At 63.1% G+C, this 55807-nt stretch carries 55 protein-coding genes (1 of these 55 cut by a window edge); 28 read left to right on the top strand and 27 right to left on the bottom strand.

What is annotated here, in order from left to right:
* The 3 genes from OKW20_RS07595 to OKW20_RS07585 all read right to left on the bottom strand — a co-directional run.
* On the bottom strand, window positions 1-31 hold the 5' portion of the coding sequence (locus tag OKW20_RS07595; RefSeq protein ID WP_429171251.1) for a tetratricopeptide repeat protein. The gene continues 302 nt to the left of window position 1, outside the view; 31 of the gene's 333 nt are visible here — the first part of the coding sequence; the start codon lies at window positions 29-31; the stop codon falls past the left edge of the window.
* A gap of 25 nt (window positions 32-56) precedes the next feature.
* Complete coding sequence (locus tag OKW20_RS07590; RefSeq protein WP_429171249.1) at window positions 57-653, bottom strand: flavin reductase family protein; 597 nt, start codon at window positions 651-653, stop codon at window positions 57-59.
* Between the two features lie 151 nt (window positions 654-804).
* Window positions 805-1413, bottom strand: coding sequence for a superoxide dismutase (locus OKW20_RS07585; RefSeq protein WP_429171247.1), 609 nt, complete (start codon window positions 1411-1413; stop codon window positions 805-807).
* Window positions 1414-1577: 164 nt separating this feature from the next.
* Here OKW20_RS07585 and OKW20_RS07580 point away from each other — a divergent pair, with 164 nt between their 5' ends.
* Window positions 1578-2189 carry a helix-turn-helix transcriptional regulator gene (locus OKW20_RS07580; RefSeq protein ID WP_429171245.1) on the top strand — a complete coding sequence of 204 codons (612 nt, stop codon included), beginning with the start codon at window positions 1578-1580 and terminating at the stop codon, window positions 2187-2189.
* A gap of 60 nt (window positions 2190-2249) precedes the next feature.
* On the opposite strand, the gene OKW20_RS07575 is transcribed toward OKW20_RS07580, so the two are convergent.
* The 5 genes from OKW20_RS07575 to OKW20_RS07555 form a co-directional block, all read right to left on the bottom strand.
* Window positions 2250-3017 (bottom strand): 3-hydroxyacyl-CoA dehydrogenase, encoded by a 768-nt coding sequence (locus OKW20_RS07575; RefSeq protein ID WP_429171243.1) that lies wholly within the window; start codon window positions 3015-3017, stop codon window positions 2250-2252.
* Window positions 3018-3122: 105 nt separating this feature from the next.
* Window positions 3123-3443: a FliM/FliN family flagellar motor switch protein gene (locus OKW20_RS07570; protein WP_051659531.1), complete on the bottom strand. Its 321-nt coding sequence runs from the start codon at window positions 3441-3443 to the stop codon at window positions 3123-3125.
* Window positions 3444-3598: 155 nt separating this feature from the next.
* Complete coding sequence (locus tag OKW20_RS07565; RefSeq protein WP_429171241.1) at window positions 3599-3955, bottom strand: hypothetical protein; 357 nt, start codon at window positions 3953-3955, stop codon at window positions 3599-3601.
* 307 nt (window positions 3956-4262) lie between these two features.
* Window positions 4263-4526: a hypothetical protein gene (locus OKW20_RS07560; protein ID WP_429119324.1), complete on the bottom strand. Its 264-nt coding sequence runs from the start codon at window positions 4524-4526 to the stop codon at window positions 4263-4265.
* Complete coding sequence (locus tag OKW20_RS07555) at window positions 4523-5326, bottom strand: DUF899 domain-containing protein (protein WP_429171239.1); 804 nt, start codon at window positions 5324-5326, stop codon at window positions 4523-4525. The genes OKW20_RS07560 and OKW20_RS07555 overlap by 4 nt, the downstream gene beginning before the upstream one ends.
* A gap of 244 nt (window positions 5327-5570) precedes the next feature.
* On the opposite strand from OKW20_RS07555, the gene OKW20_RS07550 reads away from it, so the two are divergent.
* The 6 genes from OKW20_RS07550 (at window position 5571) to OKW20_RS07525 (ending at window position 12391) form a co-directional block, all read left to right on the top strand.
* Complete coding sequence (locus tag OKW20_RS07550; protein ID WP_429171238.1) at window positions 5571-7415, top strand: phospholipase D-like domain-containing protein; 1845 nt, start codon at window positions 5571-5573, stop codon at window positions 7413-7415.
* 295 nt (window positions 7416-7710) lie between these two features.
* The gene (locus OKW20_RS07545; protein WP_429171236.1) at window positions 7711-8883 is read left to right on the top strand and encodes an ABC transporter substrate-binding protein; all 1173 of its coding nucleotides are present in this window, start codon (window positions 7711-7713) and stop codon (window positions 8881-8883) included.
* Between the two features lie 179 nt (window positions 8884-9062).
* Window positions 9063-9929 (top strand): branched-chain amino acid ABC transporter permease, encoded by an 867-nt coding sequence (locus tag OKW20_RS07540; protein WP_192450487.1) that lies wholly within the window; start codon window positions 9063-9065, stop codon window positions 9927-9929.
* Window positions 9926-10930, top strand: a complete 1005-nt coding sequence (locus OKW20_RS07535; RefSeq protein ID WP_429171234.1) for a branched-chain amino acid ABC transporter permease — start codon at window positions 9926-9928, stop codon at window positions 10928-10930. Before OKW20_RS07540 ends, OKW20_RS07535 begins: the two co-directional genes overlap by 4 nt.
* Window positions 10930-11694 carry an ABC transporter ATP-binding protein gene (locus tag OKW20_RS07530; RefSeq protein WP_043614699.1) on the top strand — a complete coding sequence of 255 codons (765 nt, stop codon included), beginning with the start codon at window positions 10930-10932 and terminating at the stop codon, window positions 11692-11694. Before OKW20_RS07535 ends, OKW20_RS07530 begins: the two co-directional genes overlap by 1 nt.
* Window positions 11675-12391 (top strand): ABC transporter ATP-binding protein, encoded by a 717-nt coding sequence (locus tag OKW20_RS07525; RefSeq protein ID WP_043614697.1) that lies wholly within the window; start codon window positions 11675-11677, stop codon window positions 12389-12391. Before OKW20_RS07530 ends, OKW20_RS07525 begins: the two co-directional genes overlap by 20 nt.
* Before the next feature lie 50 nt (window positions 12392-12441).
* Here the strand turns inward: OKW20_RS07525 and OKW20_RS07520 are convergent, their stop codons facing one another.
* Both OKW20_RS07520 and OKW20_RS07515 read right to left on the bottom strand, forming a co-directional pair.
* Window positions 12442-14448 carry a CHASE2 domain-containing protein gene (locus OKW20_RS07520; RefSeq protein ID WP_429171232.1) on the bottom strand — a complete coding sequence of 669 codons (2007 nt, stop codon included), beginning with the start codon at window positions 14446-14448 and terminating at the stop codon, window positions 12442-12444.
* Window positions 14448-18116: a FecR domain-containing protein gene (locus tag OKW20_RS07515; protein ID WP_429171231.1), complete on the bottom strand. Its 3669-nt coding sequence runs from the start codon at window positions 18114-18116 to the stop codon at window positions 14448-14450. The genes OKW20_RS07520 and OKW20_RS07515 overlap by 1 nt, the downstream gene beginning before the upstream one ends.
* A 320-nt stretch (window positions 18117-18436) precedes the next feature.
* Between OKW20_RS07515 and OKW20_RS07510 the strand changes: the two genes are divergently transcribed.
* On the top strand, window positions 18437-18751 hold the full coding sequence (locus tag OKW20_RS07510; protein ID WP_043614691.1) for a hypothetical protein: 315 nt from the start codon (window positions 18437-18439) through the stop codon (window positions 18749-18751).
* A gap of 116 nt (window positions 18752-18867) precedes the next feature.
* Here the strand turns inward: OKW20_RS07510 and OKW20_RS07505 are convergent, their stop codons facing one another.
* Window positions 18868-19554: a GntR family transcriptional regulator gene (locus tag OKW20_RS07505; RefSeq protein ID WP_043614689.1), complete on the bottom strand. Its 687-nt coding sequence runs from the start codon at window positions 19552-19554 to the stop codon at window positions 18868-18870.
* A 204-nt stretch (window positions 19555-19758) separates the two neighbouring features.
* Here OKW20_RS07505 and OKW20_RS07500 point away from each other — a divergent pair, with 204 nt between their 5' ends.
* The 8 genes from OKW20_RS07500 (at window position 19759) to OKW20_RS07465 (ending at window position 28509) form a co-directional block, all read left to right on the top strand.
* Window positions 19759-20802: a 4-hydroxythreonine-4-phosphate dehydrogenase PdxA gene (locus OKW20_RS07500; protein ID WP_043614687.1), complete on the top strand. Its 1044-nt coding sequence runs from the start codon at window positions 19759-19761 to the stop codon at window positions 20800-20802.
* A 75-nt stretch (window positions 20803-20877) separates the two neighbouring features.
* Window positions 20878-21864: a Bug family tripartite tricarboxylate transporter substrate binding protein gene (locus OKW20_RS07495; protein WP_429119316.1), complete on the top strand. Its 987-nt coding sequence runs from the start codon at window positions 20878-20880 to the stop codon at window positions 21862-21864.
* A gap of 61 nt (window positions 21865-21925) precedes the next feature.
* Window positions 21926-22426 (top strand): tripartite tricarboxylate transporter TctB family protein, encoded by a 501-nt coding sequence (locus OKW20_RS07490; RefSeq protein WP_043614681.1) that lies wholly within the window; start codon window positions 21926-21928, stop codon window positions 22424-22426.
* 137 nt (window positions 22427-22563) lie between these two features.
* A complete protein-coding gene (locus OKW20_RS07485; RefSeq protein ID WP_429171229.1) occupies window positions 22564-24102 on the top strand; it encodes a tripartite tricarboxylate transporter permease in 1539 nt (512 codons plus the stop codon).
* Between the two features lie 88 nt (window positions 24103-24190).
* On the top strand, window positions 24191-25129 hold the full coding sequence (locus tag OKW20_RS07480) for a sugar phosphate isomerase/epimerase family protein (protein ID WP_429171227.1): 939 nt from the start codon (window positions 24191-24193) through the stop codon (window positions 25127-25129).
* A gap of 13 nt (window positions 25130-25142) precedes the next feature.
* Complete coding sequence (locus OKW20_RS07475) at window positions 25143-26861, top strand: dihydroxyacetone kinase family protein (RefSeq protein WP_429171226.1); 1719 nt, start codon at window positions 25143-25145, stop codon at window positions 26859-26861.
* Between the two features lie 341 nt (window positions 26862-27202).
* Window positions 27203-27727 (top strand): DUF992 domain-containing protein, encoded by a 525-nt coding sequence (locus tag OKW20_RS07470; RefSeq protein WP_034800084.1) that lies wholly within the window; start codon window positions 27203-27205, stop codon window positions 27725-27727.
* A 185-nt stretch (window positions 27728-27912) separates the two neighbouring features.
* Complete coding sequence (locus tag OKW20_RS07465) at window positions 27913-28509, top strand: DUF922 domain-containing Zn-dependent protease (RefSeq protein ID WP_429171224.1); 597 nt, start codon at window positions 27913-27915, stop codon at window positions 28507-28509.
* Between the two features lie 54 nt (window positions 28510-28563).
* Here the strand turns inward: OKW20_RS07465 and OKW20_RS07460 are convergent, their stop codons facing one another.
* From OKW20_RS07460 to phnG, 8 genes are all read right to left on the bottom strand, one after another.
* Window positions 28564-29178 carry a DapH/DapD/GlmU-related protein gene (locus tag OKW20_RS07460; protein ID WP_429171222.1) on the bottom strand — a complete coding sequence of 205 codons (615 nt, stop codon included), beginning with the start codon at window positions 29176-29178 and terminating at the stop codon, window positions 28564-28566.
* Window positions 29175-29882: a phosphonate C-P lyase system protein PhnL gene (gene phnL / locus OKW20_RS07455; RefSeq protein WP_034800087.1), complete on the bottom strand. Its 708-nt coding sequence runs from the start codon at window positions 29880-29882 to the stop codon at window positions 29175-29177. Before phnL ends, OKW20_RS07460 begins: the two co-directional genes overlap by 4 nt.
* A 65-nt stretch (window positions 29883-29947) precedes the next feature.
* Window positions 29948-30724 (bottom strand): phosphonate C-P lyase system protein PhnK, encoded by a 777-nt coding sequence (gene phnK / locus OKW20_RS07450; protein WP_043623284.1) that lies wholly within the window; start codon window positions 30722-30724, stop codon window positions 29948-29950.
* A complete protein-coding gene (locus OKW20_RS07445) occupies window positions 30721-31599 on the bottom strand; it encodes an alpha-D-ribose 1-methylphosphonate 5-phosphate C-P-lyase PhnJ (RefSeq protein ID WP_043623281.1) in 879 nt (292 codons plus the stop codon). Before OKW20_RS07445 ends, phnK begins: the two co-directional genes overlap by 4 nt.
* Window positions 31596-31868 carry a hypothetical protein gene (locus OKW20_RS07440; RefSeq protein WP_429171220.1) on the bottom strand — a complete coding sequence of 91 codons (273 nt, stop codon included), beginning with the start codon at window positions 31866-31868 and terminating at the stop codon, window positions 31596-31598. The genes OKW20_RS07445 and OKW20_RS07440 overlap by 4 nt, the downstream gene beginning before the upstream one ends.
* A complete protein-coding gene (locus OKW20_RS07435; RefSeq protein WP_429171218.1) occupies window positions 31865-32974 on the bottom strand; it encodes a carbon-phosphorus lyase complex subunit PhnI in 1110 nt (369 codons plus the stop codon). The genes OKW20_RS07440 and OKW20_RS07435 overlap by 4 nt, the downstream gene beginning before the upstream one ends.
* Window positions 32975-32977: 3 nt before the next feature.
* Window positions 32978-33586, bottom strand: coding sequence for a phosphonate C-P lyase system protein PhnH (gene phnH, locus OKW20_RS07430; RefSeq protein WP_429119307.1), 609 nt, complete (start codon window positions 33584-33586; stop codon window positions 32978-32980).
* Window positions 33586-34053, bottom strand: a complete 468-nt coding sequence (gene phnG / locus OKW20_RS07425; RefSeq protein WP_043623269.1) for a phosphonate C-P lyase system protein PhnG — start codon at window positions 34051-34053, stop codon at window positions 33586-33588. The genes phnH and phnG overlap by 1 nt, the downstream gene beginning before the upstream one ends.
* Window positions 34054-34143: 90 nt before the next feature.
* Between phnG and phnF the strand changes: the two genes are divergently transcribed.
* The 3 genes from phnF to OKW20_RS07410 all read left to right on the top strand — a co-directional run bounded on the left by phnF (window position 34144) and on the right by OKW20_RS07410 (window position 37119).
* Window positions 34144-34893 (top strand): phosphonate metabolism transcriptional regulator PhnF, encoded by a 750-nt coding sequence (gene phnF / locus OKW20_RS07420; RefSeq protein WP_429171216.1) that lies wholly within the window; start codon window positions 34144-34146, stop codon window positions 34891-34893.
* A 171-nt stretch (window positions 34894-35064) separates the two neighbouring features.
* Window positions 35065-36459 carry a selenium-binding family protein gene (locus OKW20_RS07415; protein WP_429171214.1) on the top strand — a complete coding sequence of 465 codons (1395 nt, stop codon included), beginning with the start codon at window positions 35065-35067 and terminating at the stop codon, window positions 36457-36459.
* A 33-nt stretch (window positions 36460-36492) separates the two neighbouring features.
* On the top strand, window positions 36493-37119 hold the full coding sequence (locus OKW20_RS07410; protein ID WP_429171213.1) for a hypothetical protein: 627 nt from the start codon (window positions 36493-36495) through the stop codon (window positions 37117-37119).
* 16 nt (window positions 37120-37135) lie between these two features.
* On the opposite strand, the gene OKW20_RS07405 is transcribed toward OKW20_RS07410, so the two are convergent.
* Both OKW20_RS07405 and OKW20_RS07400 read right to left on the bottom strand, forming a co-directional pair.
* Entirely contained in the window at window positions 37136-37828 is a 693-nt protein-coding gene (locus tag OKW20_RS07405) for a glutathione S-transferase family protein (RefSeq protein WP_429171211.1), read from the bottom strand.
* Window positions 37829-37921: 93 nt separating this feature from the next.
* The gene (locus OKW20_RS07400; protein WP_429171209.1) at window positions 37922-38512 is read right to left on the bottom strand and encodes a VOC family protein; all 591 of its coding nucleotides are present in this window, start codon (window positions 38510-38512) and stop codon (window positions 37922-37924) included.
* A 201-nt stretch (window positions 38513-38713) separates the two neighbouring features.
* On the opposite strand from OKW20_RS07400, the gene OKW20_RS07395 reads away from it, so the two are divergent.
* The 5 genes from OKW20_RS07395 to OKW20_RS07375 all read left to right on the top strand — a co-directional run bounded on the left by OKW20_RS07395 (window position 38714) and on the right by OKW20_RS07375 (window position 42167).
* Window positions 38714-39217 carry a hypothetical protein gene (locus OKW20_RS07395; RefSeq protein ID WP_429171207.1) on the top strand — a complete coding sequence of 168 codons (504 nt, stop codon included), beginning with the start codon at window positions 38714-38716 and terminating at the stop codon, window positions 39215-39217.
* A gap of 178 nt (window positions 39218-39395) precedes the next feature.
* Entirely contained in the window at window positions 39396-40322 is a 927-nt protein-coding gene (locus tag OKW20_RS07390; RefSeq protein WP_429171205.1) for a GNAT family N-acetyltransferase, read from the top strand.
* Between the two features lie 104 nt (window positions 40323-40426).
* Complete coding sequence (locus tag OKW20_RS07385) at window positions 40427-41026, top strand: hypothetical protein (protein WP_429171203.1); 600 nt, start codon at window positions 40427-40429, stop codon at window positions 41024-41026.
* Entirely contained in the window at window positions 41023-41616 is a 594-nt protein-coding gene (locus OKW20_RS07380) for a hypothetical protein (RefSeq protein ID WP_429171202.1), read from the top strand. The genes OKW20_RS07385 and OKW20_RS07380 overlap by 4 nt, the downstream gene beginning before the upstream one ends.
* 11 nt (window positions 41617-41627) lie before the next feature.
* Entirely contained in the window at window positions 41628-42167 is a 540-nt protein-coding gene (locus tag OKW20_RS07375) for a hypothetical protein (protein ID WP_429171200.1), read from the top strand.
* Here the strand turns inward: OKW20_RS07375 and OKW20_RS07370 are convergent.
* The 6 genes from OKW20_RS07370 to OKW20_RS07345 all read right to left on the bottom strand — a co-directional run bounded on the left by OKW20_RS07370 (window position 42148) and on the right by OKW20_RS07345 (window position 50625).
* Window positions 42148-43470, bottom strand: a complete 1323-nt coding sequence (locus tag OKW20_RS07370; protein WP_429171198.1) for a hypothetical protein — start codon at window positions 43468-43470, stop codon at window positions 42148-42150. The two genes, OKW20_RS07375 and OKW20_RS07370, sit on opposite strands and share 20 nt — an antisense overlap.
* Before the next feature lie 22 nt (window positions 43471-43492).
* The gene (gene scpA / locus OKW20_RS07365) at window positions 43493-45631 is read right to left on the bottom strand and encodes a methylmalonyl-CoA mutase (protein WP_429171196.1); all 2139 of its coding nucleotides are present in this window, start codon (window positions 45629-45631) and stop codon (window positions 43493-43495) included.
* A 168-nt stretch (window positions 45632-45799) separates the two neighbouring features.
* A complete protein-coding gene (locus tag OKW20_RS07360) occupies window positions 45800-47803 on the bottom strand; it encodes an acetyl-CoA carboxylase biotin carboxylase subunit (protein ID WP_429171194.1) in 2004 nt (667 codons plus the stop codon).
* Between the two features lie 105 nt (window positions 47804-47908).
* Window positions 47909-48718 (bottom strand): hypothetical protein, encoded by an 810-nt coding sequence (locus OKW20_RS07355; RefSeq protein ID WP_429171193.1) that lies wholly within the window; start codon window positions 48716-48718, stop codon window positions 47909-47911.
* Between the two features lie 72 nt (window positions 48719-48790).
* Window positions 48791-49084: a hypothetical protein gene (locus OKW20_RS07350; RefSeq protein ID WP_429171191.1), complete on the bottom strand. Its 294-nt coding sequence runs from the start codon at window positions 49082-49084 to the stop codon at window positions 48791-48793.
* A gap of 8 nt (window positions 49085-49092) precedes the next feature.
* Window positions 49093-50625 (bottom strand): acyl-CoA carboxylase subunit beta, encoded by a 1533-nt coding sequence (locus tag OKW20_RS07345; protein ID WP_402325177.1) that lies wholly within the window; start codon window positions 50623-50625, stop codon window positions 49093-49095.
* A 158-nt stretch (window positions 50626-50783) separates the two neighbouring features.
* Here OKW20_RS07345 and OKW20_RS07340 point away from each other — a divergent pair, with 158 nt between their 5' ends.
* The 4 genes from OKW20_RS07340 to mmsB all read left to right on the top strand — a co-directional run bounded on the left by OKW20_RS07340 (window position 50784) and on the right by mmsB (window position 55579).
* Window positions 50784-52202, top strand: coding sequence for a helix-turn-helix domain-containing protein (locus OKW20_RS07340; RefSeq protein ID WP_429119293.1), 1419 nt, complete (start codon window positions 50784-50786; stop codon window positions 52200-52202).
* Between the two features lie 197 nt (window positions 52203-52399).
* On the top strand, window positions 52400-53542 hold the full coding sequence (locus tag OKW20_RS07335; RefSeq protein ID WP_429171189.1) for an isobutyryl-CoA dehydrogenase: 1143 nt from the start codon (window positions 52400-52402) through the stop codon (window positions 53540-53542).
* A 23-nt stretch (window positions 53543-53565) separates the two neighbouring features.
* Window positions 53566-54624: an enoyl-CoA hydratase/isomerase family protein gene (locus OKW20_RS07330; protein ID WP_429171188.1), complete on the top strand. Its 1059-nt coding sequence runs from the start codon at window positions 53566-53568 to the stop codon at window positions 54622-54624.
* 58 nt (window positions 54625-54682) lie between these two features.
* On the top strand, window positions 54683-55579 hold the full coding sequence (gene mmsB, locus OKW20_RS07325) for a 3-hydroxyisobutyrate dehydrogenase (RefSeq protein WP_043625090.1): 897 nt from the start codon (window positions 54683-54685) through the stop codon (window positions 55577-55579).
* Window positions 55580-55807: the final 228 nt, after the last annotated feature.

Genomic DNA, 55807 nt, shown 5'->3' with positions numbered 1-55807 from the left:
CCTGTAAGAGCTTTTCGAGCACTTGCCGCATGGCTTCTTCCTCCGCGATCGCCGGTTCAGGCCGCAGGCTTGCTTGGGGTAAGGGGCGCATGCCCATTGCTCGCCAGCGTCGGCAGCGATCTCGTCCTGTCGAGAGACTGATACCGGCGACGGCCCCAGATCAAGGGGTCGGCATGGGCAGATGTCTCGGTTGCGACAATTGTTCCCACGAACAGCATATGGTCGCCCACCTCGACCGAAGCGCTGAGCAGGCAGTCGAGCGTGGCAGCCGCGCCGAGCAGCCTTGGCCGTCCGCTCGGCCACTCAGCCCAGATGCCGACGAGATAGCGCTTCGACGCTTCGATCTTGCCGGCAAAGGCATCTGCGATCAGTTCCTGGCCCTCAGCCAGCATGGCAAGCGAAAACCCCCGCTCGGCGGCGATCAGCGCGGCAAGCGGACTGTCCGCCTTGATCGAAACGACGATCGAGGGCGGGTTGGCGGAGAGCGAGAAGGTGGCCGTCACCGTCCGGCCAAGACTGTCGGCACCCTTGCCGGCGCTCGCCACGCAGACGGTTGCGGCGAGATGCGACAGGGTGTCGGCGAACTCCGGTTTCGACACGGCGAGGGCCGCATGGGCGTCGATGGCAAGGGAGGGCGGAGGTGTCTGGCGCATGGGGCTTCTTCCAAGATGAAATAGCCCGTGGCGGCGGGGAGACGCCACGGGATTTGCAGAAGCCTGAGCTCAGGCGGGGGCGAGCGGCTGCTGCAACTCTTCGACCGATCGGCGCGCGAACGTTCTCCAGTCCGCGCCGCGTTTCAATCGGTCAGGCGGACTTCAGTTCCGCTTCGGCAAACTCGTAGTTGGCAAGCTTGTCGAGGAAGTTCGAGGTGTAGTCCGGGCGACGATTGCGGTAGTCGATGTAATAGGCGTGTTCCCAGACATCGAGGCCGAGCAGCGCCTTGCCCTCGTTGGTGGCAACCGGGTTGGAGCCATTGGCGGTCTTCGTCACTTTCAACTTGCCGTCCTGGCCGAGTACCAGCCAGGCCCAGCCCGAACCGAACTGGCCGGTGGCGGCGGCCTTGAAGGCATCCTTGAAGGCGGCGACGCTGCCGAAATCTTCGGTGATCTTCTTTTCAAGCACGCCCGGGATCTGGCCGCCCTTCGGCGAAAGGTTGTTCCAGAACAGGATGTGGTTCCAGTGCTGGCCGGCATTGTTGAAGACCGGGGCCAGTTCCGCCTTGCCGTGGCTGAGTCGAATGATCTCTTCCAGCGACAGGCCGGCGAGCGAGGCATCCTTGTCGACGAAGCCATTCAGTGCCGTGACATAGGCCTGGTGATGCTTGCCGTGGTGAAACTCGATCGTCTCGGCGCTCATGCCGTTGTCCGAGAGTGCTGTGGCGGCGTAGGGAAGGGCGGGAAGTTCGAAGGCCATGGTCAAATCCTTTGCGGGCGGGGCACTCTCGGATCACTTGTCTGCGAACGTAGGAGAGTGTATTTAGCAAGACAATTCTTTGTAAATATGCGCGCGGGAATATGTCAAGCGATCACTTGTTAAATCCAAAGCAAAGCGCCGGCCGCACCCCGGGCGAACGCATCATGCTGGCCCTGAAGCTACACGGGCCGCAGACCGCGGCAGCGCTCGGCAAACGCCTGGCGATCACCGGAGAGGCCGTGCGCCAGCAGCTCGTGCGTCTCGCCGAGGACGGGCTGGCCATGTCATGGTCCGAGGCAAAAGGTGTCGGTCGTCCGTCGCAGTTCTGGGGGCTGACGGCTGCCGGCCATGCGGAGTTTCCCGATACGCATGCGGAGCTGACCGTTCAGCTCTTGCGCACCATCCGGCAGACGCTTGGCGATGAGGCGATCGACCGGCTGATCGCCGCCCGCGAGGACGAGACCCGTCAGAACTATCGTGCGGCGATGGTGGAGAAGGAGAGCCTGCGCGAACGGGTCGACGTGCTCGTTCGACTGCGGTCGCAGGAAGGTTATATGGCGGCTTGCGAGGATCCGGGCGACGGTACGCTGCTGTTCGTCGAGAACCATTGTCCGATCTGCGCTGCCGCGACCAGCTGCCAGGGCTTTTGTCGGGCAGAACTGAGCGTGTTCCGCGCGGTGCTCGGCCCCGGCGTCGAAGTCGAGCGCGCCGAGCATATCCTGGCCGGCGCGCGACGGTGTGCCTATGTGGTCAAGCCGGCCGCTCGGGCCGCCTGATCCTGTCAGGACAACGGCCTGGCGCACGCCCGTCGACGGGCGCCGCCAACTCCAATCGTGTCAGCGGGCGCCCATGCGCAGGGCGCCGTCGAGGCGGATGACCTCGCCGTTCAGCATGCGGTTTTCGCAGATGTGCTGGACGAGTGCCGCGAATTCGTCCGGTTTGCCGAGGCGCTGCGGGAAGGGCACGCTCTTTCCGAGCGAATCCTGCACTTCTTGCGGCATGCCGGACATCATCGGCGTTTCGAAGATTCCAGGTGCAATGGCGACGACGCGGATACCGTAGCGCGCGAGTTCGCGGGCAATCGGCAGCGTCATCGAGACGACGCCGCCCTTAGAAGCGGCATAGGCCGCCTGGCCGATCTGTCCGTCGAAGGCGGCAACCGAGGCGGTGTTGACGATCACCCCGCGCTCACCATCTTCGCCGGGCTCTTCGCGCTGGATCGCTTCGGAGGCGAGCCGCAGCATGTTGAAGGTGCCGACGAGGTTGATCGCGACCGCGCGCGAAAAGCTGTCGAGCCGGTGCGGACCGTCGCGGCCGAGCACCTTTTCCCCCGGCGCGATGCCGGCACAGTTCACCAAGCCGTGCAGATGTCCGAAGCGGTCGAGGGCCGCTGACACTGCGGCGGCGCCATCCGCCTCGCTGGTGACATCCGTCTTCTGGAAAAGCGCGTTGCTGCCAAGCTCCTCGGCCATCTGCTGGCCGGCTGCGGCGTTGACGTCGGCAAGGACCACGCGGGCGCCCGAGCCGTGCAGCCGCCGCGCGACGGCCGCCCCCAGACCCGACCCGCCACCGGTAACGATAAAGACTTTTCCATCGATCAGCATATGAGGCTCCTCCCGTACCGGATCGTGTCGTTGAACTACCGACATAGCCTTGCTGGCTGTCGAAGCCAAGTTCCGCTGACGACGAGCGGCCTTACGCCTCGGAGCCTATTGGGCGCCGATCGGGGAGATTTCGATAATCTTGATGCCGATGGCGTTGGTGGCTTCATCGAAGACGATCTCGCCGCGGCCGATGACCATGCCGTTGACCTTTAGCTCCACCGGTTCGCCGAAGTTGCGATCGAGATGGATCGTGTCGTCCTGATGGAGTTTCGAGATCTGCGACACCGTCAGCTTGGCGCGCCCGATGACCGCTTCGATTGCGAGCGGAATGCCCTGAACTGCGCGTTCGCTCATGACGGAACGGCCTTCGAACGCAGGGCTTTCGTCGAGCTCGACCAGCTCATCCTGTAGCTTCTTGTTAATCATTCTGCACCATCCAAAGCACTGATTCACGACTCTTTAACAAAGAGTTGCGCCAGTTCGCCCTGGGTGGCAACCGTGGCTAAATGGGGGTTCCCCGTGCCTTGCAAGCGAGCGTTAACAAAGTGTTAAAATCCACAATGCGGAGGCGGTGAAAGCCGTCAAAGCGTCACCGCAGCCCAGTTTCCGTCCCGTTTCTGGAATCCGATCATGCGGCGGCCATTCGGCAATTTGTCGCCGAGTCGCACGACATAGACGTAACCCTCGTAGACCATCAGCCCGCGATCGCCGTCGCTGAAGAGGATCTGGAAATTCGGCGACTGCATCATCGTGGCGTCGATCTCGGCGCCGGTCACAGCCGGGGCGACAGCTGCGAGCTCCGACGAAGGCTCTTTCGCTCCACGCATATAGTAGAGCGATGCCGCGGCGGCTGTAACGAAAAGCAGCAGGCCGCCTGCCAAAGGCAACAGGCGGTTCTTGAAACGTGTCGGGTTCGGTTGAGAGGCGGCAACACTCAAGGTCAACTTCCTGATTCGCTGTATTTTCCGAACGGATCCGGTCACAGGTGGAAAGCGACTGATCTCTCCGGCCGATTCAATTGCCGGATATCTTGCCAAATCTACCTAGTGGAACCGTTCCGTACTTCAAGCCGAGAAGTCACTTGCTTCTCCGACTCGGGCAGCATGCCCACTCGCCGATTTCAGGGACATATGCCCATCGGCGTTTCCACATCTTTTGCGTGCCGTGCGACAATAGCATGTCGCTGGATGATTTTTTAGCTCCCGACGCCGGCAACTGCCAGGCGCCGAGAGCAAAGACCGATCGCTAGCTCTTTCTGATGTCGATCAGTTTCAGCCAGGGCTGAAGGTGAAAGGCACCCATCAGCAGATACATGGCGGTCATCCCGCCGATTGCCGCATGTCCGGTGACGCCGCACAGCATCGGATCGGCCCCGGCGGTCCCCATGTTCGAAAGAACGGCCATCAGGGCGAAGGTGGGGGCGGCGGCAAGCGCCAACCCCGCCGCTATCAAACGGGCGAGGGAGGGCGCCCGCCCGTCGCGCTCACCGGAACGGGCGCCGATGCTCATGGCTTCGCGCTCGTGTCGGAAGCGCGCATCGCGGCCTCGCCGGCATCCGATACTTGGACCCATCTCTTGTCCGGGGCAGCGCCTTCGACGTAGCTGTCGTTCCAGTTCCACCACTTGTAGGTCGGGGTCTGCGGATATCCGGCCGGCGAATCCTCCCACACCTCCTGTCGGCCGAGCGGAGTGATGTCGAGATAGTTCCAGGTGCCGCCCATCTGTTCGTCGCCGCGGCTGTTGACGAGGTAGGTGCGAAAAAGCTGTTCGCCGTCGCGGAAGAAAACATTGTGGCCGTGCCACTCGCCCACGTCGAAATCGACATCGAAGCTGTCGGTGATGGTGTACCAGGGCATGGTCCAGCCCATCCGCGCCTTCAGCTTGATAATGTCCGCCTGCGGGGCGCGCGAGGCAAAGACCAGGGTCGTGTCACGGGCGTTGAGGTGCGACAGATGCGCGACCTGATCGGCGACCATCGAGCAGCCCCGGCAGCCGTGATCGGGCCAGCCGTGCACGCCCGGTTCAAAGAAAGCGCGGTAGACGATCAACTGGCGCCGGCCGGCAAAGAGGTCAAGCAGGCTCGCCTTGCCGTCGGGGCCCTCGAACACGTAGGTTTTGGTCACGGCCATCCAAGGCATCCGCCGGCGCTCGGCGGCCAGCGCGTCGCGGGCGCGAGTGTGCGCCTTTTCCTTTACCAGCATTTCCTGCCGGGCCGTTTCCCATGCCTGCTGTGAAACCACCGCCGGCTTCTGCATCGCCGGCTCGGCGTCCGCGCGACCGTTGTCGCGTTTCTCGATTGTCTGAGTCATGGTGCCGTTTCTCCTCGTTTCAGCAAAGCTTCTCAACGCAAGGCCGATGCCTTGCAGTCCTGAGCAGCTTGACACCGCAGGAGGAACGACGGGAGTAACAAGTGTGGCGGTGTTTTCGAGGCGCTGCCGCTGCCACCGGACAGCGGCGCGAGGGGTACCAATCCAGCGCCTTTTTAGTTGTCGCTGTTGTAATTCCTTGAAGTTGAGCGAGTATGCTTGTCGCAACCATACGCGGGAGGGCGGCATGCATTTCGTTTCGGATGCGGTTGGCGGGTACAAGGTCTTTGCCGTGTCGGGGGTCAATACGGTTTCGTTCGCGATCGACTATCGCAACGCCGACACCACCGGGCTTCTCGGTTTTGCAGTCGAGAGGCATGATCCCGCGGAAGGCGAGCGGTACTACATGTACGGCTTCAAGGTCTTCGAGACGGTGATCTCCCATCCCAACGAGGATACCGTCGTCCTGACCTACGACCATCCCGTTCAGAGTTTCGTCTGGGACGACTTCACGGCCAAGCCCGGTCGGCGCTACGACTATTACTTCCATCCGCTCACGGGCCATGCGAAGAACATCGATCGTTCGGCGCCTGCCATCCGGATCGGCATCAAGACCGAGCCGCTTTTCAGCGAGGAGACGCACGACGTCTTCTTCAACCGCGGTGTCGCGAGCAGCCAGGCCTACCGGCGCCGTTTCGGAAACAAGCCGCCGGACAAGCTGGAAACGCGCGAAAAGACGCTCGAGGCGCTGCAGTGGCTGAGCCGGGACCTTGACGAAGCACTGCTGCGTTTCATCGACGAGGCGGAAGCGGGGGACACGCTGCTCGGCTGCTTCTATGAATTCAGATATCGCCCCGTCGTGGAAAGGCTGAAGGCTGCCTTCGAGCGCGGCGTCGACGTGAGGCTCGTGCTCGACGCGAAGGAAAATGCCTATACCGACAAGAAGGGCAAGTTCCACGAGAGCTTTCCGCGCGAGGAAAACAAGCAGATCGTTCGCACCGTAGGGCTTTCGAAGGCGGCGATCGCACGGTGGCGCGAGAACAATCCCGCCGACATACAGCACAACAAGTTCATGGTGTTGCTCCCCAAGGATCAGGGCCGAAAGCCGCAGGTCTGGACCGGCTCGACGAACCTCTCGATGGGCGGGGTGCATGGCCAGACCAATGTCGGGCATTGGGTCCGCGACGCCGATCTCGCCAAGGCTTTCGAAAGCTATTGGACATTGCTTGCCGGCGACCCCGGTGCGGCAAAGACCGATAATGCTGCCGCGAGTAGGGCAAAGCGAAAAGCCTTTCGCAAGGCGGTCGCCGACCTTGCCGCGGTGCCGCAGGCGCCCGCCGATATTCCAGGCGGCGTGACCTCGATCTTCAGTCCGCGTGCCGGAAGCGCTGTCCTCGATATGTATGTGAAGACGCTGGACGAGGCTCGCTCCTATGGCGGCGTGACGCTCGCCTTCGGGATCAACGACCGCTTCAAGCAAGCGTTTCTCGACAACAGCGCCCAGTCCGGCGTGCATCCGGTGCTCTTCCTACTCCTGGAAAAGCGCGACCTGCCTAAGGCCAAGGCAAAGAAGCCGTTCATTCCGCTCACGGCGCGACAAAACGTCTATCAGGCCTGGGGATCCTATCTGCGCGATCCGGTCTATCAGTGGGCGCGGGAAACCAATGCGCGGGCGCTCGGGCTCAACACTCACGTCGCTTATGTGCATTCCAAGTTTCTGCTCGCCGATCCCCTTGGCGCGGATCCGATGGTCGTCACCGGTTCGGCGAACTTCTCGGACGCGTCGACCAACGACAACGACGAAAACATGCTGCTCATCCGTGGCGATCGGCGCGCCGCCGACATCTACTTCACGGAGTTCAACCGCCTGTTCAACCACTATTATTTCCGTTCTGTCCGAGAGGCGACGGCAAAGAAGAAGTCTGATCGGGACAGGGCGGCGCGCGTCGGGACGTCCGAGGGGGCCGGAGCCAGTCTGTTTCTCGATGAAACGGGCGAATGGCTGAAGAAGTACGAGCCCGGCAAGTTGCGAGCCAAGCGCGTCCAGGTCTTCATCGACATGGCGCAGCCGGAAAACCTGCCGCCGATCTAGATCGGCCGCGAACCCGCGATCGCTCCGCCACGGTGTCGTTTGCTATGCTCCCCCGTGTTGATCGCAATGGGCTGGCGCGCGTGCGGGAACGTCGTGTCATGCGCTGGGGATTTCGGTACCCTCGGCTGGCCGAGGGGCGTCGCCTGTGCCAAAACATAACCCCTAAATTATGATTGGCACCCCATATTTCATTTTTACATCACCGTTTGGCATGGCAAGCTGACAACCATCAAATCGACAGTCGTTTGCGACGAGGATGCGGGCGCGGGAGTGGCCGGCATCTCAGGGAGGAAATATGAAGCGGATGATTCTGGCTGCGGTTGCGGCTTTGGCAATGAGCGGTGCTGCCTATGCCGACACGATCAAGATCGGTGTCGTCGGACCGTTCTCCGGCCCCTTCGCCCTGCAGGGCAAGAACTTCAAGGCTGGCATCGACGCCTATATGGCGCTGAACGGCAGCAAGGTCGGCGACGACGATATCGAGATCATCTACCGCGACGTGCCGCAGGCCGATCCCGCCCAGTCGAAGGCGCTGGCGCAGGAACTGGTCGTCAAGGAAGGCGTGCAGTATCTCGCCGGCTTCTACTTCACCCCGGATGCAATGGCGGTGACGCCGCTGCTTACCCAGGCGAATGTGCCGCTCGTCATCATGAACGCAGCGACTTCGGCGATCGTCACCAAGAGCCCGCTCGTCGTGCGCACCTCGTTCACCACCTGGCAGACCTCGACGCCGATCGCCAAGGTTGCCAAGGATGCCGGCGTTTCCAAGGCCATTTCCGTCGTCAGCGACTACGGCCCGGGCGTCGATGCCGAAAACGCCTTCAAGGCGGGCTTCGAAGCGGCCGGCGGGCAAGTGGTCGAAGCGATCCGCATGCCGCTTGCGACCAACGACTTCTCGCCGATCATGCAGCGCATCAAGGATTCCGGTGCCGAGGGTGTATTTGCCTTCCTGCCGTCCGGCCCGACGACGCTCGGCTTCGTCAAGGCCTTCAAGGAAAACGGCCTGAAGGACGGCGGCATCAAGTTCTTCGCCCCGGGCGACCTGACGCAGGAATCCGATTTGCCTGCTCTCGGCGAGGCCGCGCTCGGCATCCAGACGACCTTCCATTACGCCGTCTCGCACGACTCGCCGGAGAACAAGGCCTTCGTCGAAGCGGCGAGCAAGGCGATCGGCAACCCGGCCGAACTCTCCTTCCCTTCGGTCGGCGCCTATGACGGCATGCACGTGATCTACAAGATGATCGAGGCGACCGGCGGCGAGCAGGATGCGGCAAAGGCCGTGGAAGCCGTCAAAGGCCTTTCCTGGGTCAGCCCGCGCGGTCCGGTGACGATCGATCCGGAATCGCGCCACATCACCCAGAACATCTATCTGCGCGAAGTCGCCAAGGCCGATGATGGCACCTATTACAACAAGGAAATCCAGACCTTCGAGAAGCAGGGGGACCCCGGTCTCGCTGCGCTGAAGTAGCCGACTTGGGCGGGCGCCCACGCGCCCGCTGCCACCGATGACGCGGTGACCGGTTGCTCTCGAGCGACCGGCGCGCCCTGCGGCGCCGCGAATGCTGGCGCCTGACTGCCGCTCCGCGCATAGTATGCGCACCGAATCCGGCGCAGCCAAATTTGGAAGAAAGGGCAACGGATAGCCCCATGCAAACCGTCCTCAGCATTGCGATCGACGCCCTTGCCTATGGCATGGTGCTCTTCGTCATCTCCATCGGCCTTTCGGTCACCATGGGCCTGATGCGCGTGGTCAATCTGGCGCATGGCGCCTTCGCCATGATCGGCGGCTACATTGCCTCCTATGCGGCCCGCGATCTCGGTCTTGCCTATGGCTTTGCCGTTCTGCTCGCGATCTTCGGCACCATCATCATCGCCGTGCCGATCGAGCGGCTGCTCTACCGGCGGATCTACGGCGCACCGGAACTGACCCAGGTGCTGATGACCATCGGCATTACGTTCTGCATCATCGGCATCGCCAACTATGTCTTCGGTCCGACGCTGAAGACGGTGCCGCTGCCTGGCGAACTGCAGGGGTCGGTCGATCTCGGCTTCCGGGCGATCGCCACGCACCGCATTTTTGCGATCGTCTGCGGCCTCGCGGTTGCAGCCGGCCTCTGGTACGCGATCGAAAAGACGGCCTTCGGCGTCAAGTTGCGTGCTTCGGTCGACAATGCCGCGATGGCCGCCGCCCTCGGGGTGCGCACGGAGATCGTCTATGCCGTAAGCTTTGCTGTCGCCGTGGGGCTTGCGGCTTTCGGCGGCGTGGTAGGAGCGGAGCTTCTACCGGTCGAACCCTATTACGCGCTGCGCTACATGGTGACGTTCCTCGTTGTCGTCTCCGTCGGCGGTGCCGGCTCGATCCCGGGTGCGCTGGTTGCCTGCCTGCTGCTCGGCGCGATCGATACGACCGGTCGTTATCTCATGCCGGAATTCGGCGAATTCTTCTTCTATCTGGCTGTGATCGCGATCATCTGCGTCTTCCCGCGCGGGCTCGCCGGGAGGGCCAAGGGATGACCATGACGACGACGAACGACTTGATCGCGACCGCTCCCGCGCGTCGGCGGTTCGGTGGCGGAGACCTTATCGGACTGGCGGTGATCCTGCTGGTCGCGGTGATTGGCTACTTCCTCTTCCCCAACAATCTGGCGCTCCTGACCCGGATCATCGCCGCCGCGCTTCTGGTGCTGTCGCTCGATCTCGTCACCGGCTATTGCGGTGTCGCGACGCTCGGGCACGCGGCCCTCTTCGGCGCCGGCGCCTATGCGGCCGGCATCGCCTCGGCGCATTACGGCATCAACGATCCGCTGGCGATGCTCGCTTTCGGCATCGTCGCCGGCGCGGTCGCCGGGCTTATCTGCGGGGTCGTCATCCTGCGCGCCCACGGGCTACCGCAACTGGTCCTGTCGATCGCGCTCATCCATCTCTTCCACGAGTTCGCCAACAAGGCTTCGTCCTGGACCGGTGGCAGCGACGGGCTCTCCGGCATTGCGCCGACGGCGCTTCTCGGCCTCTACGAGTTCGACCTCTGGGGCCGCACGGCCTATGTCTTCGGCGTGGCTCTGCTTGCCGTCGTCTTCGTCGTGCTGCGGCTGATCGTGCGCTCGCCCTTCGGTATGCTGTGCCGCGGCATCAAGGAAGATCCGATCCGCATCCGCTCGATCGGGGCGTCGCCGAAGATCGCGCTGACCAAGATGTACGTCATATCCGGTGCCGTTGCCGGCGTCGGTGGCGCTCTGAACGCGATATCCACCCAGGTCGTTGGGCTCGACAGCCTCTCCTTCACCATGTCGGCCGAAAGCTTGGTCATGCTGGTGCTCGGCGGTACCGGCTCGCTCTTCGGCGCGCTCACGGGCACTGTCCTCTTCATGTTCTTCGAGGACGTCGTCTCGGCCGCCAATCCCTTCCACTGGCTGACGATGGTCGGCGTGCTGTTGATCGCCGTCGTACTCTTCGCACCGAAGGGCATCTATGGCACCGCGGCTGCGTTCTTCGCCCGCCGCAAGGAGGCACGGTGATGCAGCCGATCTTTGAAGTACGCAATCTGAAACGCGCCTTCGGTGGGCTTGCGGTCACCAATGACGTCAGCCTCAGCATGGCGCCGGGCGACCGGGTCGCGCTGATCGGGCCGAACGGTGCCGGCAAGACCACCTTCGTCAATCTCGTGACCGGCAATCTCAAGCCGGATTCAGGCGAGGTGCGCATTGACGGTGAGGCCGTGACCAGCGTCGACGCCATCGGCCGCGTGCGGCGCGGGCTTGTGCGCTCGTTCCAGGTGACGCGGCTTTTTGCCGACATGACGCCTTCCGAGCATGTCGCGCTCGCCGTCCTGCAACGCACCGGCCGCGCCGGTCGCCTGTTCGGCAATTTTCTCGGCATGCCCGATGTCATGGCCGAGGTGGAAGACCTTCTTGGCAAGCTTGGCCTTCGGGAACTAATGCACCGCAAGGTGAGCGAGATCGCTTATGGCCAGCAGCGCTTGCTGGAAATCGCGGTTGCGCTGGCGTTGAAACCGCGGGTGCTGCTGCTCGACGAGCCCGCCGCCGGCGTGCCGCAGAGCGACACGGGCCGGATCGAGCAGGCGCTCGCCGACCTGCCGGCCGACCTTGCCGTGTTGATGATCGAGCACGACATGGATCTCGTCTTTCGCTTTGCCAAGCGCGTGGTCGTGCTGGCCGCCGGCGCGATCATCTTCGACGGTTCGCCGTCCGACGTGACGAAGGATCCGCGCGTGCGGGAAGCCTATCTGGGGAGCTATGCCAATGCCAGCCACGCCGCTTGAGGTGGAAAACCTGTCCGCCGGCTATGGGCCGACGCGGGTGCTCGAAGGCGTATCCTTTGCCGTTCCGGCGGGCGCCCGCCTTGCCGTGCTCGGCCGCAACGGCATGGGCAAGACGACGTTGCTTGCGACGCTTGCCGGCCAGACCCGCCGTTATGACGGGCGCATCCGCATGGGCGGTACGGACGTAACTGCGTTGCCGAGCGCTGCGCGCGCCATGCAGGGCCTCGGCTTCGTGCCGCAGGCGCGCTGCGTCTTCCCAACGTTGACCGTCGAGGAGAACCTGTTCGTCGGCCTCAAGAGCCGACCGAAAAGCGCGATCCAGGAAGCCTACGACATGTTTCCGCGTCTCTTCGAGCGTCGGCGCAATCTCGGCAGCCAGCTCTCCGGCGGCGAACAGCAGATGCTGTCGACGGCACGCTCCATCCTCGGTCGTCCGTCGATCCTGCTGCTCGACGAACCGCTCGAAGGCCTGGCGCCTGTCATCTGCGAAGAACTGATGAAGGCGTTTGCCGAACTGGCAAAGACCGGCGACATGACGATCGTGCTGGTCGAACAACGCATCCAGAGCGCGCTCGATTTTGCCGACCGGGTGATCGTGCTCGAACGGGGCCGGATCGCCTGGTCCGGAACGCCGGACGCGCTGGCGGGAGATCACGACGCCGTCGAACGGTTGCTCGGCGTCGGCGGGCTCCACTGACCGCGCGACTGCTTTCGCCCGGTCACTTTCGCTCGGTCACTTTCGCTCGTTCACTTGGGTTCCCGCCTTGACGTATCGAGGCGGGTGCGTTCCCTTTCGTAGTAGCGCGCGAGCGGTGGCAGGGCGCTCTTCAACTGGTCGAACACCACGTCATGCACCCGAAGCGTGCCGTCATACTTGGCCTGCACGAAGGTTTGATGGCGTTCGAGCGCTTCTTTCTTCGCGCCGACGGCGACCGTGAAGACCGGCGATACGGCGCTGCGGCCCTTGACGGTGATGCGATCGAGTTCGGCGACCGGGAACGTCTTCTCGACAAGACGCGCGGTCTCCTCACCGAGGAGCAGGGAGATGCCGTAGTCCTTCGATGCGCCTTCGAGGCGGGAGGCCAGATTGACGGCGTCGCCAAGGGCCGAATAGTCGAAGCGCTGGTGTGAGCCCATGTTGCCGACGACGCATTCGCCGGTATTGATGCCGATGCCGATCCTCAGGGTTTGGGCCGATCGGCGGTCCCATTTCGCCTCATCTTCGAGTTCCCGGTTCACCCGTTCCAGCCGCGCAAGCATGTCGAGCGCCGCTCCGACGGCGTGCACGGCATGGTTGGGATCGTCGAGCGGTGCATTCCAGAAGGCCATCAGGCAATCGCCGATATATTTGTCGATGGTTCCGCCCTGTTCGAGCACGGCTTCTGAAAGCGGCGTCAGCAGCCGGTTGACCAGCGCCGTCAGTCGCTCCGGATCCTCCTTCATTTCCTCGGCAATGGTCGTAAAGCCCCGGATGTCGCAAAAGAGGATCGACAGCGTGCGCCGTTCGCCGCCGAGCCTGAGGTGTGACGGGTCCTTCGCCAAACGCTCGACAAGGGCAGGGGAGAGATATTGCTGGAAGGCGCGGGTGATTTCCCGGCGCTTCCTGCGCTCCTCCGCATAGTCGAGCCCGGCCTGGCCGGCAGTCACGGCAAGGAACGCAAGCCCAGGCCCAAGCGGCGACAGGAAGACGTGGCCGAGGCGCATCGCGGCATAGCTGGCGGCGATGATGAGGCCTATGGCGACGGCGCCATAGGCAAGCGTGCGCCAGCCGGTCGTGCGCAGCACTGAGAAGGCCGCCAACATCGCAGCCAGCGCAATGGCTGCAACCACATATGGCCTCGCGGCGCGCTGTATGAAAAGCTCATGGGCCAGATTGTCGTAGATGGTTGCCTGCATCTCGACGCCGGAGACGAGCTTGTTCGAATGCACGGTGTCCGATGTGGTGAAGGCATCGGCCCCGCCTTCGGCGATCGATGGCGCATTCTGCAGGCTGAGACCGACGAGCACGACGCGGTCCTCGAACATGCCTTCAGGCAGGAAATTGTCGGGATCGAGCGCCTGGTAATAGGAGACGGTGGGATAGGTCCGCGCTGGTCCGAAAACCTGGATCAGCGCGTCCTTTGGCGGTGCGTGCGATTTTGCGCCGGCAATTGCCGCGAGCACTGCCGCAAAGCCGTCCGGATAGTCGGGAACGGCACGCAACGTTCCGTCGCCGCTGAGGCTGACGGAGGCAATCCCGGTCCAGGCGCCCTTTGCGATGAAGCGGGCGAGCGGCTCGGTACGCACGAACTGGTCGGCCTGGGGCGCCTCCACCACCGTCTGGTCGCCGGCAAGAACCACGTCCGCCCCGAGCGCCTTTTCCAACGCCTCGTCGTTGGCGGGATCGGCCGAAGGCTCGGCGAAAATCACGTCGATCCCGATCGCGCGTGCGCCGGCCTTGCGCAGCGCCTCGATGAGGCGCGCATGCAGCGCGCGCGGCCAGGGCCACTGGCGACCGATTTCGGCCATCGACGGTTCGTCGATGGCGACGATGATCGGGCTGTCCTCGGGGAGCGGCGGGCCGTCGATGGTCGACAGGTAGTCGAAGCTGCGCAACTCGTTCAGCCGCCAGGCATTGGTCAAGGTGGCGAGCGACAGCGCGATGGCGACGAACACCGCGAGCGCGAGAAGCTTCAACCGCCGTTGCAGGAAACGGGGGCTGTCCCATCGTCCGGGCCGACCACTCGATGCCTGCACCGTGACGCGCTCCCCCATCAAAACCGCACTTTGATCGTGCCCTTGAACGTTCGTCCCCAGCCGGGCAGGCCATTGCCCAGTTCGAAATCTTCATCGAGCAGATTGAAGGCTGCCAGATCGACCTCGATCTGCTTGTCGAACGGCTCCCACTGCAAGGCGGCGTCGAGCGTCCAGAAGTCGTCAAGCGTCTTTAACCCGCCGAGTCGCGAGCCGACATAGTTGGCAGCAACGGTCGTCTTGACGTTCGCCGTGCTGACCCAAGTCAGCGCTGCCTGGCCAGTGTTTTCTGGCACGAACAGCAGTTCGCCGGGCTGGCTGCCGGTGTGTTCCTTGACGTCGGCTTCCGTGTGGGCCGCGGTCAGGGACAGGCCGAAACCATGGCCGATGGCAAAGTTCGCGGTCGCCGCAACCCGGTCAAGCCCGACCTTGGCATAGGCAAGACTGGTGGTGGAAAGCGGAATGTCGAGCGCGAGTTGCCGCACCTCCTGGTGCTGGTAGTCGAGCGCGGTGAAGAACCAACTGTTCCACTCCGCGTCCCAACGAAGCGCCAGCGTATCGGCATAGCCTTCGGCGCCGAAGCGCAACTGGTTCGGCTGCAGCCCGACGATGCCGATCGGCGCAAGGGTGGCGACGTCGAAATTGAGGCCGTCGCGCATGGCGGCCGCGCGCAGCCAGTGCCCTTCAGCCGGCGCCCAGGCGATGCCGATTTTCGGCTCTAGCCTGACATCGCCATCGTTGACGCCTTCGATGTAGCGGGCAAAGAGGGCGCCTTCCGTCTTCAGGTCCGGCGTAATTTCGTAGATGGTGTCGATATAGGCCTTGGCGACGGTCTGTGTTGCGGACGTCGAACCGGATGCGATGACCGGCGCATTGCTGCTGCCGGTGCTGACGCCCAGCGGATCGAAAATGTCGAACGACTGCGATGACCTGACGACACCGCCTTCGATGCCGTAGCGCCAGGTGAAATCGCCGTCGCCGTAAAGGTGATTGACGGCGGCGATATAGGTTCGCTGCTTGTCCTCGCTTCGGCTGGTGGCAATATCTGGAAAGCGCGGGTCCGTGAGCCTCACCCGCTCGTTTTCCGTGGTGGACTGATCGGAGAAGAAGAACGCCGCATTGGCGATGTTGCGGTAGCCGAAGGTGTGGCTCCAGGCCACGCCCGAGAGCAGTCGCGAGGAATCGTCGTCGCTCAGTCCGTCGAGCTTGAGAGGGGCGGCGCGGGGATCCGGGATGTCGAAAATACTGCGTTTGTCGTCGAGATCGCCGTAGTTGGCATAGGCGACGACCCTGTCATCCGGCGTCGGCGTGGCCGTCACGTAGCCATTGCCGCCAAGCAGGCGCGCTTCCCGCTCGATCGCCAGCCCGTTGCCGATATCGATCGTATCTTGGGGTTTCTCCCAATGGACATTGCCGTAGACGCTGATCGGGAAGGGCGAGAACGTCAGTCCGCGCAGTTCCGCTTCGCCGATCCCGCCCTCATGGTCGCTGTCGGCGATGATGCCGCCTGCGACCGCGGCCTCGAAGAACGGCCGCTGGACGAGGTTCGCCGTGCGCTCGCGGCTTGCCAGCATATGCGGCTCGATCAGCAGCCCCTGGAAGAAGGCGGAGAAGCTCTGCGGATTGGCGGTGTTGACGACCGGGCTGCCGTCGAAATCGTAGGTGTTGAACAGCGGATTGACGCTGCCGCGGATCGCCTGGTCGACATAGCTCGACCCGGTGAACGGATCGAAGACCACATCGCCGTAATATTGCCCCCAGGCGTTCAGCCCCTGCAGGCGGAAGGCGTCGTTGAGCGTCGATCCGGCATCCTGATTGGCGCCGAGCGGCGCGCTTTCGCCGCCCCGCGCCCGGGTGCGCCGCATGATCTCCTGCGCATAGCGGATCGCCGCATCGGAATCGTATTCGTCGATCGCAATCGCGGTCCGCACGGTTGAGACAACAGGATCGTTCGGGTCGAGCCGGTCGGCATTGTCGAGAGCCTGCGCCGCCGGGATACGGTCGCCCTTTTCATAGTGCGCCGCCGACAGCAGCAACTGCGCGTTGGAATAGGCGGGGTTGGCGGTGGAACCGGCCAAGAGGTCGTCGAGCGCCTTATCCAGGTCGCCGTTCTGCAAGTGGTATCGGCCGCGGGCGACGAGCACGAGGTCGAAGGAGGGGTCGATCGCGAGCGCGGCATCGATCTCGCGCTTTGCTTCCGCAAGCCGCATTTCGTCCAGGTATTGATAGGCCAGATTGGCGTGGTAGAGCGGGTCGGCCGGATCGAGTTCCACGGCCTTCCGGAATGCTCTCTCGGCGCCGCGATTGTCGCCCCGCTCGCTTTTTGCCAGACCCACCCAGTTCCACAGCGACGGGTCGCCCGGCGTGATTTCCAGGGCCCGCTCAAGATCCGCCAGCGCGCCCTCCCGGTCGTTTTCAATGAGCAAACGATACTTGGCGCGCGATTCCAGCGCGGTCGGATCATCAGGATCGTTCGCAAGCGCCTTTTCGATACCGGCGCGCGTTTCGTCTCGATCGTCGAGCAGCATCGCGAATTGCGCGCGGGCCGCTGGAAGGAACGGATCGTCCGGATATCGCCGTTCCGCCTTCTTGATCGTGTCGATCGCTGCTCGAATGTCGGTGCGGAAGCCCGCGGTCCAGGCGGCAGCGAAGGCGCCATAGGCACCCGTTGCCTGAGACGGTGGCTCCTCGATCCGGTCCGGGTCGGCGAGAGCGCGTGCAAAATAGCCGCCGAAGGCCGCAACGGAGCGGCGGTCGGCGTCAAGCCCCGGGGCTGCCTTTTCGAAGAGCTGTGCCGCATCGCCGTAGCGGTTTTCGGAGCCGGCAATCAGCGCTTCGACGAGATAGGCGCGCGCGGCTTGAGACCGGTTGAGGCCGAGGCGTCGGGCCTGTTGAAGGGCGGCCGTGGCCTGGGACCGCCCGTCGAACCGCAGTTGGATTTCGGCGAGCGTCAGCCACTCTTCGGCCGAGCGCGACGCTTCCGGCCGGGCTTCGATCCGGTCGCGCGCATTGCGCATGTCGCGCACCTTGAGCGGGGTTGACGGCATCAGGGCAAAGGCGTCGCGCAAGGACAGATGGAAAAGCATCTGTTCGCGGTCCTTCGGCGTCACGATCACGATCTTGGTCGGCGCCTTGCCGATCGCGGCAACGGCGCCTTCGCCCTGCTTCACCGTGACGCTGCCGAGGTCGTTGCTGAGCTCAACCACGCCCTCGAGCACGGTCAGCGAAGTCGTGTCGCCGGCGACCGTCAACGTCCAGTCGGTGCCGCGTATGGCGGCCGTTGCCGCCGGCGTGTCGATCGTCAGGCCCTGGCCACCCCGTTCCGCCCGCGCCCAGATCGTGCCCGACTGCAGTTCGAGACTGGTATCGCTGCCCGCGCCCGTATTCGTACCCATGCGCTTGACGCGCAACGCCGTGTTGCGGCCGAGCCGGATCTGGGTGTGGTCGGAGAAAAGCACCGCCAGCGCCCCGGTCGCATTCGTGCGCAGGATATCGCCGGACAAAAGGTCCTGTGCGAGATCGACGAAACGCCAGCTCGAAACGTCGAAGAAGCGCACTTCCTCACCGGATTTGCGGGCAATCACCGATCCGGCGACGGGCGGTGTTCTTTGAACCGGCTCTGCCATGCTTGCGCCTGGACAGAGGATTGCCACTGTCGCAAGCAGTCCCCGAAGCCGTTGCCGCCCCATCTTCGTTCCCGTCTCCGCCCCACCGTGATTCAGTGAATTTCGATCAGGGTAAAGTCAATAGAATTCGAATATTCTTAATTAAGCTCAGGTTGATGCGCCTCTCCTCAGAGGCAGAGCTGCAACACTGGGCGCGGAACGAGCGAGCACGGCCTGCATTCTCATTGGCGGCGGGAAATTGGGAGGAGAGGTTTGTCTAAAATACAATATTCGAAAAGGCGATTTTAGAAATATATTTTCTTGTAATGGTTGTGCACTCCATGGCTGCATCGGCGCGCGCCATGCCAGCGGTGGCGGAACCAAATATAATGAGGAGAGAGTTTGTGTTTGCGATCAAAGGCATTGGAAAGATGATCACCTCGATTGGAGGGAGCATGCCGAAGCCCCCGATTTCTTCATTTTCGCCGACGAATTTGACGTCGCTGAACCCGCTGTCGAAAGCGCTCTCGGCCTCGCTCGGTGGGGTCGGTCCGCTGGCGACGACGCCAGGCCTGATTTCCAGGTTTTCCAGTCTGGATCTGGCGGGAAACAAGGCGTTGGCCGCAAATCCGGCGCTCCGCGACGCCCTTCTCGGGCTGCAAAAACAGACTGCAGCGGGTAGCGCAAAGGCCGTTACCAACGCCTATTCGAAGTTCTGATAAGGATACGCTGTCGCGCGAGCCCCGCTGGGGCTCGCTTCCCGCGCTGCCCTCGATTCAAGGGAGGAGAGAGCGACCCTTGCGGGCCCGATAGGGGACGTCGCCGCGGCGGCGCCTCAAACCGAAGACTTTACTCGTTCCCAGGCGTTGGTGAGATGGCGGCAGAGAACCTCCGAGAGCCGGTCCTTGTCGCGTGCTTCGAGCGCGAGAATCATCTCGTCGTGCTCGCCAACGGAGGCGGCCCATTTCTCCGGGCCTTCGTGGCCGATGAAGCGAATGCGCTTCAGGCGTGTCTGCAGCACGCCGTGCATATCCGCGAGCGGCGCATTGTCCGAGAGCTGGACGATCGCCGAGTGGATCTGCTGATTGAGCTTGTAATACTGTAGCCGCTCGCCGGCCTTGTAGCGGCGGACCATCTCGTCGTGCAGGGCCCGCACTTCGGCGATGCCGGCGTCGCTCGCAGCGTCACAGGCAAGCCGGCCGGCCAGCTCTTCGAGCGTGCGCAGCACGGTCAGCATGTCGCGGATATCCTTGCCGCTGAAGCGCTTGACGACAGCACCTCTGCTCGGCACCAGCTCCACCAGCCCCTCGCTTGCCAAATACTTGATGGCTTCGCGCAGCGGCGTGCGCGAGACGCCGAGCTGCTCGCCGAGTTGACCTTCATGCAGACGCGTGCCGGGCGAGAGATCACCCTCGATGATCATGTCGCGCAGATGCGTGACCAGCGTGTCGTGCAGCGCAGTGCGTCGGATCGGGCCGGGGCCGCCCTCGGGGCGTTTCTCCAGAGAGGTAATTTCGTTCATCGTTTCGCTTCTGCATCTGGCGACTGAAGTGTCGGCCGTCTGTTCCCGTTCGCGCCAATTGAATCAGCGCTGTCTCATTAAAGCATGGAGACGGGCTCCGATATCGTCAACAGAAAATGCTGCATACAGAATACAAAAGACTTGATGCAGAATTTTGAATAACGTATGACGGCTTTCGAAAGAATGAAGTGGAGGACATCTCTCATGACGACCAACGGTGTAGCCGCTACCGGCGCGCGTCCTGTCATCGCGCTCGCTATGGGCGATCCGGCCGGCATCAGCCCGGAACTCACGGCAAAGCTGCTGGCGCTTTCCGATATTCGCGAGGCTGCCCACATCATCACGATCGGCGATCGTCGCATCCTCGATGAAGGCGCGCGCATTGCCGGCGTTACACTCGACCTCGCGTCCTCGACCTTGGAAGGCCTCGATGCCGCCGGAACCGAGCGGCATGTTTTCGTCGATCTCGGTCATCTCGATCCGGCCGACGTCGTTCGCGGCGAGGCGACGCTTGCGGGCGGCACCTTTGCGACCCGCAACTTCCGCGCAGCGCTCGAGCTGGCGCATGCCGGGAAGGCGGAGGCGGTGTGCTTCACGCCCTTCAACAAGAAGGCGATGCGCTTTGCCTATCCGGGCTACGACGACGAGATCCGTTTCGTTTCCGACGTCCTGAGCTTCACCGGCAAGATCCGTGAATTCAACGTTCTCGAGAAGGTCTGGAACGCCCGCGTCACCTCGCACATCCCGATCAAGGAAGTGGCCGACAATCTTTCGGTCGAGGCGATCCTTGCCGAGCTCGAACTGACCCAGAACTGCCTCAAGGAAGCAGGCTACAGCGAGGCGAAGATCGCTGTTGCCGGTCTCAACCCGCACGCCGGCGACGGCGGCAGCTTCGGCATGGAAGAGATCGACATCATCGAGCCGGCTGTCGAAAAGGCCAAGGCGCTCGGCTTCAACGTCGACGGCCCGTTCCCGGCCGACACGGTCTTCGGCCGTGCGCTGAAGGAAGGCTACAACGCCGTCATGACCATGTACCACGACCAGGGTCAGATCGCGATGAAGCTGATCGGCTTCGACAAGGGCGTGACCATGATGGGCGGCCTGCCGTTCCCGCTGTGCACGCCGGCCCACGGCACTGCCTACGACATCGCCGGCAAGGGCATTGCCGACGTCGGCGCCAGCCGCGAAGCGCTGCTTCTGGCGGTGCGCATGGCGAAGAAAAAGGCGGCTCTCAAGGCTGCTGCCTGATTTCGCACGCTTTCAAGCAATAACGGCGCAGGAGGAGGTCTTGCGCCGCAGAACCACAAAAACGGGAGGACCCGCATGAAGAATACCGTATCCATCGCATGCATCATGGCAGCCGTTTTCGGCGTTGCCGCTCCGGCCGCAGCTTTCGAGCCCGACCGTCCGGTTGAATTCGTCGTCACCGCCGGCCCCGGCGGCGGCACCGACATCTTCGCCCGCACGATCCAGGCGATCATCGGCAAGTACGAGCTGATGAAGGCTCCGGTCGTTGTCACCAACAAGGGCAGCGCCGGCGGCGCCGAAGGCTTCGTCTACACGGCGACGAACAAGGGCGATGCCTACAAGCTCACCTTCGGCACCAACAACGCCTATCTCCTGCCGGTCCGTGCCAAGGTTCCCTACAAGATCGAAGACCTGACCCCGGTTGCAGCGCTTGCCTCCGACGAGTTCATTCTCTGGGTCAACGGCAAGGCGTCCTACAACACCGCAGCCGACTTTGCCGCCAAGGCGAAGGAAGGCGGCCTGAAGATCGGCGGCAGCCAGTCGAAGGATGTCGACCAGATCTTGACCTCGATGATCAACGAGGCGACCGGCGCGACGATCAACTACATCCCGTTCAAGAGCGGCGGCGAAGCAGCCGTCCAGCTCGCCGGCGAGCACCTCGACGCCAACGTCAACAACCCGAGCGAAAACCTCGGTCAGTGGCAGGCCGGCATGGTCAAGCCGCTTTGCGTCTTCAAGAGCGTCAAGCTCACCAACGACGCCAAGGTTGCTGGCGACAAGGGCTGGAGCGACATTCCGACCTGCAAGGAATCGGGCATCGCCATCGACAACTACTCCATGCCGCGCACCGTCTGGCTGCCGGCTGGCGTTGACCAGGATGTGGTCAAGTTCTATGCCGACCTGATGCGCAAGGTTTCGGAAACGCCGGAATGGGCGAAGTACCTGACCGACACGTCGCAGTCGCCTGCCTACATCGCCGGCGACGACTTCAAGGCCGCCATCGAGATGGATGGCGCTGCTGTCGGCGAAGTGCTGAAGCGCGAAGGTTGGCTCGCCAACTAACAGGCGACGATCGGGACGGGTGCCATCCGGCGCCCGTCATTCGCTTTGAAAGGTCACGATCATGAGCGAGAACGGTGCGAATGGGGTCTCCCGCTTCGCGGTTGAGCTTGGTGTTGCCGCGCTGACCGGCGCCTTTGGCGCTGCGGTCTGCTACGGATCTCTCGATATCGGCGCGGGCTGGACGGAATTCGGTCCCGAAGCCGGCTATTTTCCCTTCTATGTTGGCCTTCTGATCCTTCTCGGAAGCGTCGCGAATGCGATCCACGCCCTCGTGAAACATCGCGGGTCCGGCGAGATCTTCATCGACGGCCACCGCGCCAAGGTGGTGACGTCGTTCCTGCTGCCGCTGGTCGCCTTTGCCGGCGTATCCGCCTGGCTCGGCCTCTATGTCGGCACGGCGCTCTATATCGCCGGAACCATGCTCTTCCAGGGGCGCTACAAATGGTGGATCGCGTTGCCGTCGGGTATCGCCGTTTCGCTGTTTTTCTTCATCATTTTCGAGTTCGGTTTCAAGGTTCCGCTGCTCAAGGGACCGATCGAGGCCTGGTTCGGGATCTATTGATCCCGACCGCCCAAGGGCATGTCGCGCAAGCGCGCACGGCGCTCTTGCGCTAACGACAAGCAAAAAAATCAAAGACTTAAAGCGCAGGGAGCGGACCTCAAGGATCGTGACGCGCTTTAAGCCCCGGGAGGAATGACATGGAAAATATCGGTCTTCTGATCGATGGCTTCGGCCACATCCTCAGCTGGAACCATATCCTGCTGATGATGATCGGCGTCACGCTCGGCATTCTGGTCGGCGTGCTGCCCGGCCTCGGCGCGCCGAACGGCGTTTCGCTGCTTTTGCCGCTGACGTTCTCGATGGATCCCATCTCCGCCATCATCCTGCTCTCCTGCATGTACTGGGGCGCACTCTTCGGCGGATCGACCACATCGATCCTGTTCAACATTCCCGGCGAACCCTCGTCGGTGGCGACCACGTTCGACGGCTACCCGATGGCCAAGGCCGGGCAGGCGAGCCGGGCTCTGACGCTCGCCTTCGTTTCCGCCGGCATCGGTGCGCTCGCCGGCGTCGTGATGATCACGCTGCTTTCCGGTTGGGTCGCGAACTTCGCGCTGCGCTTCTCGTCGCCGGAATATTTCGCGGTCTATTTCCTTGCCTTTGCAAGCTTCATCTCGATGGGCGCGCAATCGCCCTTCAAGACCCTCGTCTCGATGATGCTCGGCTTTGCGCTTGCATCCGTCGGCATGGACACGATCTCGGGCGACCTGCGTCTGACCTTCGATATTCCGACGTTGATCAAGGGCGTCAGCTTCCTGATTGCGGTCATGGGTCTCTTCGGCATCGGCGAGTTGCTGCTGACGACGGAAGAGGGCCTGCGCTTCGAAGGCATCAAGGCGCGCGTCAAGCTCGTTGAGATCGGTCGCACGCTGGTCGAGATCCCGCGCTACTGGTTCACGATCCTGCGCTCGACGATCATCGGCATCTGGATGGGCATCACGCCCGCCGGCCCGACCGCCGCGTCCTTCATGAGCTACGGCGTTGCCCGCCGCTCGGCCCGTGACAAGTCGAAGTTCGGCAAGGGCGACCCGCGCGGCGTCGTCGCACCCGAGACCGCCGACCACTCGGCCGGCACCTCGGCGCTGCTACCGATGCTGGCGCTCGGCGTTCCCGGCTCGGCAACGGCTGCCGTCATGATGGGCGGCCTGATGATCTGGGGTCTGACCCCCGGCCCGATGCTCTTTACCGAGCGGCCGGACTTCGTCTGGGGCCTGATCGCGTCCATGTATCTCGGCAACGTCGTCGCCGTCTTCCTGGTGATCGCCACCGTGCCGCTCTACGCCTCGATCCTGCGCGTGCCCTTTGCGATCATCGGCCCGATCATCGTCGCCGTCATCTTCTCCGGCGCTTATCAGGTGGCGAATTCGGTCTCCGACATCTTCATGGTCATCGGCTTCGGCGTGCTCGGCTATGTCTTCAAGAAGCTCGACTACCCGCTGGCGCCGCTGGTTCTGGCCATGGTGCTCGGCGACAAGGCCGAGGACGCCTTCCGCCAGTCGATGCTTCTATCCGGCGGCACCCTGAACATCTTCTGGTCAAACCCGCTGGTTTCCTCTCTGATGGCGCTTGCTCTTGCCCTTCTGCTGTCGCCGCTTGTCTTCGGGCTGATCGGCCTGGTCCGCAAGCGCAAGCAAGATGCGGCCACGCCGCATGGCGACGGCAGCGCGGCGGCTTGACGGAGCCGCCGCACCTCAAACGAGCGCATCGGAAAAACGCGGCGCGGGCCCCTTCGGGACTGCGTCGCAAGAATGAGTGAGGAAAACCATGGCGAACCCATCGCGCAAATGGACCCGTGAAACCTGGCCGATCGCGGCCGCAATGATCCAGTATCCGAACGTGCTTGCCGATGGCAGCTCCGTTCAGGATCAGTCAGTCGAACAATGGGCAGAAACGCTCGCCGATGTCGTCGACGCCGGCTTCACCGAGCTTGACCCGACCGACAGCTGGATCCGGCTCGCCGATCTGTCGGCCTCGCGCCGGGATGACTTCGTCAAGCTGACGCGAGACCTCGGCCTTTCCATGCCGGCGATCTCGACGGCGCGTCGTAGCGTCATCGATCCGGAACATGGCGACGAATATCTCGCCTATGGGCATCGTGTCATCGACACGGCTGCGGCGATCGGCGCGGGCTCGGTCTCCTTCGGCTTCTTCGGACCCTTGACCGACGCCCAGAAGAAGGCGCTCTGGTTCTGGACCGTCGATGGCGTCAAGAACCCGGAAGATCCGGCAATCTGGAGACAAGCGGTTCAGCGCATCCGCGAACTCGGTCGCCATGCCGAGGAACTCGGCATCGAGCTCGCGCTCGAAATGTACGAGGACACCTATATCGGCTCGGCCGATAGCGCTGTGCGCTTCGTCACCGATGTCGGCCTTTCGAACGTCGGCATCAATGCCGACCTCGGCAATCTCGTGCGCCTTCACCGTCCGGTGGAGCACTGGCAGCCGATGATGGCCAAGGTTGCACCCTTTGCCAAATACTGGCACGTCAAGAACTACTACCGTACCGAGGATGAGACCTCGGGCTTGGTAGTTACTCATCCGGCGCCGCTGGAATTCGGCGTCATCAACTATCGGGCGGCGATTCGCATGGCCTTGGCGCATGGCTTCGACAACCCGTTCCTCTGCGAGCATTACGGTGGCGACGGGCTCTCCGTCAGCGCCGCCAATCGGGACTATCTGAGGCGTATTCTGCCTCGCGACTAAGGGAAGAGACGCGATGACCACAATCTTTGACGCACCGGAAGAATTTGCGACGACCGCGCTTGCCGGATTCAGCTCGATCTATGCGCGCAACGTCCGTCTCGTGAAGGGCGGGGTCGTGCGCTCGACCAAGGTGCCGAAGGGCAAGGTCGCCGTCGTCGTTGGCGGCGGCTCCGGCCACTATCCGGCCTTTGCCGGTTATGTCGGCCCAGGCATGGCGGATGCGGCCGTGGCCGGCGATGTCTTTGCCTCGCCGTCAACCGCGGCCGTTGCCCGCGTCTGCCGGGTGGCCGATCAGGGCGGCGGCGTGCTGCTCGGCTTCGGCAACTATGCCGGCGACGTCTTGAATTTCGGCGTCGCCGCCGAGCGCCTGCGCGCCGAAGGCATCGACGTGCGCATCGTGCCGGTGACGGATGACGTCGCCAGTGCGTCGGCTGAAACGCCGGCCAAGCGCCGCGGCATCGCCGGCGACCTCGTGGTCTTCAAGGTTGCTGGGGCTGTTGCCGAAGCGGGCCTCAATCTCGATGAGGTCGAGCGCGTCACCCGTCTTGCCAACGACCGCACCGTCTCCTTCGGCGTTGCTTTCGGTGGCTGCACGCTTCCGGGCGCCAAGGGACCGCTCTTCACCGTGCCGAAGGGCGAGATGGCGCTTGGTCTCGGTATCCACGGCGAACCCGGCATCCGCGAAGAGAAGATGGTTTCGGCGACAGAATTCGCCAAGCTGCTCGTCGGCAAGCTGCTTGCCGAGCGGCCGGCCGACGTGCGCAAGGTCGCACCGCTTCTGAACGGCCTCGGCTCGACCAAGTATGAAGAGCTCTTCGTGCTTTGGGTCGCGATCGAAAAGGAACTGAAGGCGGCCGGCCTCGAGATCGTCGATCCGGAATGCGGTGAATTCGTCACCAGCCTCGACATGCAGGGTTGCTCGCTGACGCTGATGTGGCTGAACGACGAGCTCGAGACCTACTGGCGCGCTGCCTGCGATGCGCCGGCGCTGCGCAAGGGCGCAATCATCGCCACGGAACCTGCGACCGATACGCTGAAAGATGATGACGAAGCGATCTCCTTCGCGCCGGCTTCCGAGGCTTCCCGTCAGAGCGGTGTGTGCATTGCGCGGCTGATCGGCGAAATGGCCGAAGCGCTGAAGCAGGCGGAAGACGAGCTCGGTCGCATCGACGCCTTTGCCGGTGACGGCGACCACGGACAGGGTATGCGCCGCGGGTCGGCGGCGGCGGACGAAGCGGCAAAGGCCGCTGTGGCTGCCGGCGCAGGTGCCGCCAGCGTGCTGGCGGTGGCGGGCGATGCCTGGGCGGACCGGGCAGGCGGCACGTCGGGTGCGATCTGGGGCCTGCTGCTGCGCGCCTGGAGCAATGCCTTCAACGATGATGCAGCCCCGAGCGATGCCGCTGTTGTCGACGGCGCCCGCCGTGCGCTCGATGGCGTGACCCGCCTTGGCCGCGCCCGTATCGGCGACAAGACGCTGGTCGATGCGCTGGTGCCTTTCGTCGAGACCCTTGAGCGCGAGTTTGCCGCCGGAAAGCCGCTGATCGAGGCATGGCAGACGGCGGCAAAGGCTGCGACCGAAGCGGCCGAAGCCACGTCCGGCCTGACGCCGAAGCTCGGCCGTGCACGGCCGCTCGCCGAAAAGAGCATCGGCCATCCGGACGCCGGCGCCGTTTCGCTGGCGCTGACGGCTCGCGTTGCCGCCGACGTGCTGGCGCAGGCCGCAAAGGCCTGAGATTAATTGTCTCGTCCGGTCGGGTGGCGTCGCCGCCCGATCGGAAACCTCTTCCGATGTGACCGCCTCTCTCTGCGCCGTTCGGCGCCGCTGTCACTACGATGCCGCGCCAGCATACGTTGGCAGAAGGCTCAAGCCCCGCCTTTTCGTGGCTTTTTCAACACTATCTGCAGTCATTGTTGGGGAAACCCGACCAATTTTATCATCTGCTAAAAGCTTGCCACGGAATTGCCCGATCGCGGGCTATGGCTTTGTTTTCCTGCAGCGTGCGCTATGTTTTTGAGTTCGCGTGCCGCCGGTCAAATGACAATCATTTCTGACGTTCCGAGAAGGAGACAAGAATGAAAAAGAGTTTTGCCGTGAAGGTGTCCGCAGCGTCTCTGGTTCTCGCTGGCGCGATCGCCGCAAACGCAGCCGATCTCGCGACAGTTCAACCGCAGCCTGAGCCCGACACCAGCAATGGCGTCAAGATCGGCTACCTCGACTGCAATATCGCCGGCGGTGTCGGCTATGTGCTCGGGTCGGCCAAGGAAGTCGATTGCGTCTTCCGCTCGACCATGGGCGCCGAAGCGTCCGACCACTATTCGGGCGCCATCCGCAAGATGGGCGTCGATGTCGGCTTCACGACGCAAAGCCGCCTGATCTGGGCCGTGTTCGCCCCGACCGCCGGCTACCACCGCGGCTCGCTCGGCGGCCTCTATCAGGGTGCAACCGCGGAAGCGACCGTCGGCGCCGGTATCGGTGCCAACATCCTCGTCGGCGGCACCTCTGGGTCGATCCACCTGCAGACGATCAGCGTGACCGGTCAGATCGGCCTCAACCTGGCCGCAACCGGCACGTCGATGACGCTGACGGCCGTCAACTAACGTCCGGCGGCGGGCCGCTGCTCCTCCCATGGCTGGCTCGACGGGACGCATATGACAACAAAGGCACCGCACACTCAGACGAGCGTGCGGTGCCTTTGTATTTTGCGCTGTTGCCATCCTCCGATTCGCGGTTAAGGAAGACCAGCGGGAGTTGGCGCCATAAGAGCGAATGTCGAGGGACCGGATTGAACAGAAGCCTTTGCTTTGGGCTGATTGCCCTTTGTCTCGCAAGTGCGCCGCACACCGCCTCGGCGGAATGGCAAGCGGTCGAAAAGGAAGCGCTCTACACCGTCAACGGACAGACGGGCGCGGAGCTCTATGCCTCGATCGGCGAGCGCGGCCCCAAGGCTGGTATCGGCAGGGCGATCGCCCACACCAATTTCAAGCTGACCTGGACGCGAAAATACGAAGAGCAGGGCGGCGCCTGTGTGCTGGCCGTGGCAAAGCCGAAGCTGATCATCACCTACACCCTGCCGAAACCGGCAAAGCCGCTGCCTTCAGGCACGCGCGAGAACTGGGACGTCTTCATCGACGGCGTACGCAAGCACGAGCTCGTACATGGTGACTTCATCAAGGAGATGGTGCGTGCGATCGAGCAGGCAACGTTGGGGCTGACCGTTCCCGACGATCCGAAGTGCCGCAAGATCAGGACAGTCATGACCGAGCGTCTGGGTGCGCTCTCGCAGGCGCAACGCCAGCGCAGCCGGGATTTCGACCAGGTGGAACTGACCGATGGTGGCAACATTCACCAGTTGATTCTGAGGCTGGTGAACGGGCCGTAACCGCCGCGTTCTCAGTTCGAAAAGGCGCCGAACCTGTGCCCGGCGCCGTATCACTCAGGCGTAACGCACCAGAAATTCCTCCGCCGTCAGCTCGCGGAAATCGTCGAGCGCGCGGCGCAGGCGCTGGTGGTCCCAATCCCACCAGGAGAGCGCGTCCATGCGCTCGCCGACGCCTTCGTTGAAACGGTCGCGGATGAGCTTGGCCGGCACGCCGCCGACGATGGTGTAGGGGGCGACGTCCTTCGAAACGACCGCACCGGCACCGATCACGGCGCCATTGCCGACATTGACTCCGGGAAGGAGGGTGGCGCCGTGGCCGATCCAGACGTCATGGCCGATCGTCACCCGGTTCGACCGCCGCCAGGCGAAGAGGTCGTGATCGAGTTCGGTATCATCCCAGTAGTTCGGCGCACGGTAGGTGAAGTGATGCAGCGTCGCGCGCCAGGTCGGGTGGTTGGTGGCGTTGATGCGCACGGCGGCGGCGATGTTGACGAACTTGCCGATCGTCGCGCACCAGATCGAGCCGTCCTGCATGATGTAGGAGTAGTCGCCGAACTCGACCTCGTCGAGCCGCGAGCGCTCCTGCACTTCGGTGTAACGCCCGAGCGTCGAATTGTTGACGCTCGCCGTCGGGTGGATGAAGGGCTCGAGCCCGAGCTTCTGGCTCATGCGGCAGCCTTCCTGGGCGAGAAGGCAGAAACGTCGAGGATGCGGTCGGCAACCGCGTCGCGCACTTCTTCGTCGTGGAAGATGCCGATCAGCGCCGTGCCCTTGGCTTTTTTCTCGGCAATCAGCTCGACCACGACCGCCCGGTTCTTCGCATCGAGCGAAGCGGTCGGCTCATCGAGCAGAAGGATCTTGTGGTCGGTGATGAAGCCGCGGGCGATGTTGACGCGCTGCTGCTCGCCGCCGGAGAAGGTTGCCGGCGGCAGGCTCCAGAGTTCGCGCGGCAGGTTCAGCTTGTTCAGCAGTTCGGCCGCATGGGTGCGGGCCTCTTCGAGCGGCATGCCACGAGCCTGCAGCGGCTCGGCGACGATGTCGAGCGAGGAGACGCGCGGCACGACCCGCAGGAACTGGCTGACATAGCCGAGCGTGGTGCGCCGGACTTCAAGCACGGTGCGCGGCTCGGCGGTTGCGAGGTTCACCAGCTTGCCGTCGTGATCCATCAGGATCTGGCCTTCGTCGACGCCATAATTGCCGTAGAGCATTTTCAGGATCGAGCTCTTGCCGACGCCGGAGGGGCCGCCGAGAACGACGCATTCGCCCGCCTTCACCGAGAAGGAGACGTTGGCGACGACCGGCCGGCGAATACCGTCGCGCAGGTGCATGGTGAAGCTTTTTGCGACTTCGGAAACAACGAGAGGAGTTGCCATGGTTCTTACTTTCCTATGCGCATGATCTTGTCCGAGAACCGATTTTCACGTTTCGCGATCATGCGTCACACCTGCAGGATCGAGGAGACGAGGAGCTGGGTATAGGGCTCGCGCGGATCGTCGAGTACGCGGTCGGTCAGGCCCTGTTCGATGACCGCGCCGTCCTTCATCACCATCATGCGGTGCGAGAGGAGACGGGCGACGGCGAGGTCGTGGGTGACGATGATGGCGGCAAGCCCGAGGTCATGCACGAGACCACGCACCAGATCGAGCAGGCGCGCCTGAACCGAGACGTCGAGGCCGCCGGTCGGCTCGTCCATGAAGACGAGGCGAGGGGAGGTGACGAGGTTTCGGGCGATCTGCAGGCGCTGGCGCATGCCGCCCGAGAAGGCGCGCGGCTGGTCGTCGATACGGTCGATACCGATTTCCACCCGCTCAAGCCAGTCGCTGGCGGTGGCGCGGATGTTGCCGTAGTGGCGATCGCCGACGGCCATCAGCCGTTCGCCGACATTGGCGCCGGCCGAAACCGTCATGCGCAGGCCATCGGCCGGGTTCTGGTGCACGAAGCCCCAGTCGGTGCGCATTAGGAAGCGACGCTCGGCCTCGCCCATGCGGGCGAGATCACGGTACTGGCCGTCGCGCATGTGATATTCGACGATGCCCGACGTCGGCATCAGGCGCGTCGATAGGCAGGACAGAAGCGTCGTTTTGCCGGAGCCGGATTCGCCGACGATGGCGAGCACTTCGCCGGCATAGAGCTCGAAGGAAACGTTGCGGCAGCCGATGCGGCTTCCGTAGAACTTCGAGACGTCGTTCACTTTCAGAAGCGGGAGCGTACTCATTCTGCGGCCTCCTGGCGTGCGAGCATGTGACCTGCATGGCCACAGGCGCGGCGGTCTTCGCAATGATCGGTATCGGAGCAGACGAACATGCGTCCGCCCTTGTCGTCGAGGATCACCTCGTCGAGATAGACGTCCTCTGCGCCGCAGAGCGCGCAGGGCTTGTCGAACGTTTGGATCTCGAAGGGATGGTCGTCGAAATCGAGGCTGACGACGTCGGTATAGGGCGGCACGGCATAGATCCGCTTTTCGCGGCCAGCGCCGAAGAGCTGGAGGGCTTCCGACATGTGCATCTTCGGATTGTCGAACTTCGGCGTCGGCGACGGGTCCATCACGTAGCGACCCTCGACCTTGACCGGATAGGCGTAGGTCGTGGCGATATGGCCGTTGCGGGCGATGTCCTCGTAGAGCTTCACATGCATCAGCCCGTATTCCTCGAGCGCATGCATCTTGCGGGTTTCGGTCTCGCGCGGCTCGAGGAAGCGCAAGGGTTCCGGAATCGGCACCTGGTAGACGAGTGTCTGTCCCTCGGAGAGCTTCTCCTCCGGGATGCGGTGGCGCGTCTGGATGATCGTCGCCTCTTTCGTCCGGGTGGTGACGGCGACGTCGGCGACCTTCTGGAAGAAGGCGCGGATCGAGACGGCATTGGTGGTGTCGTCTGCGCCCTGGTCGATGACCTTCAGCACGTCCTGCGGTCCGAGGATCGAGGCGGTCACCTGGACGCCGCCGGTGCCCCAGCCATAGGGCATCGGCATTTCGCGCGACGCGAACGGCACCTGGTAGCCGGGGATGGCGATCGCCTTCAGGATCGCGCGGCGGATCATCCGTTTCGTTTGTTCGTCCAGATAGGCGAAATTATAGGTAGCAAGGTCGTTCATCGCCGATTACCCTTGAGTGTGTCGACCGCTGATGGGGCCAGGATGTGAGCGAGATTTTCGTTTGGGTGGTTGGAATCTTCTTGGTGTGTTCCGCGGTTGCCGGCCTGTTCGGCATTGCCCGCCGGGAGGCGCGAGAACCGGACAGCCGAGCGCGCAACAACGACGGCGGGGGCCACGCCGGTGGCGTCTATGCCGGTGATGGCGGCGATTGCGGCGGCGGGGACGGTGGCGGCGACTGAGCCGTCAAGACTGGAGGAAAATCCGATCATTCGGCCGCCTCCCGCTGTTCCTTTGCCGTCTCGCCGGAATTGGCGGCGTCGTAGTCCCGACGCATGCGGCGGACGAGATCGAGTTCGGCCTGGAAGTCGACATAATGTGGCAGCTTCAGATGCTCGACGAAGCCGGTCGCCTGGACGTTGTCGGCGTGCGAGATGACGAATTCCTGGTCCTGGGCGGGGGCGACGATGTCCTCGTTGAATTCGTCGGTCCTGAGCGCCCGGTCGACCAGCGACATCGACATCGCCTTGCGTTCGCTTTGGCCGAAGACGAGGCCATAACCGCGGGTGAACTGCGGTGGCTGCTTGGCCGAGCCCATGAACTGGTTGACCATCTGGCATTCGGTCACGCGGATCGTGCCAAGCGAGACGGCAAAGCCGAGTTCCGGCAGGTCGAGCTCGACCTCCACTTCGCCGATGCGGACTTCGCCGACGAAGGGATGGGTGCGGCCGTAGCCACGCTGGGTGGAGTAGGCGAGCGCTAGCAGGAAGCCTTCGTCACCGCGGGCGAGCGCCTGCAGGCGGAGGTCCCGGGCCATCGGAAACTCCATCGGCTCGCGGGTGAGGTCACCCATGACGTGGCCTTCGGGCATCTGCCCGTCACCCTCGATCAGGCCTTCGCCGTCGAGAATGTCGGAAACGCGCATCACGTGTTCGCCGGGCTCCTTGACCGCCGGTTCTTCGACAGCCTCGTCAGCGATGAGCGACGGGTCGAGCAGGCGGTGGGTGTAGTCAAAGGTCGGGCCCAGCAGCTGACCGCCCGGCAGATCCTTGTAGGTCGCCGAAACGCGGCGCTCGACCTTCATGTTGGCGGTATCGACTGGCTCGGAATAGCCGAAGCGCGGCAGCGTCGTGCGGTATGCGCGCAGGATGAAGATCGCTTCGATCATATCGCCGCGCGCCTGGCGCACGGCAAGCGCTGCGAGCGCGCGGTCGTAGAGCGAGGCTTCCGCCATCACCCGATCGACGGCAAGGCCGAGTTGCTCGACCACCTGGTCGATGGTGATAGAGGGAAGATTGCGGTCGCCGCGGCGGCGATCGGCGAGAAGGCGATGGGCATTGGCAATGGCGGCTTCCCCGCCCTTGACGGCTACATACATGGCTCACGCCTCCTTGAGCGAAAGACGGGTGGTGCGCGGCAGGCAGACGAGCTTGTCGCCGGCCGTCAGCACGAGATCGACGCCGCGCGGAAAAATCGCGCGATTGGCCGTCCAGAATTCAAGGAAGACGTCCGGCAGCCCCTTCACCGCAACGTCCGTTACGTCCTTGATACCGGGGCCCTTGGCGGTCAGCACCGGCCCGCCGGTCAGCGCCTCGACTTCGATGACGAGCGTCGTCGAGCGGTCCGGATATTCCTGCGTGCCGAGCGAGAACTGGTCGAAACCGGGGAAGGCTGCGCCCTTTTCGATGAAGGCAAAGCGCGCGTCGGTCTTGCTGGTGGTAAGTGGGGCGCCTGTGTGGAAGGCGATCCACTGCGGAACGGCCGATTTGGAAAGCGCCGGCGTCAGCCAGACGGGGGTGTCATGGTCGCACAAGGTCAGCGCCACGGCGCCGGCGGCCGCGGCGAGCGGAACGGGGGGCGTGCTCGTCGCACCAAGGCGCTTGATCGTGCCGGGGCGTGCAAAGCCATCCATCAGGTCGCGGAAGACGGACTGGGCTGCAAAGACCGGATCGGCAAAGGCGCCGGCATAAATTTGCGATTGGCTGGCCATCAGTCGTCTCCCCGGACCATGGTGAAAAAGTCGACGCGGGTGGCCGCGGTCTCCTCGGCCTTTCGGCGTTCTTCCTGGGCAAGCCGGTCGGCCACGCGGCCAAGCAGGGCCTCGACGCCCACCCTGTCGCCGTCCCGTTGGGCAAGGGCGTCGAAGATGGCCGCGAGCCGCGCGCGCTGCCGGTCCGTGCCGAGCAACTGCCCGTGGCCGATCTCGCCAGTCGAAAGGCGGATTGTGGCACGCGAAACAGTGGCTTCTCCGAGATTGAAGGCGTCGCCGCCGCCACCGATGCGGCCGCGCACCATGACAAGGCCGGTTTCAGGACCGCGGACCGGATGAACGTCCGGCTTGTCGGCAAGCGCTTCCCAGGCGGCGTTGAGCTCGTCGAGGGTTGCGCGGGCGAGCAGCCCCATGGCCTTCTTGCGCGCCGGATCCGGCGGGCTTTCCTGTTTCAGCTTCGCATCCATCATTTTCACCTCAAATGTCTATTGATCTAGACAACTATACATCTTATACTTTTTCATAACGTCCGCAAATGACAGGCTTGTGACATGCCAATGCGAAAAGACACGGCAGTGCGAAAAGTGGTGGAGCGCCAGACGGGGGTCGCCCTGTGGCGGCAGATCGCCGACCGGATCCGCCTGGCCATCAGCAATGGCGACTATGATGCGACCGGCATGGTGCCGCCGGAAACCACGCTCGCCGGCGAGTTCGGCGTCAACCGGCACACGGTCAGAAGTGCGCTGGCGGCGCTCGCCGAAGAGGGTCTGGTGCGCGCCGTCCAGGGGCGCGGCACGATGATCGAGCGCAAGGAACGGGTGAGCTATCCGATCTCGAAGCGCACGCGCTTCTCGCAAGGTCTCGGCCACCAGGTGAAGGAGATCGGCACGCGGCTGCTCGGCCATGCCGAACTGCCGGCGACCGGAGAGGTCGCAAAGGCGCTCGGCATTTCGCCGGGCGATCCTGTGACCGAGCTTCGCACCGTCAGCAGCGGCGATGGCCGACCGCTCTCGGTGTCGTCGAGCTATTATCCTGCGCATCGCTTCCCGCGCATGGCCGAGGAATTCGAACGGCTGCACTCCGTCACCAAGGCCTTTGCAGCCCAAGGCCTGGATGATTACGTACGCGCCTCGACGGAGATCGTCGCCCGGCATGCCGACGCCGAGGAGCTTTCGATGCTGAAGCTCTCGCCCGGCGCAATCGTGCTCGAAGCCCAGTCGACCAACGCCGATCTCGACGGCAAGCCGATCGAGTATTCCCGTAGCCGTTTTGCCGCTGACCGGATGAAGCTGCGGATCGAGACGTGAGGTCTTTAAACCGACCTCTGCCGGTCGCGGTCCCGTCTCGTCCAACCAGAAGCGTTCCGATCCCCGTCAGGAAATAAGGCAAAGGCCGCATTTCCGACGCGTTTTTGCCGCATGACCGGAGCCTGCATCAGGAACCGCGCATTCGGGACTTCTCTTAGGGGGAGAATGGCAATGGCGACGTGGCGACCCGATCCATCCTTCTATCCATCACCGCGCATGGCGGCCAAGGCCCCAAAGGAGACGCTCGCCTACGTGGCGGCTTTCGATCCGGATCGAAGACGACCGGACGCGATCGCTGTCGTCGATGTCGATCCGGCATCACCAACCTATTCGCAGATCGTCGGACGGATCGATATGCCGAATGTCGGCGACGAGCTGCACCATTTCGGCTGGAACGCTTGCTCCTCGTGCCTGTGCCCCAACGCGCCGCACCCGCATGTCGAGCGCCGCTACCTGGTGGTGCCGGGCCTGCGCTCCTCGCGTCTGCACATCATCGACACCAAGCCCGACCCGCGCAATCCGAAGATCGTGCGGGTGATCGAGCCTTCGGAAATCGCCGAGAAGGCGAACTATTCGCGGCTGCACACCACCCATTGCGGACCCGAAGGCATCTACGTCAACGCGCTTGCCGATCGCGACGGCAAGGCGCCCGGCGGCATTTTCCTGCTCGACCATCAGAGCTTCGACGTTCTTGGCCAATGGGAAATGGACCGTGGACCGCAGAAGCTCGCCTATGATTTCTGGTGGCACCTCGGCCACGACACGATGATAACAAGCGAATGGGGCACGCCCGATACGTTCGAGAACGGGTTGGTTCCCGAGGTGCTGCTTGGTTCGAAGTACGGCCGGCGCTTGCATTTCTGGGACCTGCACAAGCGCAAGCACGTGCAGGAGATCGATTTTGGCGAGGAGCACCAGCTCGTCTTCGAACTGCGCCCGGCGCACGACCCGACCAAAGCCTATGGTTTCGTCGGCTGCGTCATCAGCCTCAAGGATCTCTCGGCCTCGATCTGGACCTGGTATCGCGACGGCGACAAATGGGCAGTCAAGAAGGTGATCGAGATCCCCGCTGAACCGGCCGATCCGGATCTGCTGCCGCCGGTGCTGAAAGGCTTCAGCGCGGTTGCGCCGCTCGTCACCGATATTGACCTCTCGATGGACGACCGGTTCCTTTACGTTTCCTGCTGGGGCACCGGCGACATGATCCAGTACGACGTTTCCGACCCCTTCGCGCCGAAGGAAACAGGACGGGTCCGCATCGGCGGCATCGTTTCGCGTGCGAGCCATCCGAAGGCGAAGAACGGCGCGCTCAACGGCGGGCCGCAGATGGTCGAGATCAGCCGCGACGGCAAGCGCGTCTATTTCACCAATTCGCTCTATGGCGCTATCGATCCGCAGTTCTACCCCGAAGGCATCGACGGATGGATGGTCAAGCTCGATGTTGCCGATGGTGGCGGGATCGCGTTCGACGAGCGCTTCTTTGTGGATTGGCCAAAGGGCCACCGACCGCATCAGGTTCGCCTCGAAGGCGGCGACTGCTCGTCCGATTCCTATTGTTATCCGTGAGGAGGGAGCTGTGGTGCAGCCCGGTCACGGGGAATGACGGCGGTCTGGCCATGGCTCTCGCTCGCCGGCCTCGGCGCCTTTCACGGCCTCAATCCGGCGATGGGCTGGCTGTTTGCCGTGGCGCTAGGGCTTCACCGGCAGAGCAGCCGGGTCGTCTGGCTGTCCCTGGCACCCATTGCGGTTGGTCACGCGATCTCGGTCGCGACCGTGCTGGCGGTGGTCGCAGCATTCGGCTCGGTGCTCGATCCGAACACGTTCAGGATCGCTGCGGCCTTGCTCATTCTCGGTGCCGCCGGCTACACCGCCGTTTATGGCCACCGCCATCGCGTCCGTATCGGGATGCGGACTGGCATGGCGGGACTTGCGCTCTGGTCCTTCCTGATGGCGACGAGCCACGGGGCCGGCCTCATGCTGGTGCCGGCGGTGCTCAGTCTCTGTCTTGCAGGTCACGCACGCGACCTGACGATGGCAAGTTCGCTGCCGATCTCGCTCGCGGCCGTCGCGGTGCATAGCATCGCGATGTTGACGGTGACCGCCGCGCTGGCGCTTGCCGTCTTCTCCTGGTTCGATCTTGCGGTCCTGCGTTCGGCCTGGATCAATTTCGATCGTCTTTGGTCGCTCGCACTCGGGGCAACCGGCGTCGTTCTTCTCATCCAATGAAGGGCAAGGCAGCCGCCTACTGACGCTGCGATTTCACATAGCCGATATAGCCACGGACATCGGCGGCGGGCTCGGCATAGGCAGGTCCGAGCGTTCGTTCGATATTCGCCATGTAGGTCTTTGCCCAGTCCGGCAGCTCATAGTCGATCGCGGCCAGGAACTCGAGCGTTGCGGCGAGCCGGATATCGGCGATCGAAGGCTTGGCACCCCCGATAAACGGCTTGTCGCCGATGTAGAACGTGCGGAATACCTCAAGCGGTTCGGCAAGGGCTGCAACCGCCGCCTGCCGGGCGATCTCCTTCGTCTCCGCATCGGCATCGCTGCAGCCGACTTCGCCCGCGTAAAGCGGAAAGTTCAGCGCCGGATAGGTTGCGCGGGCGAGATAGGGATAGAACGTGCCGATTAGATAGAACATGGCGCTGTCGATCATCGCGCGCGCTTCGGGTTCCCTCGGGTAGAAGTCATCCAGCCCATGTTTGTTGCAGAGGTACTGCATGATCGCGCAGCTTTCCCAAAGCGCGCCTTTGGGCAGGTCCGCCATCTCGATCATCGGTGTCAGATGCGAGGGCGCTCGGGCCAGATATTCGGGCGTGCGCGTCTGGCCGTAGACATCGTTTTCGCTGAAATCGAGATTGGCTGCCCTGAGAAACACGCGCGCCGTCATGTTGTTGACGCTGGGCTTGATGACGTTGAGCTGGATTGCGGACATGGCATTCCTCCCTTTTTAGCGCCATTCGGCAGGTGCTGCTCTTGCTTGAGCCACCTGCGCAAATCGAGCGGCCTTTCCCTGCGCCGACCGATGCTAGCGTCGGCCGTACGGGTCTTTTGCCAGGCGATCGGGCGAAAGCGTGGGTCGCGTGCGCTCGATTAGCGCCTCGATCGCATCGGCAAGGTGAACCTCGGCGATGTTGTAGTCGCCGCGAGCGATCCTGATCTTGTGGGCTTCCATCAATACCTCGGCGTGGCTGTGGCCCGCAGGCGGTTCGAAGCGATAGGAAGCCAATTCGACCAGCAATCCAAGCGGATCCTCGAAGTAGATCGAATCCATGAAGCCGCGATCCTTGACGCCGCTGTGCCGGATCTTTCGCTCGTCGAGCCGCTCCACGGCCTGGTTGAATGTCGCGCGCGAAACCGCAAAGGCGATGTGGTGCACGCAGCCCATGTCGGTTGGGGTGCGCTCGGGATCTGGCGTGCGGTTCTCGTCGGTAAAGACCGTGATCAGGCGGCCGTCGCCCGGATCGAAGTAGAGGTGGCTTTCGCTCGCCCGGTCGAGGTTCGGTTGCTCGAAAATGAAGGGCATGCCGAGCAACCCTTCCCAGAAATCGATCGACGTCTGCCGGTCCGCCCCGACAAGCGTGATGTGGTGAACGCCTTGCGATTGCAGTTTGCGCATAGCCGGCCTCCCCGGATCAGCGGACAATGTGGGCCGAATGGCTCCTGGCCCCGCTTTCCACCGCATGCAATTGTCGCCCGTCGCGGGCAGAAGGCAAGCGCCAATCACGGGGGAATTGGCGGGCGGCGAACGTGTTGTGGCCGGGCAATGCACAGCTTTGAGCCCACCAGATCTTGACCGCCTTCGATTTGGTTGTTTTTCTTGTGCGGCGCAATCAAAGACTGTGTCGAGTTGTGTCTGTCGGTCAGCGACGAGGAGGGAAGCATGAAGATCCTGTACAAAGCCGGCGTCGCCGGTCTGTTGCTTCTTTCCGCTGCCGCTCCCGTCAGGGCTGATGGTGATGCGTTTGTCGGACAGTGGCGGCAACTGACCTCCACGGCCGGGCAGTGCGACAAATGCTATATCGGCATAGTCCGTCACGGCGACCTTTTGACCGTCAGCAGCAACAACGGCTGGCAGGCCGTGGCGAACGTCGAGCGTTTTGCCGACCTGCCGCTTGCCGCAGGCAAGGGACAGTGGCAGCCAACCGTTTCCGGCGCCTATGGCGGCAGAAGCTTCGGCATCCAGTTCGTTCGGCGCGGCGGCCAACTGCAGATGTTCATGGTGGTGTCGCGCGGCGATGGCGCGCCCATGTCCATTCGCGCGACCTTTGAGAAGAGGCCTCCTGTCTCCGACGAGGGGCAGCAGCAGATTCACCGCATCTGATCCAATTCGCCGGTCACCGGCCGGCGGCTCTCCTCAAAAGCCGGCAAAGTCTTCATCGTTCGACGACGGGCAACCACCACTGGTGTCCGAGGCCGCGGCGACTGCAGCCCATGTCTCCGAAGGTCTCCTTCGACAAGACCCTGCACTGCTGAGCCGTGCCTGCAGAGGATATCCAACGATGCACAATTTGAAGCTCAGGCCGATCCGCAGCGCGGATCTGCCCTTGCTGGAGGCGCGGCTCCAGCGCGAATTCGACAACCCTGACAGCGGCACAGCCTATCCGAGATGCAAGACGACGGGGGAGCTCATCGCCGAGTTCAAGCTCTACGGTTTGGACTGGCGAAGGGAACTGCGGATCCTTGAAGCGGCGGATGGAAGGCCGGTCGCCGCCTTTGGTCTCCTCTATAACCCCGAGGATCTCGGGAGTAGGACGATGATAAATCGCAGCGAGGCTGCGGTTGCCGTTGGACCCTATCGTTTCGACGAAGCGGCCGTCGCGACCGAGGACGTGCTGGCTCTTATGGAGCGGCTGGCAGGCCGGCGTTTTGGCTCTCTCCGGTTTTGCGTCAGCGCTGCAAATCCCGACCTGCGCGAAATCGTCCTCAACCGAGGCTGGGTGGAGGGGCGCGAAAATCTGGAAATGGGTTGGGTTGCCGAGGGTCAACCGAAGGCGGAAGGGCGTGACGCCTGGACCGTGCAAAGACTGACAGACCGTGACGATCCTCGCTTGCCTCAGCTTGCGACTTTGTTGGCAGACCATTTTCAATGGGATGACGACTGCGCCGGTCGGTTGAGGGAATATCTGGCGGAAGGGTATCACGCTGGATATGTGCGCGATGACAACGCCGTTCTCGGTGCGGCGGTCTGGCTGAAGGTCGCGGATACGGATTTCGGGCGGCTAGAGTACCTGGCCGTTGCGCCCGAAGCGCGCCGTCGGCAGATCGGGACCTCGCTCGTCCGGGCGACGTTGGACGATTTGCGATCCGCAGGGTGCAGCGAGGTCTTTCTCAGCATGGATCCGTCGGCAACAGCCGCTCGTGCGGTCTACGTGGCGCAGGGCTTCGTTCCAACGCTCCGATATTCCACATCCGAGCTTTCGTTCTGACGCCGCGTCTGCCGAAGAAACCGTTTCCGACACGCGTGTTTTGATTTCCGCGGCAAACTTTCCTATCTTCCGGTTGCAGCATCTGCTGGGTGGATGGAGGACATATGCCGATCGTACGGCGATCGAAGATCAGGCAGCGCCTGCTGATCATGCTTGTCACCGGCATCGGCGGCATGGCGGCGGCCGCGATTTCCTTTGCTTCGGCGGTTTATGATGCAGCCAATCCGGTTCCCGTGCCGGTCATAGGCAAAGGCCAGGCGGTCGATACGGGCCGGTGGCAAGTGACCATCAACGGCGCCCAGATGTCGTCCCTGCCACCGACCGGCACGAAACCGTTCGAGCCGAAGCGGTTCCTGCTGGTGGATATCGAGGTCGACAACCGGTCCGTCGCCACCAGCAACGGTTTCATGAACCTGATCACGATCCAGGATGACGCCGCTCCGCTGCAGCCCAAGCCCACCTATTACCTGGCGCGGGACAAATGGATCGCCAGTGCGATCAATCCGAACATGCCGGAAAGACTGGTCGCTGCCTGGGAGTGGCCGGCGGACCGCCCGGAACCGCAGACGCTTTCGCTGGCGATCGGAAAACAGATCTACAGGCCGCGCGACAATCTCTATGGCGCGCCGAATTGGTTCGATGACGGTGCGGCTGCGGTCGTCGAATTGCCGGTCACGCAGGCCTCGGAGACGACGGAGCAATGATGTCGGCTTTCCGTACGCTGCTGCTTTGCGGCCTTGCGATCGCCGCGCTCTATACGATGCGAAACAGCACGCCCGGCTACGGCGACATCACCGCGCCGATCGCCATTCACGGTGCTGTCGGCGAGCGGGCGGAAACGCGCGACTTCGCCTTCGGCGCGGCCAATGTGCATCTGGCGCGCCAGCTTAAGGTTGAAAGCTTCGGGCGGGTCAAGGACTACTCCACATCAGGTGTTTGGCTGATCATCGAGGGCGCTGCTGTTGCCAAGACGGAAACGATGACGTTGATGTCTGCGGAATGGCTGGCGGGCAATGGCCTGCGCTATGCGCTGAGCCAGCGGTTTTCGACCGTGCCGGGCTATCTGCCGACGGAGCGGCTCGAGCCTGGCCTGCCAAGGCCGGTGCTGCTTGCCTTCGAGCTCCCCGAGGCCGCCGTCGACAAGGGCACGCTGCTCGTCGCACGCAGTCGTGTGTCGCCGCTCGCCGAGGAACTGTCGATTGCGCTCGGCGACAAGAAGCCGGCCGAGATCAAGCCGACCGTCACCATTGCGCGCAGCGGCAGCGGCGCGCCCTGGACGCTGGCCGCGCGCTGAGGGAGGCAGTCATGAGCGAGAAACGCACCTTCTGGACCTGCCTGCTGGCGCTGATTGTCGCGCTGCCGCTCGCTTTCGTCGCCCGCTCATGGGACAGCCTTCTTGAGAGCCAATGGCTCGCCGGCGGCAGTGCGGAAATCGTCGTCGAGGATGGGGCAGCGCAGGCCTTCGCCGGCGGGCAATGGAAATTTATGGATATGCGGCGCCTGCCGCGCACCGATGACGCACGCGTCATTCTCGCCGAATTCGAGGCGTCGCCGACCGATCTCGCCGCTTTGGAGAAGGGCGCCTGCCGCGTCCGGCTGATCGACGGCAAAGGACGTCGGTTCGAACCGGTCACCCTGACCGAGCCGATCGTGCGAAAGATGTATCCGGAGGTGGCCGAGCGTCCGCGCTGCAGTGTCCTGGCCTTTGCCGATGCCAAGGCCGGCACGGCCGTCCGCATGGCCGAGAGCTTCATCGTTCCGGCGGAGGCGCGGGACCTTTCGCTCCGGATCGAATATCCAGGCGCCAGCGACGAGACGTTGGTGTTCAAGTGGACGCGTAGTTGATCTCGGCCTTATCGGCCTGACGGGAAACGGCATGTTCGAGCATCGCTGCCAAAAGGGTGATGCGCAGGGCATCGAGCACGATGCCGCCGTTGAGATCGCTGGGACTGCCGATGAAAAGGCTCAAGGCATTGAAAACGAGCCGCCAGTTCGCGAGATCAGCCACGTCCAGCGTCCGTGTTGCCGCATACCACGTCCAGGCGCCGAGCCAGGAAATGGCATTGTAGGCAATGATGAAAGCAAAAAGTGCCGCCAACCCCGAGCCGAGCGTCAACTTCAGGCAGGTCCAGATCGGCGCATAACGGGAGCGATAATCGCTGACGAAGTGGTCGAGAAAATCGGCGACCCATTTGCGCAGCGTGCGGGCGCGGCGCGGCTTTGGCGATGCCGGCCGGGCGCGCTGTGTTGCGCTCGAAAGTTCGTAGCCGTTGATGATGGCCGCCATGACCAGCCAGATGACCGGAAGGAGCGCATAGAAGAACAGGCCTGTCGCCTCGCTATTCCAGTCAGGCTTTCTCAGTTCCACCGGCACGAAGGTCTCGGCGGCATACGCAATGCCGGTGAAGGCGAAACCGTTCATGCTCAAAAGCTTGCCGGCGCCAAGCCAGGTGATCACCTGGTCCTTCCAGACCGACAGGCCGTAGAGACCGATGAAGATCCAGCTGGCATCTGCGGCCACGATCAGCAGACGCCAGAAGGGTGCTTCGCTCCGTTTGCTCATGCGTTTTGCGCCCCAGCGCAACAGCCAGCAGAACGCGATCGACACGAGAACGCCGCGCGATCCCAGAATATCGAAGAAGTTGGCTTTTTCGCCGAAAGCCACGGCAGCAAGTGCTGATCGCGAATATTCGCGCACGGTATCGCCGAGAAACCCCCAGGCGGCGTAGTAGGCAAAGAACGGCAGCAGGGCAGCGGCTGTGACGGCAAGAAGCCTGCGCTCGGCCATCGGCGCCTTTGTCTCGACAGGCGCCGTCGCCGGTTGCTGGCGGAGCGCTTCGAGTGCCGGCAAGCCCGGTCGAAGGACCATGAACATCAGCACGATGACGACGAGCTTCGCCAGCACGACGAGGGAGAGCGTGACCATGCCACCGAGCGGATGCTGCATCCCGATCCAGACCGCTGCCCGCATCAGGAGGTCGTTCGCGATGGCGCCGCAAGCGCCGATCAGCAGGAGCTGCGGCCAGAAGCGGACGAAGAGGCGCGCCATCAAGGCAAAGGGTCCGAACACTTCGGCGATCGACGTCATGCCGACACCATAGTTGCGTCGGCCGGTAACGACAACCGCTTGGGGCGAACGGAGACACAATGCCCCTCCGCGTCGCCCGGCATCAGATGTTGCGGCGCTTGCCCTCGATCAGGTCGAGCACGGCGCGGGCCGCGTCGAGCACGTTGGTGCCGGGACCGAAGACCGCGGAGACACCATTCTCCATCAGGTAGTCATAGTCCTGGCGCGGGATGACGCCGCCGCAGATGACGATGACATCCTCGCCGCCGCGCTTCTTCAGCGCTTCGGCCAATTGCGGCATCAGCGTCTTGTGGCCGGCAGCAAGCGAAGAGACGCCGATGACATTGACCTTGCTCGCAAGCGCCATGTCGGCCGCTTCCTCCGGCGTCTGAAACAGCGGCCCGGCAAGCACGTCGAAGCCGATGTCGCCAAAGGCCGACGCGATCACCTTGGCGCCGCGATCGTGGCCGTCCTGGCCGAGCTTGGCGACCATGATCTTCGGCTTGCGGCCGAGTTTCGCCGAGACTTCGTCGAGACGCCCGGAGAGCACTTCGAGTTCCGGCTCGCCCTCATAGGCCTTGCCGTAGATCTTGCTGACGACCTTGGGCGTTGCGGCATGGTCGCCAAAGGCGCCGCGCATCGCATCCGAGATTTCGCCGACGGTGGCGCGCGCCCGCGCCGCTTCGACGGCGGCCGCCAAGAGGTTGCCTTCGCCGCTCAATGCGACCTTTGAAACAACGGCAAGGGTCTCGTTCACCTTCGCGCTGTCGCGCCGCCGCTTCGTTTCCTCGATCCGGCGAATCTGTGCGGCGCGCACGGCACTGTTGTCGATTTCCAGGATGTCGATCGGCTCTTCGTTGTCGAGCCGGTACTTGTTGACGCCGACGATGATCTCCTCACCCTTGTCGACGGCTGCCTGGCGGCGCGTTGCTGCCTCTTCGATCAGTCGCTTCGGCAGGCCGGCGTTGACCGCACGGGTCATGCCGCCCATCGCTTCGACCTCCTCGATCAGCGCCCAAGCCTTTTCGGCGAGCTCGTTGGTCAGGCTTTCGACATAATAGGAACCGGCGAGCGGATCGACGACCTTGGTGACGCCGGTCTCATGCTGAAGAATCAACTGGGTGTTGCGGGCGATGCGGGCGGAAAACTCCGTCGGCAGCGCGATCGCTTCATCGAAGGAATTGGTGTGCAGCGATTGCGTGCCGCCGAGGGCCGCCGACATTGCCTCAAACGCGGTGCGGATGATGTTATTATAGGGATCCTGCTCCTGCAGCGAGACGCCTGATGTCTGGCAATGGGTCCTGAGCATCAGCGACGACGGCTTCTTCGGCTCGAACTCCTGCATGATCCGGGTCCAGAGCAGGCGCGCCGCCCGAAGCTTCGCCGCCTCCATGAAGAAGTTCATGCCGATCGCAAAGAAGAAGGAAAGCCGGCCGGCGAATTCATCGACGTTCAGCCCCTTGGCAAGGGCGGCGCGCACATATTCGCGCCCGTCGGCAAGCGTGAAGGCGAGCTCCTGCACCAGCGTCGCCCCGGCCTCTTGCATGTGATAGCCGGAGATCGAGATCGAATTGAACTTCGGCATCTCCTTCGCCGTATACTCGATGATATCGGCGACGATGCGCATCGACGGTTCCGGCGGGTAGATATAGGTGTTGCGGACCATGAACTCCTTGAGGATGTCGTTCTGGATCGTGCCTGAGAGCTTGTCGCGCGACACGCCCTGTTCCTCGCCGGCGACGATGAACGAAGCGAGGATCGGGATCACCGCGCCGTTCATGGTCATCGACACCGACATCTCCTCGAGCGGAATGCCATCGAACAGGATCTTCATGTCCTCGACCGAGTCGATCGCAACACCCGCCTTGCCGACATCGCCTTCGACGCGCGGATGGTCGCTGTCATAGCCGCGGTGGGTCGCGAGATCGAAGGCAACCGAGAGGCCCTTCTGTCCCGCCGCGAGGTTCTTGCGGTAGAAGGCGTTGGACGCTTCGGCCGTGGAGAAACCGGCATATTGGCGGATCGTCCAGGGGCGGCCGGCATACATGGTGGCGCGCGGCCCGCGCACGAACGGCTCGAAGCCCGGTAGTGACGCGAGATGATCGATGCCGTCGAGGTCATCAGCCGTATAGAGCGGTTTCACCGCGATGCCTTCGGGCGTCTGCCAGGTAAGGCTTTCCGGCGCGGCCTTCAGTTCGCGCTCGGCGAGCGTTTCCCAGTCCTTGATGGTCTTTTGGCTCATCGTTAGCTCCTTGCCCGAAAAAGGGCGCCTTCCTTGCCTCATCCCTGTGCTTGTCACAGGGATCCAGTCACGCGAAGTCCTTCGCGTGAAAGAGTGAATTCTTCGCATCGCAGACGCGACGCTGCTGGATTCCTGTGACAAGCACAGGAATGAGGGCGGCTATGACAGTCACTCGAATTCCATGATCAGTTCGTCGACCGCGAGGCTGGCGCCGGCGGCGACCGCCACGCGCTTGACCACGGCCTTCTTTTCGGCGCGCAGGATGTTCTCCATCTTCATCGCTTCAACCACGGCAAGCGCCTGTCCGGCCTCGACCGTATCGCCGGCCTTGACTGTGACCGAGGTGATCACACCCGGCATCGGGCAGAGCAGCATGCGCGAGGTGTCCGGCGGCAGCTTCTTCGGCATCAGCCGCGCCAGCTCCGCAACCCGCGGGCTTCTGACGTGCGTGACGACGTCGATGCCGCGCCAGCGGAGCCGGATGGCGGTTCCGACCAGATCGACTTTGACGCTCAAGGGTTCATTGTCGATGTTGAAGGTGGCAAGGGTGCGACCAGGCACCCAGTCTCCGGCGATGGTAACCGAGCTGCCATCGGCAAATCGGACGAAGGCGCCGTCGGCGGATGACCCCGCCGTTACCGCGAAGGTGTGATCGCCGAGGCTGACCGCCCAGTCGTGGCCGACGACGCGACGGTGATTGCCGATCGTCCCGGAAATCTGGCTGGCGCGCTCTTGCAGCGCCTGATTGACCGAAACCGCGACGGCGGCAAGCTTGCGCAGCGGCGGCGCTTCCGCCGCAACGCCATGGAAGCCGTCGGCGAATTCTTCCGTGATGTAGGCGGTCGTCAGCCGGCCTTCTCTAAAACGCTGCTGCTGCATGACGGCCGACAGGAACGGCAGGTTATGGCCGATGCCTTCGACCTCGAACTGATCGAGCGCGTCGGCCATGGCCTCGACCGCCGTCTGCCGGTCCGGTCCCCAGGTGCAGAGCTTGGCGATCATCGGGTCGTAGAACATCGAGATCTCGCCGCCCTCGAAGACGCCGGTGTCGTTGCGCGTCACAGTGCCGTTGTCGCTTGTGCCCTCGACCGGGGGACGATAGCGAGTCAGCCGGCCGATCGACGGCAGGAAGTTGCGATAGGGGTCTTCGGCATAGAGCCGGCTCTCGATCGCCCAGCCGTTGAGCTTCACGTCGGCCTGGCCAAAGGGGAGTTTTTCGCCGGCGGCAACCCGGATCATCTGCTCGACGAGATCGAGCCCGGTGATGAGTTCGGTCACCGGATGTTCCACCTGCAGGCGGGTGTTCATTTCGAGGAAGTAGAAGTTGCGCTTGCCGTCGACGATGAATTCGACGGTGCCGGCCGAGTGGTAGCCGACGGCCTTGGCAAGCGCGACCGCCTGCTCACCCATGGCCTTGCGGGTCTCGGCGTCGAGGAAGGGGGACGGGGCTTCTTCGATGACCTTTTGGTTGCGACGCTGGATCGAGCACTCGCGCTCGCCGAGATAGAGGGTGTTGCCGTGTTTGTCGCCGAGCACCTGGATCTCGATATGGCGCGGCTCCGTCACGAATTTCTCAATGAAGATGCGATCGTCGCCAAAGGCGTTCTTCGCCTCGTTCTTCGAGGACTGGAAGCCTTCGCGCGCTTCTTGGTCGTTCCAGGCGATGCGCATGCCCTTGCCACCACCACCGGCGGACGCCTTTATCATCACGGGATAGCCGATCGAGGAGGCGATCCGCACAGCCTCGTCGGCATCCTCGATCAGGCCCATGTGGCCAGGCACCGTGGAGACACCCGCTTCGGCCGCGAGCTTCTTCGAGGTGATCTTGTCGCCCATCGCCTGGATCGCGCCGACAGGAGGGCCGATGAAGGCAACACCCTCCTTCTCAAGCGCTTGCGCAAAGGCGGCGTTTTCCGAGAGAAAGCCATAGCCCGGATGAACGGCATCGGCGCCGGTCTTGCGGATAGCATCGATGATCTTGTCGATGACGATATAGGACTGCGCCGAGGGCGACGGTCCGATATGCACGGCCTCATCAGCCATGCGCACATGCATCGCATCGCGATCGGCGTCGGAATAGACGGCAACGGTGGCGATGCCGAGCTTCTTTGCGGTCTTGATGACGCGGCAGGCGATTTCACCACGGTTGGCGATGAGGATTTTCTTGAACATCAGATTGCCGCTTCCTGTCGATAAATATGGCTCGAGAATCGGTTGAGTTGTCGTGGCTCTAAGCGGTTGCCATAAAGAGAAGAAGGCCCATACAGGGCTTCAGGACTATACATCGTCGCTCCTTCGGCAATTGCGAACGAACTCGAAACCAAGTGGGGTAAGGTGCGCGCAAACAAGAAAGCTTCTGACGCCACCAGAAACAAAACTTGAGGCATTTAACCAAATTAGGCCCAGCGTCTGAAGATGAAGAAGCGAGAGCCCTAGGGGGAAATCCTGTAGCGAGAATTCATTTGTATTTGGAATATTGTCGCCATCAAACAATAATGACAGTCCGAAGTACGAATGGATAATCCCGCGAATGTCATCCTTTGGTACAAGGGACGCATTTTTCAGCATGCTTTCAAACTCAGAATCTGCTGCTCGCCGAGTATAATTCGCTGTTTCAAACACTGAATGCTTCGAATGCTCAAAATAGACGTCGTCGAGTATTTGCGCTTCCGCGGCGTCGATCTCACCTAAGATCTGAATGCACCAACGGCGATTAGGGCCGGGGTCGGACACCTCGCTAACAAGCAAGTTGGCCCAACGCTCTATCATCTCGTCGTCAGAGGGGTCTTCCAGAGATGCCTTTTCGAGCAAGGGCACTAAGGTCTTGTTCGGCACGGCTCTTGTTGGGAAACCTTCAGCTACCAAGCGCTCGCGTGCCTTTCGGGCGATCGAAATCAAGACATCCTCTCGCTGGAGTCTGATTTGATCGGCGCGCAGGCCGCGAGATTCTGTGAAGGGTCGGATAACGTCCGTTAGGGCATCAATTAGACGCCCCGAGCTTGTTGCAGGTATCTCAGCCTTAATTTCAGCTCTAGCGCCAACGTCTATGCTGATCGACAAGGGATTTTTAGATTTATCGTCCGTCATCCAATTTCACAGAAACAGCTGTGTCCTCAACGGTAGGTGAAGCGAGTTGCACTGAAACCCATTGTAGTTTGGTCAGCGTTTGAACTTGCGGCGATACGGCAAAAGCGCGATCGAGGATGCCGCTGCAGCGCCGCCGAAAAGCAGCCCGAAGGGTACGACGACCATGAGGGTGGCAAGCACCGGGCTCGTCGAGCGGATGATGTGGGTGCCGACCGCGCCGATATTGAGCCAGATGAGAACGCCGGCCGTTATGGCCCCGATCGCCACGCCGATCAGCGCGTTGACGGTCATGTAGCGCAGCATCTGCCAGTGGTCGCGTCGGGCTTCTTCCGGCGTCATCACGCGCTCCGGCTCCCGTTCCATCATCGCCTCCATCAGAGCGGGATCGTGTCGTGCTTGCGCCAGCGGACATCGACCTGCTTGTTGCGCAAGGATGCGAAGGCACGGGCGATGCGGCGACGCGACGAATGCGGCATGATCACTTCGTCGATGAAGCCACGCTCGGCGGCGACGAACGGATTGGCGAAGCGCTCCTCGTATTCCTTCGTGCGCGCCGCGATCTTCTCGGCGTCGCCGAGCTCCGAGCGATAGAGGATTTCGGTTGCGCCCTTGGCGCCCATCACGGCGATCTCGGCGGTGGGCCAGGCATAATTGACATCGGCGCCGATGTGCTTGGAAGCCATGACGTCATAGGCGCCGCCATAGGCTTTCCGCGTGATCAGCGTCACCATCGGCACGGTCGCCTGGCTATAGGCAAAGAGCAGCTTGGCGCCGTGCTTGATGACGCCGCCATATTCCTGCGCGGTGCCGGGAAGGAAGCCGGGCACGTCGACCAGCGTCAGGATCGGGATCGAGAAGGCGTCGCAGAAGCGCACGAACCGCGCGGCCTTGCGCGAACTGTCGATATCGAGGCAGCCGGCAAGCACCATCGGCTGGTTGGCAACAACACCGACCGTCTGGCCTTCCATGCGGATGAAGCCGGTGATGATGTTCTTGGCAAAGCTCTGCTGCAACTCGAAGAAGTCGCCTTCGTCGGCAAGCGCCAGGATCAGTTCCTTCATGTCGTAGGGCTTGGTGGCGCTATCGGGGATGAGGCTGTCCAAACGCATTTCGAGCCGCGCCGGGTCGTCGTGGAAGGGACGCACCGGCGGCTTCTCGCGGTTGTTGAGCGGCAGGAAATCGAAGAGCAGGCGCACATGCTCAAGCGTTTCAATATCGTTCTCATAGGCCGCGTCGGCGACGGAGGACTTTTTCGTGTGCGTGCCCGCACCGCCGAGTTCTTCGGCCGTGACGATCTCGTTGGTCACGGTCTTTACGACGTCGGGCCCGGTCACGAACATGTAGGAACTGTCCCGGACCATAAAGATGAAGTCGGTCATGGCAGGCGAATAGACGGCGCCACCGGCGCAGGGCCCCATGATCACCGAGATCTGCGGGATGACGCCCGAGGCCTCGGCATTGCGGCGGAAGACCTCGGCATAGCCGGCGAGCGACGCCACGCCTTCCTGGATGCGGGCGCCGCCACTGTCGTTGAGGCCGATGACCGGCGCACCGTTGCGCACGGCCATATCCATGATCTTGCAGATCTTCTGCGCATGCGTTTCCGACAGCGAACCGCCGAGCACCGTGAAGTCCTGGGAAAAGACATAGACCTGGCGGCCGTTGATCGTGCCCCAGCCGGTGACGACGCCGTCGCCCGCGACCTTCTGGCCTTCCATGCCGAAATCGACGCAGCGGTGCGTGACATACATGTCGTATTCTTCGAAGGAGCCCTCATCGAGCAAGACCTCGATGCGTTCGCGCGCCGTCAGCTTGCCCTTGCCGTGCTGGGCGTCGATCCGCCGCTGCCCGCCGCCGGCTCTTGCTTCCGCCCGGCGGGCTTCGACCTGTTCTAGTATGGCGCGCATGGTGCCCTCCCGATTTTTTTAATGCCCGGCTTTTTCAATGATTGTGCAGAGGCGCTTCGACCTTCGCAATAGCGTCGAAGGGTGGATGGAAAAACGTCCCTTCATGTGCAAATGTGAAATAGAGAAATTTGTGAAACGTAAATTGCAAAGTTGCAAATATGGCGATCGGCAAGCTCTATATCGGCCGCAAGGTCCGGGAAATGCGGGAAGCAAACAAGGCGACACAGGGCCAGTTCGCTGAACGCATCGGCATTTCCACCAGCTATCTCAACCAGATCGAGAACAACCAGCGTCCGGTTTCGGCGGCGGTTCTGCTGGCGCTCGCCGAAAAATTCCAGATCGATATTGCCGAACTTTCGACCGGAGAGGGCGATCGCTTGCTTTCGGCGCTCTCGGAAGCGCTCAGCGACCCCCTGTTCGAGACCTATTCCGCGAGCCTGCAGGAGTTGAAGCTCGTCGCCCAGAACGCGCCGGGGCTGGCGCATGCGCTGATCACCTGCCACCAGGCCTATCGCCGCAACAGCGAGCAGCTTGCAAGCATCGACGACACCATCGGCCGCGGCGGGCCTTTCGTCGAAACGACGCCCTATGAGGAAGTGCGCGACTTCTTCCATTTCGTCGACAACTACATCCACGAGATCGATATGCTCGCGGAGCGGCTGGCGAGTGAACTCGGGCTCGGCGAAGGCGACAACCACGCGGCGCTGGCGAGCCACCTGGAGCAACGCCATGGCGTCCGTGTCGTGCGCGGTGCCGCCGGCGACGAGGCGATCCGCCGCTTCGATCCGCGCGCCCGCATCCTGACCCTCAACCCTTATGCCCCGCCCGCGACGCGCGATTTTCAGATCGCCCTACAGATCGCCCAGCTTCATGCCCGCGAGGAGATCGACCGGGTGGCCGGCAGCGCCGGTTTCCGCACCGAGGAGGCCTATGAGATCTGTCGCATCGGCCTGCAGAACTATTTTGCCGGTGCACTGATCCTGCCCTACCAGGCATTCTCAAGGGCCGCCCGCGACCTGAGACACGATATCGAGCTGCTCGCCGCCCGCTTCGGCGCCTCATTGGAGCAGGTCTGCCATCGCCTCTCGACCCTGCAACGGCCGGGGCAGAAGGGCATCCCGATCTTCTTTGCCCGCATCGACCGCGCCGGCAACATCACCAAGCGCCATAGCGCCGCCAAGCTGCAATTCGCCCGCTTCGGTGCCGCCTGTCCGCTCTGGAACGTGCACCAGGCTTTCGAGACGCCGGGCCGCATTATCCGGCAACTGGCCGAAACGCCCGATGGCGTTCGCTATCTCTGTCTCGCCACCCAGATCACCAAGGGTGGCGGCGGTTTCCGCGCCGCGCAGCCGCGTTATGCGCTGGCGCTCGGCTGCGAGGTCTCCTACGCCGACGCCTTCGTCTATGCCGACGACATGGACCTCGGCAACCGCGCCGCCTTCGACCCGATCGGCATTTCCTGCCGTATCTGCGAAAGGACGAAATGCGCGAGCCGCGCCGTACCGCCCTTGAAGCGTCGCCTGATTGTGGATCATGACTTACGGGGCGCTCTGCCGTATCGTCTAAGCGAGAGTTGATCGGGCTCGTCTGTTCATTTTTGAACAGACCCTGTGAGAAGTTGCATCTGGGCCTGGCGCAAAGTTGGTGTAACTAGGCCTCAATTGCCTGCAGCGACGCGCGTCCTCTGAGACGCTTAAAGGTCGCTGTAGCGCTCTGAGTTGCTGCGGGTTTTAAGGAAATCTGCAGCCGGTATGCGGTCAGGGAGGACATGCATATGGAATTTCGCCTGTCGGAGGAACAGGAGGCCATTCGTCAGATGGCGCTCGACTTCGCCCGCGAGGAGATCGCCCCTCACGCGATCGACTGGGATCAGCAGAAGCATTTTCCGGTCGATACGCTGCGCGGGGCCGCGGCGCTCGGCATGGCCGGCATCTACGTCCGTGACGATGTCGGCGGCACGGGCCTCACGCGGCTCGATGCTGCAATCATCATCGAAGCCTTGGCGACCGGTTGCCCGGCCGTCGCCTCCTTCATGTCGATCCACAACATGTGCGCCGGCATGATCGACCGCTATGGCAGCGACGAGCAGCGCCAGCGGCTGTTGCCCAAGCTCCTGACGATGGACGTGCTCGCGAGCTACTGCCTGACCGAGCCCGGCTCCGGTTCTGATGCAGCGGCCTTGAAGACCAAGGCGGTCAAGGACGGTCCTGATTATGTCCTGACCGGCCAGAAGCAGTTCATTTCCGGCGCCGGCGAATCGGGCCTCTACGTGATCATGGCGCGAACCGGCGAGGACGGCCCGAAGGGCATCTCGACCTTCATCGTCGAGAAGGATGCACCCGGCCTGACCTTCGGTGCCAACGAAAAGAAGATGGGCTGGCACGTGCAGCCGACTCGCGCCGTCATGCTCGACGGCGTGCGCGTATCGGCTGAAAATCGTCTCGGCGGCGAAGGCGACGGCTTCAAGATCGCCATGGGCGGGCTCGATGGCGGTCGCTTGAACATTGCCGCCGCCTCACTCGGCGGCGCTCAATCCGCCTTCGAAAAGGCGCTGGCCTACGTTCAGGAGCGTCGCGCCTTCGGCAAGGCGATCGGCGAATTCCAGGCCCTGCAGTTCCGGCTCGCCGATATGGCGACCGATCTCGAAATCGCCCGCACCTTCCTCTGGCGCGCCGCTTCGGCGCTCGATGCCGGCGATCCGGAAGCGACGAAACTCTGCGCCATGGCCAAGCGCTTCGTCACCGACCGCTGCTTCGCCGTCGCCAACGATGCGCTGCAGCTTCATGGCGGCTACGGTTATCTCGCAGATTATGGCGTCGAGAAGATTGTCAGGGACCTCCGGGTGCACCAGATCCTTGAGGGCACCAACGAGATCATGCGCCTCATCGTTGCGCGTTCGCTTATCGGCCGGAAGTAGGCCAGAAACGGGAAAGACCGCTCATGGAAATGCAGACGCCAGCACCGGAAGTGATCGTCGAGCGCCAGGGCGCGATTGGCCGGATCCGGCTGAACCGCACACGCGCGCTCAACAGCCTCAACGTGCCGATGATCCGGTTGATCGCCGAAGCGCTGACCGCATTCGAAAACGACCCGGCAGTGGCCGCCGTGCTTGTGACCGGTGAGGGCGAGCGCGGGCTCTGCGCCGGCGGTGATATCCGCATGATCTATGAAAGCGGCCGCGAGCGTCCGGAGGAGGGCGCCCAGTTCTGGCGCGAGGAGTTCGTCGTCAACAGCCGCATCTCCAGCTACCGCAAGCCTTACATCGCCATCATGGACGGCATCGTCATGGGCGGCGGCGTCGGGATTTCCGCCCATGGCAGCCACCGCATCGTCACCGAGCGCACCCGGCTTGCCATGCCCGAAACCGGCATCGGCTATTTCCCCGATGTCGGGGCCACTTGGCTGCTGCCGAAGGCGCCGGGCGAGTTCGGCACCTATCTCGGCCTCACTGGCCGGGATATCGTCGCGGCCGACGCTATCCATGCGCGGCTCGCGGACAGTTTTGTGGCTGCGGACAAGCTGGAAACACTGATTGCGGATCTTGGCGCATTGTCGGCGACCGCGGGCAGCGCGGATGTCGACGGCGTGATTGCCAAGCATGCTTCGCAAGCGCCGGCAACGCCGCTTCAAGGCCATCTTGCCCTGATCGACCGCTGCTTTGCCTTCGATACGATCGAAGAGATCCTCGCGGCGCTCGAGGCCGATGGTTCCGATTTCGCCTGGGAAACGCTTGCACTTTTGAACTCCCGTTCCGCGCTCAGCATGAAGCTGACGCTCGATCTCCTGCGCGCCGGGCGCCGCGGCGTTTCGCTAAACGAATGCCTGGAGCGGGAGTATTCCGCGACGCTCGGCATGCTCGGCAATCCCGATTTCTACGAGGGCGTGCGCGCCGCGGTGATCGACAAGGACCGCAATCCGAAATGGTCGGTTGGGCTCTCCGATGTCACGCCGGCCCTGCTGTCGCGCTTCGACGGGAAGGATCATCCACTACTGTTCTAGCGCCTGAGGACGGGGCGCGGTTCGGCTTCGGCCGGGTTTCAATGCGAGGAGGAATGCCATGACGAAGATCGCCTTTATCGGGCTCGGCAATATGGGCGGTCCGATGGCCGCCAATCTGGTGAAGGCGGGCCATGCGGTCACGGGCTTCGACCTGTCGGAAGCCTCGCGCAACGCCGCGGCGAAGACCGGCGTTTCCGTCGCCGGCTCGATTGCACATGCGGTGCGCGGCGCCGAATGCGTCATCACCATGCTGCCGGCCGGCGCCCATGTCCTTTACGTCTGGGACGAGCTTCTCGGTTTTGTCGATCCGGGCACGCTGCTGATCGACAGTTCGACGATCGACGTCGATAGCGCCCGCAAGGCGCATGCGCTCTCGGAAAAGATCGGCTGCCCCTCGCTCGACGCGCCGGTTTCCGGTGGCACCGGTGGTGCTTCGGCTGGCACCTTGACCTTCATGGTCGGCGGTAGCGACGAGGCTTTTTCGCGCGGCAAGCCGCTGCTCGACGCCATGGGCAAGAAGATCGTCCATTGTGGCGGTGTCGGTGCGGGCCAGGCGGCAAAGATCTGCAACAACATGATCCTCGGCATTTCCATGGCCGGTGTCTGTGAGGCTTTCGTGTTGGCGGAGCGTCTCGGCCTGTCTCACCAGGCGCTGTTCGACGTGGCGTCGACCTCGTCCGGCCAGTGCTGGTCGCTGACGACCTATTGCCCGGTGCCCGGCCCGGTTCCGACCTCGCCGGCCAACAACGAGTATAAGCCGGGCTTTGCCGCAAGCCTGATGCTGAAGGACCTGAAGCTGTCGCAGCAGGCGGCGAGTGCCGCCGGAGCGACGACGCCGATGGGCGCGCAGGCCGCGCAGCTCTATTCGATGTTCGAGAAGCTCGGTCATGGTGGCGAGGACTTTTCGGCTTTGATCCGTCTGCTGCGGGGCAACGACGAGGCCAAGGCCGGTTGACCCACCTTTTCCGCCCGTTTACCCGGGTGGAAAGTGGCCTTTGCTGCTTGTGGATAGAAATATCGTTTGTTTTCAATGCGTTGTTAGAATTATGTCGGGTCCATGAAAATCCCTGTTGACGTGTTCGGGGATGGGGGTCTATAAGCCCGATCACTGACGAGGGCGGCGGCGCTGCTGGCGACGACGACCTTCGCTCTAGAGTTTCCTGGGTTGGCTGATGCTGATTTT

The sequence above is a fragment of the Ensifer sp. LBL genome (assembly GCF_050435225.1).
In the GTDB taxonomy this organism is placed as follows: Bacteria; Pseudomonadota; Alphaproteobacteria; order Rhizobiales; family Rhizobiaceae; genus Ensifer.
The sequence above is the reverse complement of the archived record's forward strand: the minus strand, read 5'-3'. Positions and strand labels throughout refer to the sequence as shown.

Excerpts from the sequence above, each read along its gene's own strand:
- OKW20_RS07590 (WP_429171249.1), bottom strand. The coding sequence starts at position 653 with ATGCGCCAGACACCTCCGCCCTCCCTTGCCATCGACGCCCATGCGGCC.
- OKW20_RS07585 (WP_429171247.1), bottom strand. The coding sequence starts at position 1,413 with ATGGCCTTCGAACTTCCCGCCCTTCCCTACGCCGCCACAGCACTCTCG.
- OKW20_RS07580 (WP_429171245.1), top strand. The coding sequence starts at position 1,578 with ATGCTGGCCCTGAAGCTACACGGGCCGCAGACCGCGGCAGCGCTCGGC.
- OKW20_RS07575 (WP_429171243.1), bottom strand. The coding sequence starts at position 3,017 with ATGCTGATCGATGGAAAAGTCTTTATCGTTACCGGTGGCGGGTCGGGT.
- OKW20_RS07570 (WP_051659531.1), bottom strand. The coding sequence starts at position 3,443 with ATGATTAACAAGAAGCTACAGGATGAGCTGGTCGAGCTCGACGAAAGC.
- OKW20_RS07560 (WP_429119324.1), bottom strand. The coding sequence starts at position 4,526 with ATGAGCATCGGCGCCCGTTCCGGTGAGCGCGACGGGCGGGCGCCCTCC.
- OKW20_RS07555 (WP_429171239.1), bottom strand. The coding sequence starts at position 5,326 with ATGACTCAGACAATCGAGAAACGCGACAACGGTCGCGCGGACGCCGAG.
- OKW20_RS07550 (WP_429171238.1), top strand. The coding sequence starts at position 5,571 with ATGCATTTCGTTTCGGATGCGGTTGGCGGGTACAAGGTCTTTGCCGTG.
- OKW20_RS07545 (WP_429171236.1), top strand. The coding sequence starts at position 7,711 with ATGAAGCGGATGATTCTGGCTGCGGTTGCGGCTTTGGCAATGAGCGGT.
- OKW20_RS07540 (WP_192450487.1), top strand. The coding sequence starts at position 9,063 with ATGCAAACCGTCCTCAGCATTGCGATCGACGCCCTTGCCTATGGCATG.
- OKW20_RS07535 (WP_429171234.1), top strand. The coding sequence starts at position 9,926 with ATGACCATGACGACGACGAACGACTTGATCGCGACCGCTCCCGCGCGT.
- OKW20_RS07530 (WP_043614699.1), top strand. The coding sequence starts at position 10,930 with ATGCAGCCGATCTTTGAAGTACGCAATCTGAAACGCGCCTTCGGTGGG.
- OKW20_RS07525 (WP_043614697.1), top strand. The coding sequence starts at position 11,675 with ATGCCAGCCACGCCGCTTGAGGTGGAAAACCTGTCCGCCGGCTATGGG.
- OKW20_RS07520 (WP_429171232.1), bottom strand. The coding sequence starts at position 14,448 with ATGGGGGAGCGCGTCACGGTGCAGGCATCGAGTGGTCGGCCCGGACGA.
- OKW20_RS07515 (WP_429171231.1), bottom strand. The coding sequence starts at position 18,116 with ATGGGGCGGCAACGGCTTCGGGGACTGCTTGCGACAGTGGCAATCCTC.
- OKW20_RS07505 (WP_043614689.1), bottom strand. The coding sequence starts at position 19,554 with ATGAACGAAATTACCTCTCTGGAGAAACGCCCCGAGGGCGGCCCCGGC.
- OKW20_RS07500 (WP_043614687.1), top strand. The coding sequence starts at position 19,759 with ATGACGACCAACGGTGTAGCCGCTACCGGCGCGCGTCCTGTCATCGCG.
- OKW20_RS07495 (WP_429119316.1), top strand. The coding sequence starts at position 20,878 with ATGAAGAATACCGTATCCATCGCATGCATCATGGCAGCCGTTTTCGGC.
- OKW20_RS07490 (WP_043614681.1), top strand. The coding sequence starts at position 21,926 with ATGAGCGAGAACGGTGCGAATGGGGTCTCCCGCTTCGCGGTTGAGCTT.
- OKW20_RS07485 (WP_429171229.1), top strand. The coding sequence starts at position 22,564 with ATGGAAAATATCGGTCTTCTGATCGATGGCTTCGGCCACATCCTCAGC.
- OKW20_RS07480 (WP_429171227.1), top strand. The coding sequence starts at position 24,191 with ATGGCGAACCCATCGCGCAAATGGACCCGTGAAACCTGGCCGATCGCG.
- OKW20_RS07475 (WP_429171226.1), top strand. The coding sequence starts at position 25,143 with ATGACCACAATCTTTGACGCACCGGAAGAATTTGCGACGACCGCGCTT.
- OKW20_RS07470 (WP_034800084.1), top strand. The coding sequence starts at position 27,203 with ATGAAAAAGAGTTTTGCCGTGAAGGTGTCCGCAGCGTCTCTGGTTCTC.
- OKW20_RS07460 (WP_429171222.1), bottom strand. The coding sequence starts at position 29,178 with ATGAGCCAGAAGCTCGGGCTCGAGCCCTTCATCCACCCGACGGCGAGC.
- phnL (WP_034800087.1), bottom strand. The coding sequence starts at position 29,882 with ATGGCAACTCCTCTCGTTGTTTCCGAAGTCGCAAAAAGCTTCACCATG.
- phnK (WP_043623284.1), bottom strand. The coding sequence starts at position 30,724 with ATGAGTACGCTCCCGCTTCTGAAAGTGAACGACGTCTCGAAGTTCTAC.
- OKW20_RS07445 (WP_043623281.1), bottom strand. The coding sequence starts at position 31,599 with ATGAACGACCTTGCTACCTATAATTTCGCCTATCTGGACGAACAAACG.
- OKW20_RS07440 (WP_429171220.1), bottom strand. The coding sequence starts at position 31,868 with ATGATCGGATTTTCCTCCAGTCTTGACGGCTCAGTCGCCGCCACCGTC.
- OKW20_RS07435 (WP_429171218.1), bottom strand. The coding sequence starts at position 32,974 with ATGTATGTAGCCGTCAAGGGCGGGGAAGCCGCCATTGCCAATGCCCAT.
- phnH (WP_429119307.1), bottom strand. The coding sequence starts at position 33,586 with ATGGCCAGCCAATCGCAAATTTATGCCGGCGCCTTTGCCGATCCGGTC.
- phnG (WP_043623269.1), bottom strand. The coding sequence starts at position 34,053 with ATGGATGCGAAGCTGAAACAGGAAAGCCCGCCGGATCCGGCGCGCAAG.
- phnF (WP_429171216.1), top strand. The coding sequence starts at position 34,144 with ATGCGAAAAGACACGGCAGTGCGAAAAGTGGTGGAGCGCCAGACGGGG.
- OKW20_RS07415 (WP_429171214.1), top strand. The coding sequence starts at position 35,065 with ATGGCGACGTGGCGACCCGATCCATCCTTCTATCCATCACCGCGCATG.
- OKW20_RS07410 (WP_429171213.1), top strand. The coding sequence starts at position 36,493 with ATGACGGCGGTCTGGCCATGGCTCTCGCTCGCCGGCCTCGGCGCCTTT.
- OKW20_RS07405 (WP_429171211.1), bottom strand. The coding sequence starts at position 37,828 with ATGTCCGCAATCCAGCTCAACGTCATCAAGCCCAGCGTCAACAACATG.
- OKW20_RS07400 (WP_429171209.1), bottom strand. The coding sequence starts at position 38,512 with ATGCGCAAACTGCAATCGCAAGGCGTTCACCACATCACGCTTGTCGGG.
- OKW20_RS07390 (WP_429171205.1), top strand. The coding sequence starts at position 39,396 with ATGCACAATTTGAAGCTCAGGCCGATCCGCAGCGCGGATCTGCCCTTG.
- OKW20_RS07385 (WP_429171203.1), top strand. The coding sequence starts at position 40,427 with ATGCCGATCGTACGGCGATCGAAGATCAGGCAGCGCCTGCTGATCATG.
- OKW20_RS07380 (WP_429171202.1), top strand. The coding sequence starts at position 41,023 with ATGATGTCGGCTTTCCGTACGCTGCTGCTTTGCGGCCTTGCGATCGCC.
- OKW20_RS07375 (WP_429171200.1), top strand. The coding sequence starts at position 41,628 with ATGAGCGAGAAACGCACCTTCTGGACCTGCCTGCTGGCGCTGATTGTC.
- scpA (WP_429171196.1), bottom strand. The coding sequence starts at position 45,631 with ATGAGCCAAAAGACCATCAAGGACTGGGAAACGCTCGCCGAGCGCGAA.
- OKW20_RS07360 (WP_429171194.1), bottom strand. The coding sequence starts at position 47,803 with ATGTTCAAGAAAATCCTCATCGCCAACCGTGGTGAAATCGCCTGCCGC.
- OKW20_RS07355 (WP_429171193.1), bottom strand. The coding sequence starts at position 48,718 with ATGACGGACGATAAATCTAAAAATCCCTTGTCGATCAGCATAGACGTT.
- OKW20_RS07350 (WP_429171191.1), bottom strand. The coding sequence starts at position 49,084 with ATGATGGAACGGGAGCCGGAGCGCGTGATGACGCCGGAAGAAGCCCGA.
- OKW20_RS07345 (WP_402325177.1), bottom strand. The coding sequence starts at position 50,625 with ATGCGCGCCATACTAGAACAGGTCGAAGCCCGCCGGGCGGAAGCAAGA.
- OKW20_RS07340 (WP_429119293.1), top strand. The coding sequence starts at position 50,784 with ATGGCGATCGGCAAGCTCTATATCGGCCGCAAGGTCCGGGAAATGCGG.
- OKW20_RS07335 (WP_429171189.1), top strand. The coding sequence starts at position 52,400 with ATGGAATTTCGCCTGTCGGAGGAACAGGAGGCCATTCGTCAGATGGCG.
- OKW20_RS07330 (WP_429171188.1), top strand. The coding sequence starts at position 53,566 with ATGGAAATGCAGACGCCAGCACCGGAAGTGATCGTCGAGCGCCAGGGC.
- mmsB (WP_043625090.1), top strand. The coding sequence starts at position 54,683 with ATGACGAAGATCGCCTTTATCGGGCTCGGCAATATGGGCGGTCCGATG.